The organism is Oribacterium sp. oral taxon 078 str. F0263, assembly GCF_000469565.1.
Taxonomy (GTDB): domain Bacteria; phylum Bacillota; class Clostridia; order Lachnospirales; family Lachnospiraceae; genus Oribacterium.
In genome coordinates this window covers 1-54,321 of sequence record NZ_KI273140.1, presented here as the reverse complement: position 1 = coordinate 54,321, position 54,321 = coordinate 1, and the positions used below count along the sequence as shown (strand labels likewise).

The 54,321-nt window shown below is 52.0% G+C and carries 47 protein-coding genes; 33 read left to right on the top strand and 14 right to left on the bottom strand.

Features of this window, described 5'->3' with window-relative positions; all coding sequences use genetic code 11:
* Positions 1 to 853: 853 nt before the first annotated feature.
* From HMPREF1986_RS12045 to HMPREF1986_RS12030, 4 genes are all read left to right on the top strand, one after another.
* Positions 854 to 1,105 carry a hypothetical protein gene (locus HMPREF1986_RS12045; protein WP_036600610.1) on the top strand — a complete coding sequence of 84 codons (252 nt, stop codon included), beginning with the start codon at positions 854 to 856 and terminating at the stop codon, positions 1,103 to 1,105.
* Positions 1,102 to 2,052 (top strand): ketopantoate reductase family protein, encoded by a 951-nt coding sequence (locus HMPREF1986_RS12040; protein WP_021775136.1) that lies wholly within the window; start codon positions 1,102 to 1,104, stop codon positions 2,050 to 2,052. Before HMPREF1986_RS12045 ends, HMPREF1986_RS12040 begins: the two co-directional genes overlap by 4 nt.
* A gap of 113 nt (positions 2,053 to 2,165) precedes the next feature.
* The gene (locus HMPREF1986_RS12035; protein ID WP_021775135.1) at positions 2,166 to 2,741 is read left to right on the top strand and encodes a histidine phosphatase family protein; all 576 of its coding nucleotides are present in this window, start codon (positions 2,166 to 2,168) and stop codon (positions 2,739 to 2,741) included.
* 24 nt (positions 2,742 to 2,765) lie between these two features.
* Positions 2,766 to 3,119 carry an arsenate reductase family protein gene (locus tag HMPREF1986_RS12030; RefSeq protein WP_021775134.1) on the top strand — a complete coding sequence of 118 codons (354 nt, stop codon included), beginning with the start codon at positions 2,766 to 2,768 and terminating at the stop codon, positions 3,117 to 3,119.
* A gap of 227 nt (positions 3,120 to 3,346) precedes the next feature.
* Here HMPREF1986_RS12030 and HMPREF1986_RS12025 read toward each other — a convergent pair whose 3' ends face one another.
* The 5 genes from HMPREF1986_RS12025 to HMPREF1986_RS12005 all read right to left on the bottom strand — a co-directional run bounded on the left by HMPREF1986_RS12025 (position 3,347) and on the right by HMPREF1986_RS12005 (position 7,560).
* The gene (locus tag HMPREF1986_RS12025) at positions 3,347 to 4,123 is read right to left on the bottom strand and encodes an ABC transporter permease (protein WP_021775133.1); all 777 of its coding nucleotides are present in this window, start codon (positions 4,121 to 4,123) and stop codon (positions 3,347 to 3,349) included.
* A 6-nt stretch (positions 4,124 to 4,129) separates the two neighbouring features.
* A complete protein-coding gene (locus HMPREF1986_RS12020; RefSeq protein ID WP_196806137.1) occupies positions 4,130 to 4,903 on the bottom strand; it encodes an ABC transporter permease in 774 nt (257 codons plus the stop codon).
* Complete coding sequence (locus tag HMPREF1986_RS12015) at positions 4,887 to 5,810, bottom strand: ABC transporter ATP-binding protein (protein ID WP_036600607.1); 924 nt, start codon at positions 5,808 to 5,810, stop codon at positions 4,887 to 4,889. The genes HMPREF1986_RS12020 and HMPREF1986_RS12015 overlap by 17 nt, the downstream gene beginning before the upstream one ends.
* Before the next feature lie 132 nt (positions 5,811 to 5,942).
* Positions 5,943 to 6,860, bottom strand: a complete 918-nt coding sequence (locus HMPREF1986_RS12010; protein ID WP_021775130.1) for a sensor histidine kinase — start codon at positions 6,858 to 6,860, stop codon at positions 5,943 to 5,945.
* A gap of 7 nt (positions 6,861 to 6,867) precedes the next feature.
* Positions 6,868 to 7,560, bottom strand: a complete 693-nt coding sequence (locus HMPREF1986_RS12005) for a response regulator transcription factor (protein WP_036600605.1) — start codon at positions 7,558 to 7,560, stop codon at positions 6,868 to 6,870.
* A 360-nt stretch (positions 7,561 to 7,920) separates the two neighbouring features.
* Here HMPREF1986_RS12005 and recD2 point away from each other — a divergent pair, with 360 nt between their 5' ends.
* The 6 genes from recD2 (at position 7,921) to HMPREF1986_RS11975 (ending at position 14,678) form a co-directional block, all read left to right on the top strand.
* Complete coding sequence (gene recD2 / locus HMPREF1986_RS12000) at positions 7,921 to 10,743, top strand: SF1B family DNA helicase RecD2 (protein ID WP_021775127.1); 2,823 nt, start codon at positions 7,921 to 7,923, stop codon at positions 10,741 to 10,743.
* A gap of 298 nt (positions 10,744 to 11,041) precedes the next feature.
* A complete protein-coding gene (locus HMPREF1986_RS11995; protein ID WP_021775126.1) occupies positions 11,042 to 11,887 on the top strand; it encodes an AraC family transcriptional regulator in 846 nt (281 codons plus the stop codon).
* Positions 11,888 to 12,426: 539 nt separating this feature from the next.
* Positions 12,427 to 12,654: a hypothetical protein gene (locus HMPREF1986_RS11990; RefSeq protein WP_021775124.1), complete on the top strand. Its 228-nt coding sequence runs from the start codon at positions 12,427 to 12,429 to the stop codon at positions 12,652 to 12,654.
* A complete protein-coding gene (locus HMPREF1986_RS11985) occupies positions 12,635 to 12,946 on the top strand; it encodes a YbjQ family protein (protein WP_021775123.1) in 312 nt (103 codons plus the stop codon). The genes HMPREF1986_RS11990 and HMPREF1986_RS11985 overlap by 20 nt, the downstream gene beginning before the upstream one ends.
* Positions 12,947 to 13,276: 330 nt before the next feature.
* A complete protein-coding gene (locus HMPREF1986_RS11980; protein WP_021775122.1) occupies positions 13,277 to 14,101 on the top strand; it encodes a 4Fe-4S binding protein in 825 nt (274 codons plus the stop codon).
* Between the two features lie 19 nt (positions 14,102 to 14,120).
* Positions 14,121 to 14,678 carry a GNAT family N-acetyltransferase gene (locus HMPREF1986_RS11975; RefSeq protein WP_021775121.1) on the top strand — a complete coding sequence of 186 codons (558 nt, stop codon included), beginning with the start codon at positions 14,121 to 14,123 and terminating at the stop codon, positions 14,676 to 14,678.
* A gap of 38 nt (positions 14,679 to 14,716) precedes the next feature.
* Here HMPREF1986_RS11975 and HMPREF1986_RS11970 read toward each other — a convergent pair whose 3' ends face one another.
* Both HMPREF1986_RS11970 and HMPREF1986_RS11965 read right to left on the bottom strand, forming a co-directional pair.
* Positions 14,717 to 15,265 carry a DUF2812 domain-containing protein gene (locus HMPREF1986_RS11970; RefSeq protein ID WP_021775120.1) on the bottom strand — a complete coding sequence of 183 codons (549 nt, stop codon included), beginning with the start codon at positions 15,263 to 15,265 and terminating at the stop codon, positions 14,717 to 14,719.
* Positions 15,249 to 15,689, bottom strand: a complete 441-nt coding sequence (locus HMPREF1986_RS11965) for a PadR family transcriptional regulator (protein WP_021775119.1) — start codon at positions 15,687 to 15,689, stop codon at positions 15,249 to 15,251. Before HMPREF1986_RS11965 ends, HMPREF1986_RS11970 begins: the two co-directional genes overlap by 17 nt.
* 351 nt (positions 15,690 to 16,040) lie before the next feature.
* On the opposite strand from HMPREF1986_RS11965, the gene HMPREF1986_RS11960 reads away from it, so the two are divergent.
* From HMPREF1986_RS11960 to HMPREF1986_RS11950, 3 genes are all read left to right on the top strand, one after another.
* On the top strand, positions 16,041 to 16,763 hold the full coding sequence (locus HMPREF1986_RS11960) for a DNA alkylation repair protein (RefSeq protein WP_036600624.1): 723 nt from the start codon (positions 16,041 to 16,043) through the stop codon (positions 16,761 to 16,763).
* 120 nt (positions 16,764 to 16,883) lie between these two features.
* Positions 16,884 to 17,150, top strand: coding sequence for an acylphosphatase (locus HMPREF1986_RS11955; RefSeq protein WP_021775116.1), 267 nt, complete (start codon positions 16,884 to 16,886; stop codon positions 17,148 to 17,150).
* 291 nt (positions 17,151 to 17,441) lie between these two features.
* Entirely contained in the window at positions 17,442 to 18,227 is a 786-nt protein-coding gene (locus HMPREF1986_RS11950) for a class I SAM-dependent methyltransferase (RefSeq protein WP_036600602.1), read from the top strand.
* Positions 18,228 to 18,364: 137 nt separating this feature from the next.
* Here the strand turns inward: HMPREF1986_RS11950 and HMPREF1986_RS11945 are convergent, their stop codons facing one another.
* A complete protein-coding gene (locus tag HMPREF1986_RS11945) occupies positions 18,365 to 18,952 on the bottom strand; it encodes an ECF transporter S component (RefSeq protein ID WP_036600599.1) in 588 nt (195 codons plus the stop codon).
* A gap of 189 nt (positions 18,953 to 19,141) precedes the next feature.
* Here HMPREF1986_RS11945 and HMPREF1986_RS11940 point away from each other — a divergent pair, with 189 nt between their 5' ends.
* Both HMPREF1986_RS11940 and HMPREF1986_RS11935 read left to right on the top strand, forming a co-directional pair.
* A complete protein-coding gene (locus HMPREF1986_RS11940; protein ID WP_036600596.1) occupies positions 19,142 to 22,621 on the top strand; it encodes a PD-(D/E)XK nuclease family protein in 3,480 nt (1,159 codons plus the stop codon).
* Between the two features lie 109 nt (positions 22,622 to 22,730).
* The gene (locus HMPREF1986_RS11935; protein WP_021775112.1) at positions 22,731 to 26,444 is read left to right on the top strand and encodes a UvrD-helicase domain-containing protein; all 3,714 of its coding nucleotides are present in this window, start codon (positions 22,731 to 22,733) and stop codon (positions 26,442 to 26,444) included.
* Here HMPREF1986_RS11935 and uvrA read toward each other — a convergent pair.
* Positions 26,405 to 29,272 carry an excinuclease ABC subunit UvrA gene (gene uvrA, locus HMPREF1986_RS11930; RefSeq protein WP_021775111.1) on the bottom strand — a complete coding sequence of 956 codons (2,868 nt, stop codon included), beginning with the start codon at positions 29,270 to 29,272 and terminating at the stop codon, positions 26,405 to 26,407. The genes HMPREF1986_RS11935 and uvrA overlap by 40 nt on opposite strands.
* Before the next feature lie 209 nt (positions 29,273 to 29,481).
* Between uvrA and HMPREF1986_RS11925 the strand changes: the two genes are divergently transcribed.
* The 9 genes from HMPREF1986_RS11925 (at position 29,482) to guaA (ending at position 40,045) form a co-directional block, all read left to right on the top strand.
* Positions 29,482 to 30,117, top strand: a complete 636-nt coding sequence (locus HMPREF1986_RS11925; protein WP_009214401.1) for a hypothetical protein — start codon at positions 29,482 to 29,484, stop codon at positions 30,115 to 30,117.
* Positions 30,118 to 30,520: 403 nt separating this feature from the next.
* Positions 30,521 to 31,987: a proline reductase-associated electron transfer protein PrdC gene (prdC, locus tag HMPREF1986_RS11920; protein WP_021775109.1), complete on the top strand. Its 1,467-nt coding sequence runs from the start codon at positions 30,521 to 30,523 to the stop codon at positions 31,985 to 31,987.
* Between the two features lie 102 nt (positions 31,988 to 32,089).
* On the top strand, positions 32,090 to 33,961 hold the full coding sequence (gene prdA, locus HMPREF1986_RS11915) for a D-proline reductase (dithiol) proprotein PrdA (protein WP_021775108.1): 1,872 nt from the start codon (positions 32,090 to 32,092) through the stop codon (positions 33,959 to 33,961).
* A 23-nt stretch (positions 33,962 to 33,984) separates the two neighbouring features.
* Positions 33,985 to 34,227 carry a CBO2463/CBO2479 domain-containing protein gene (locus HMPREF1986_RS11910; protein ID WP_009214407.1) on the top strand — a complete coding sequence of 81 codons (243 nt, stop codon included), beginning with the start codon at positions 33,985 to 33,987 and terminating at the stop codon, positions 34,225 to 34,227.
* Between the two features lie 47 nt (positions 34,228 to 34,274).
* Positions 34,275 to 35,000, top strand: a complete 726-nt coding sequence (prdB, locus tag HMPREF1986_RS13020; RefSeq protein ID WP_081443126.1) for a D-proline reductase (dithiol) protein PrdB — start codon at positions 34,275 to 34,277, stop codon at positions 34,998 to 35,000.
* A gap of 149 nt (positions 35,001 to 35,149) precedes the next feature.
* Complete coding sequence (gene prdD, locus HMPREF1986_RS11895) at positions 35,150 to 35,926, top strand: proline reductase cluster protein PrdD (RefSeq protein ID WP_036600621.1); 777 nt, start codon at positions 35,150 to 35,152, stop codon at positions 35,924 to 35,926.
* Positions 35,927 to 35,966: 40 nt separating this feature from the next.
* Positions 35,967 to 36,443, top strand: a complete 477-nt coding sequence (locus tag HMPREF1986_RS11890; RefSeq protein ID WP_009214411.1) for a glycine/sarcosine/betaine reductase component B subunit — start codon at positions 35,967 to 35,969, stop codon at positions 36,441 to 36,443.
* Positions 36,433 to 38,379, top strand: coding sequence for a selenocysteine-specific translation elongation factor (gene selB, locus HMPREF1986_RS11885; protein WP_021775106.1), 1,947 nt, complete (start codon positions 36,433 to 36,435; stop codon positions 38,377 to 38,379). Before HMPREF1986_RS11890 ends, selB begins: the two co-directional genes overlap by 11 nt.
* A gap of 124 nt (positions 38,380 to 38,503) precedes the next feature.
* Positions 38,504 to 40,045 (top strand): glutamine-hydrolyzing GMP synthase, encoded by a 1,542-nt coding sequence (gene guaA / locus HMPREF1986_RS11880; RefSeq protein ID WP_036600618.1) that lies wholly within the window; start codon positions 38,504 to 38,506, stop codon positions 40,043 to 40,045.
* 268 nt (positions 40,046 to 40,313) lie between these two features.
* Here the strand turns inward: guaA and HMPREF1986_RS11875 are convergent, their stop codons facing one another.
* Positions 40,314 to 41,180 carry a DUF6414 family protein gene (locus tag HMPREF1986_RS11875; protein WP_021775103.1) on the bottom strand — a complete coding sequence of 289 codons (867 nt, stop codon included), beginning with the start codon at positions 41,178 to 41,180 and terminating at the stop codon, positions 40,314 to 40,316.
* Positions 41,181 to 41,300: 120 nt separating this feature from the next.
* Positions 41,301 to 41,738: a helix-turn-helix domain-containing protein gene (locus HMPREF1986_RS11870; protein ID WP_021775102.1), complete on the bottom strand. Its 438-nt coding sequence runs from the start codon at positions 41,736 to 41,738 to the stop codon at positions 41,301 to 41,303.
* 279 nt (positions 41,739 to 42,017) lie between these two features.
* Between HMPREF1986_RS11870 and HMPREF1986_RS11865 the strand changes: the two genes are divergently transcribed.
* Both HMPREF1986_RS11865 and HMPREF1986_RS13205 read left to right on the top strand, forming a co-directional pair.
* Positions 42,018 to 42,257 (top strand): hypothetical protein, encoded by a 240-nt coding sequence (locus tag HMPREF1986_RS11865; protein ID WP_021775101.1) that lies wholly within the window; start codon positions 42,018 to 42,020, stop codon positions 42,255 to 42,257.
* 498 nt (positions 42,258 to 42,755) lie between these two features.
* Positions 42,756 to 42,914 carry a hypothetical protein gene (locus HMPREF1986_RS13205; protein WP_021775099.1) on the top strand — a complete coding sequence of 53 codons (159 nt, stop codon included), beginning with the start codon at positions 42,756 to 42,758 and terminating at the stop codon, positions 42,912 to 42,914.
* 127 nt (positions 42,915 to 43,041) lie between these two features.
* Here HMPREF1986_RS13205 and HMPREF1986_RS11860 read toward each other — a convergent pair whose 3' ends face one another.
* Positions 43,042 to 43,488 (bottom strand): hypothetical protein, encoded by a 447-nt coding sequence (locus tag HMPREF1986_RS11860; protein ID WP_021775098.1) that lies wholly within the window; start codon positions 43,486 to 43,488, stop codon positions 43,042 to 43,044.
* Between the two features lie 513 nt (positions 43,489 to 44,001).
* Here HMPREF1986_RS11860 and HMPREF1986_RS11855 point away from each other — a divergent pair.
* The 7 genes from HMPREF1986_RS11855 to HMPREF1986_RS12695 all read left to right on the top strand — a co-directional run bounded on the left by HMPREF1986_RS11855 (position 44,002) and on the right by HMPREF1986_RS12695 (position 52,086).
* Complete coding sequence (locus tag HMPREF1986_RS11855; RefSeq protein WP_051273935.1) at positions 44,002 to 45,156, top strand: zinc-binding dehydrogenase; 1,155 nt, start codon at positions 44,002 to 44,004, stop codon at positions 45,154 to 45,156.
* 79 nt (positions 45,157 to 45,235) lie between these two features.
* Positions 45,236 to 46,336 (top strand): C4-dicarboxylate TRAP transporter substrate-binding protein, encoded by a 1,101-nt coding sequence (locus HMPREF1986_RS11850; RefSeq protein WP_021775096.1) that lies wholly within the window; start codon positions 45,236 to 45,238, stop codon positions 46,334 to 46,336.
* A 99-nt stretch (positions 46,337 to 46,435) separates the two neighbouring features.
* Positions 46,436 to 46,939 carry a TRAP transporter small permease gene (locus HMPREF1986_RS11845; protein WP_242837391.1) on the top strand — a complete coding sequence of 168 codons (504 nt, stop codon included), beginning with the start codon at positions 46,436 to 46,438 and terminating at the stop codon, positions 46,937 to 46,939.
* Entirely contained in the window at positions 46,932 to 48,218 is a 1,287-nt protein-coding gene (locus HMPREF1986_RS11840; RefSeq protein ID WP_021775094.1) for a TRAP transporter large permease, read from the top strand. Before HMPREF1986_RS11845 ends, HMPREF1986_RS11840 begins: the two co-directional genes overlap by 8 nt.
* 78 nt (positions 48,219 to 48,296) lie before the next feature.
* Positions 48,297 to 49,799: a tagaturonate reductase gene (locus HMPREF1986_RS11835; protein ID WP_036600592.1), complete on the top strand. Its 1,503-nt coding sequence runs from the start codon at positions 48,297 to 48,299 to the stop codon at positions 49,797 to 49,799.
* A gap of 11 nt (positions 49,800 to 49,810) precedes the next feature.
* Entirely contained in the window at positions 49,811 to 51,295 is a 1,485-nt protein-coding gene (locus HMPREF1986_RS11830) for a UxaA family hydrolase (protein WP_021775092.1), read from the top strand.
* A 128-nt stretch (positions 51,296 to 51,423) separates the two neighbouring features.
* Positions 51,424 to 52,086: a GntR family transcriptional regulator gene (locus tag HMPREF1986_RS12695; protein ID WP_051273934.1), complete on the top strand. Its 663-nt coding sequence runs from the start codon at positions 51,424 to 51,426 to the stop codon at positions 52,084 to 52,086.
* A 34-nt stretch (positions 52,087 to 52,120) separates the two neighbouring features.
* On the opposite strand, the gene HMPREF1986_RS11820 is transcribed toward HMPREF1986_RS12695, so the two are convergent.
* Positions 52,121 to 52,723, bottom strand: coding sequence for a class I SAM-dependent methyltransferase (locus tag HMPREF1986_RS11820; RefSeq protein ID WP_021775090.1), 603 nt, complete (start codon positions 52,721 to 52,723; stop codon positions 52,121 to 52,123).
* Entirely contained in the window at positions 52,720 to 53,835 is a 1,116-nt protein-coding gene (locus HMPREF1986_RS11815; protein WP_021775089.1) for an Mbeg1-like protein, read from the bottom strand. Before HMPREF1986_RS11815 ends, HMPREF1986_RS11820 begins: the two co-directional genes overlap by 4 nt.
* Between the last annotated feature and the right edge of the window lie 486 nt (positions 53,836 to 54,321).

The following is a 54,321-nucleotide window of genomic DNA, read 5'->3' as shown; positions in this document are numbered from 1 at the left end:
TTGAGGAAAATCTGTCAACCATTATTGACAATATTACCCAGCGCTGATACCCGGTACCCTTGGACTGCAGCTTGCTCTGGATATCAATCACAAGATTGAAGGGACAGTTCTTTGTACGAGCAATCTATGGTGTTGTATCATAAATCTTGACACTTCTCATTCATGGATTTAAATAAGAAATCAGGTGAAGATGGAGGTCAAAATGGCACAGAAAAAAGTTTACGACAAAGAGCTAAAGTCCAGGCCGTAAAGCTCGGTCGGGAGATCGGCTTCAGCAAGGCAGCCGAGGAGCTCGGAATCAATGTGGATATGCTCTATGGATGGAGCAAGGCGACCAAGGAGGGGGGTCTGGATCCTCGGACTGGGTACCCACACTCCGGAAAACGCAATGAGCCTCACAGAGGAGGCGCAGAAGCTCAGACAGCAAAACCGCAGCCTGGAGAAAGAAAACGCCAGACCGAAAGAAGAAAACGAGTTTCTCGCAGAGGCAAGCACTTTTTCGCAGCGAGTCGTCGGAAGTTTCCAAAGGTCTGAGGATGAAAAGGTCTGAGGATGAGCTTCCTTGACCAAAAGACGGACGGCGGCCTCAGAAAGGGAAAGATCGCGTTTTACTGCAGTGTGCTCCAGGTTTCTCGGCAGGGATTCTGCTGCTTCTTAAAGCAGCGGAATGCCCCCCGGAAATATTGGAACAACAGGCGTATCTGCACAGCAAATGGCGGTCTTCCTTCGATGGTCATGAGACAACAGCATTATGATTCTTCGGAACAGGCTGCATAAAAGTTCCGTGCAGAAAATGCGTCAAGTGAGATTGACAATATCATTTAAAATATATACCCTATGGAGGGTAAAGCGCATGGACGACATCCGGCTTTTTGAAGAAATGACGGGCGCAGCAGGAAAAAAGCGTAAAGTACCGGTGGAAACGGAAGCGTTCAAACTCTGGCTTTCCCAAGTCGGACGAGAGCGTATGGAAGAAGGTATCGACCCTGAACAGGCAGTCGATCCAATCGGATCAAGTCATTACCTGGAGGGATCATCCCTCTACAGTAGAGAAAGGAGTTGTGGGGCGCTTAAAAATGTCTGCACCCCCGGGATATATAAATGAAAATATGTATTTTAGGCTTAGGTGTCATAGGGACAACTTATGGATATGCATTCCAAAAAGCAGGACATCAGACGGAACATTTAGTTAGAGAAAATAAAAGACAAAATCTTCCATCAAGGCTGAACATAACGATATTAGATGGGCGCTATGATAAAAAGGGAAAAGAAAAAGCAGATACATACACGGTAAATCTTGCGAAGCCGGGTACATGCTATGACTTTATTCTTTTAAGTGTTGCAAGTGGGAAGATAAAAGATGCGATAGCCGCACTTTCTCAGAATAATATTACAGGGAGCTTGATATTATTCTGCAATCTTTGGAATGATCGCGAAGAAATCGAAGAAATGGTCGGAAATTTTAAATACATTATAGGATTTCCCACGGCTGGCGGATGTATGACACAGCAGGGATTGAATTCTGTCCTGTTTGATCATATTATGCTTGAAGGTGAGAAAAAATCAATTATTCCAAATTACGGCTCTTTGATGGAACTGATTGAGTCCGCAGACCTGAAAGCAGAAGTTCCTCATGACATGCTAGAGTGGATATGGATTCACATGGCAATAAATGCAGCTGTCACTTCTTCTGCTGCGAGAGCAGGAAAAATTGATAATCCGAAACAACTTGCGATTAATCTTATGAGCGATTCTCATGCTTTGTCTATAGCAGTGAAAACGATCAGAGAGACTGTTACAGTGGTAAAGGCCAGAGGAGTAAATTTGAGATTATATAAAAATGAACTTCTTCCTTACAGGATACCCGCTGCTATTGCAGGCATAATAATGAAACAAATGTTCACAAGAAATGAACTTACAAGTAGGATAATGACGCTGCATAATGATGTAAATGACATTATGTATGGATGTAAGAGTGTCTATGAAGCTGGAAAACAAAAAAATCTGGATTTGCCTCTGTTTTACTCTAACATGGAAAAGATATTGAATTAGGATTTCTCAATGCAGGGGACTATACTTACGGCATCTATATTTTTTGCAGCGATTACTCATCGGTGCAATGCGGCTCAATATGAGAAGGATGCCTGCGAACCGGGGAAGAGCTTATGATCTATATCGTCCGCCACGGACAGACGGAAAAGAATAAGGCCAATGTCCTGCAGGGCCGCAGCGATGTGCCGTTAAATGAAGTCGGCATCCGGCAGGCAGAGGGTGTCCGGGACCGTTTCCGTTCCTTGGGGATACAGTTTGATAAGATCTATACCAGTCCGCTGATCCGGGCAGTGCAGACGGCAGAAATCATCGCAGAAGGCGCTTCCCCGATGATCGAGGGGCGGCTGATCGAGATGGACTATGGACCGTATGAAGGAATGGATCTGGCACAGCCGGCACCGGAGGTCATGGCATTCTTTCAGGACTTTGTCCATAAGCCGGCACCGGAGGGGATGGAAGCACTCTCTGCGGTTGTCGCTCGCCTGGCTACCTTCCTGGAGGAGCTCCGGGAGGAAGCGGTTTTGCAGAATATCCTGCTTTCCACGCATGCCATCGCCATGAAGGGCGCTCTGGAGTATCTGACGCCGACATCGGGCGGAAGCTATTGGTCCAAGTATATCGGAAACTGCGCGGTATACACGGCGGAAGTCGGAGCGGACGGACACTGGACCATTCCACAGGAATGGTGAGAGGGAAATAGAAAGGAATTCAACATGCTGAAGCTTTACTGTTACGATAGATGCAGCACCTGCAAAAAAGCTTTGAAGTGGCTGGATGATAAGGGGATCGCATACGAAGCGATGGATATCAAGACGGACCATCCGGACGAGGGGACGCTTCGGAAGTATTATTCCATGAGCGGCCTTCCCTTAAAGCGCTTCTTCAATGCCAGCGGAATCCCTTACCGGGAGATGGAGCTGTCCCAAAAACTCCCGGAGATGAGCGAGGATGAGCAGCTGGCGCTGCTTGCGACTAATGGAATGCTGGTGAAAAGACCGCTTGTGGTCGGCGATGACTTTGTCCTGACCGGTTTTAAGGAGAAGGAGTGGGCAGAGAAACTGCTCTGATGCGCAGCAGTTTCGACATTTTTTTCAGTGGAAGGCAGCGATCCGCAGGGAATTTGGCTTTGAGCTTTCTTGCGCTTGTGCGCCGGAATACGCCCTGCGCCGCCATGGCAAGAAGGACAAGAGCGGCCGTCCATGAAAAAAGATACAGCTTGTCCGGGCTGCTTAGTATCAGGGCCTGTAAAACTCGGATTATGCAGTATCCAAGCTCTGCTCTGCCGATGTCAAGATTAGCTATGCCGTTTTTTGATATTGACTTTCGTACTGCTTTGCGCTGCTTTCTCATAAGAATAAGGCACGAAGCATATGATAGATATAGAAATAAATATCATAATTGCCACGGTTATAAATGCCATGGAGCTGCTCCCTTTCGGAAGAACAGCATATTTCATAATTCTCAAACCGGCAGTGATGGGATAGAAATCGCCGAATCCCTTTGGGATAAGAAGGCTTCCAAAAAATCCGTACATAAAAGCGACAATGAGCATAGGATAGTATCCGTTGACTTTTCTGAATCCCCAGATAATAAGCGGCAGGACGGCTATAAAAATAAAGACAGCGATGCCAAAAATCTGCAAAAAGGATTTTAAAAGGTGAAAGCCACTGATTCCCTGGAGCTGCAGTAGAACGGCTCCTATAATTAAAAACACATGGTTTATTGCCGATAAAGCGAGAACTAAAATGCCTATGACAAATATTTTGGCAAAATACAGTCTTTGGATCGAAATCGGAATCGTGAGAATCGATTTCAATGTCCCACTGCGGTATTCCTGATTAAAAATCATCCCTCCCAAAATGGTGATTACAAAGGGAAAGGCCACACAAAAGTTATTCCATATAGCGGCCAAATAAAAGTCTTCAAAGGTACCGGCCTGAGGATCAATATTTTGTGCCATTACGAACTGCACAAAGGTCACAAACGCAGAAAAGAAGGCTCCTGCAATTATAATCCATAAAATATTGCTTTTCTTAAGCTTCCTTAATTCACATACTGTAAGCCTTAACATAGCTTCCTATACCTCCTTTTTTTGGTAAATGACTGCCCCCAGTGAAAGCAGAATAAGTGAAAAAGAAAGCATGTAGATCATGATGCCGGCGTTTGAGATTAGATACGGCATATATTTTTCCAATCGCGATTCCAATGGGAAATATCCCAAATACCATTTAAACACAGTGACTACCGGAAGTACCGCTGCCCTGCTTTTGAGAAGAGCTTCTCCCCCCTGTCCCAGGCAAAGATAGACCAAAGAAAAGCAGGCGACACTATAGATAAAAGAAACAATATTCGATATCGTGAAATTTTCGCCAAATGCCGCAACAAATATTATAATCGGTAAAGAAGCGGCAAACATGAAAATACCGCTCAATATACTGAAGCATAGAAACGATGTGAGCTGCAGTCCTCCTCCGACAAAACACGAAGCGGCAATGCTTATACTAAGCTCCAGCAAGCAATAAATGATGGATAAGATCATAAGGGTAATACACTTTGAGAGAAAGATCTTCGCTTTGCTCACCGGAATCGTGAGTAAATTTTTTAAAACATTATTTTCCGTTTCCGGCAAAAAAATCATCGATGAGAGGATACCAAGCACGCAGGGTAAAAACAAGATCTCTCCGAATATAAATACCATTCTAAAAAGCATGTAAAATGGCTGTGCCTGTCTAATGGCGAGAAATAAAATAGGGATTGGAAAAAGGAATGCCGCGCCCATGCTCATGGCAATAAATCTCCTTCTTTTTAGTTTTTGAAACTCACAATATATCAATCTAAGCAATTCCTTCACCTCCTGTCACCCGCTTGAAGTAATCCTCCAGCGTTTCTTCGCAGGTATGGGCCTCGGATACCTCCAGTCCATCAGCGACGTAAGCGGAAACGATCTTCCCCACGGATAGATCAAGATTGTAGAGTCGGATGCTGTGATCGTCCTGAACGGTAAAGTGTGTCTCATGGAATCTACTTTCCAGGATCCTTGCCGCCTGCGCCGTGTTTGACACAATGAAATGAATATGGCGCTTACTTTTCTTTTCCAATTCCGAAAAGCTCTCCTCCTCCAGCAATACGCCTTTATCGATAATCCCGATATCATCCGAAAGCAAGGCGATTTCCGAAAGGATATGGCTGGACAGGAGGATCGTTTTTCCTTTTCTGTCACAGAGCTCCCGTAGAAATGCCCGCACTTCCGCGATCCCGATGGGGTCCAGTCCGTTGATCGGCTCATCCAGTATTAAAAGCTCCGGATCGTGCATGACGACCAGCGCAATCGCAAGGCGCTGTTTCATTCCGAGGGAATACTGAGAAAAAAGCTTTTTGTCCTTATACGGCAGGCCGACCAGCTCAAGTGCGTCCTGAACAGCATGGGGATTGGGGACACCCCGAAGCGCTGCAAAGATGCGGAGATTCTCCGTTCCGGTCAGATTAGGATAAAAGCCGGGGGACTCGATCATGCTGCCAATACGGGGAAGCAGCTTTTTTTCGTTCCCATGCAGCGGCCTTCCCCACAGAAAAACCTCTCCCTCAGTGGGATCGGCCAGGCTGAGGAGCATCTTCATCGTTGTCGTCTTTCCCGCACCGTTTCTCCCCAAAAGGCCGTAAATCCGGCCTTTCCGCACGTGGATATTCAAATCAGCTACGCTTTTTTGCGTGCCGTACTGTTTCGTCAGATGCCTGGTTTCGATAATAAATTCATTCATAAAGAAGCTCTCCGTTTTCGTGTTTTTCTCATTGTAGCAGGCCAAGCTTGCATTAAACTTGTGTAAAGCTTGCATTAAGCTTGCAATTCTAAAATCAGCCGACCATACGGCCGGCTGAGCAGGACGTCTTTCTTATTCTGCAAGAGGCAAGGTCAAGAGGAATGCCGCGCCTTTCCCGAGGCTGCTTTTGGCGGCGAGCTTTCCGCCCATCTTTTCCGCTAACTGATACGCAATCGACAGGCCGAGCCCGCTGCCTTTTTCACTCCGGCTCTTGTCGCACTTATAGAGGCGGGAAAAAACCTGCTTCAGATCTTCCTTCCCGATCCCGACACCATTATCCGTTATGGAAAGCCGCATGTTGCCATCCTGTTTTTCCAAGAGGACAGTTACCGTATCTGCCTGGCTGTGCGTAATGACATTTTGCAGCAGATTGTTGATGATCCGCAGATAGCTTTCCGGGTCAAGATCGACGATAAGCTCCTGTTCCGGTATCTCTATGGAGTATTCCATCCCCCGATCCTCCAGGAGCGGTATCCAATCAATCATAATATTCCGGGTCAGCTCTGCCGCCTCAGTTCGTTGTATCTCTATGGCAAATTCATCGGAATTGAGCTTAAACCAGTCGAACAGGACATCAATATAGTCTTTCAGCTCATAGGCTTTCCGCCGGGATGTCTCAATGTATTCCTCCCGCTCCGCCCCGCTGACAACGCCTTTATGCACCGCGTCCAGATACCCGATCAGCGTCGTAAGGGGTGTTCGCAGATCATGGGAAAGGCTCGTCATAAGCTGTTTATTCGTTTCTTCTGCCTGCTGAAGGGCCGAAATCCGATCCTCATAGGAGCGGATAATATCATTGATCTCATAGAAAAGCGGGGCGAGGAGCTGACTGGGATCGGCAAGGACACGGCGGTTTCCGTTCCCGTTTCTCACGTCCGACAGAGCTTCGGAAAGCTCTTTGATCTGCCTCCGTTCCCTGTGCAGAATGAGAGCGGCGGATACCGTGCCAATTGTGCTGACGCCCAGGAGAAGGAGGATTAAAACTTCCATGAAAAGATCATACCTCCTTATTGAAGCGGTAGCCGACACCCTTTACCGTTTGTATGTACTTCGGATTTTTGGGATCGGCCTCCAGCTTTTTTCGAAGGCGGCTGATAACGGCCATGATGTTGCTGTCTCCATAAACATACGCTTCACCCCATACTTCCTCATAGATTTGTCGCTTTGTCAAAATCCGCCCCTGATTTTTCGCACAATGCAGCAGCACGTCAAATTCCTTGGGGAGGAGCTCAAAGGTCCCATTTTCTGTCGTGACGGATCGGGCATCGAGATCGATCATAAGGCCGTCATAGGAAAGCGTTTTTGCATCGCTCCCGTTTGGATTAAACCTTGTGTAGCGACGGATCAGAGAAACAATACGTGCCAGCAATTCTTCCATGACGAAGGGCTTTGTCAGGTAATCGTCCGCTCCATTTCGAAGACCGCGCACCTTCGAGCTGCTGTCATTTTTCGCCGTGAACATCAAAACGGGGACGCCGCTCTCTTTTCGGATCTGCGCCAGCGTTTCAAATCCGTCAAAACCGGGCATCATCACGTCCAGTATGACAAGCTGATACTCATTTTCTTTCAGCTTTTCAAGCCCGGCCCGCCCGGAATGGCAGCAGTCGGCCGCGATATTCTCCTGTGAAACGGTGCGGCGGATCAGCGTGCAAAGCTCCCGATCATCGTCAATCACTAAAATCCGATTCATTCTCTCTCCTCCGTCCTGGCTTTGTTCTGTCTTCAACAGGCTTTTCCGCATTTTTCGGGATCAGCCGCATCCGGCCGATTTTGAAAGCGTCTTTTATGCGATTCTATCTGCAAAGCAGCTGTACTTGTCGTTTTGATAGTTTCCATTTTCAGCCGCTTCCGGGCATGATATCGATTCCATTTCCGTTTTCACTGTAACATTTGTTTTTGTTATATTCATTTAGACGAATAAAGTAAAGAGTATTCTCTCATGGACTGCGCTATTTTAACTTTCCTCTCCACTTGTATTCTTATAAGAGATGTGTCAGCTTTTATGATACAATAATAAAATAAGACCATACGAAAGGGGGAGGACAGAGTCATGGAGCATCTGCGCTGCGTTGTGGAACGCATTACGTATCAGAATGCGGAAAACGGCTACTCTATCATCAAATGCCGGGCCAAGGCGTATCAGGATCTGGTGACCGTGGTCGGTTCCATGCCGGATGTCCATGTGGGAAGTGTCCTCTATCTCGGCGGCAGCTGGCGGATCGACGCGAAGTATGGCAGGCAGTTTTCCATGGAGAGCTTCGAGGAGAGGCTTCCGGCGACGGTCTACGGCATAGAAAAGTATCTGGGCAGCGGCCTGGTAAAGGGAGTCGGACCGAAGTTTGCCGGACGGATTGTGAAGCAGTTCGGCGCCGATACTCTGAACATCATCGAAGATGCCCCCGATCGGCTGCTGGAGGTGAGCGGCATCGGAAGGATCCGTGTGGAACGGATCAAAAGGAGCTGGCAGGAGCAAAAAGAGATCAAGAACATCATGCTCTTCCTGCAAAGCCACGATGTCTCCACCTCCCATGCCACGAAGATCTATAAGACTTACGGTAACGACAGTATCAAGATCGTAGAGGAAAATCCCTATCGTCTGGCGGATGATATCTGGGGCATCGGCTTCAAGACGGCGGATACCATTGCCGAGAGGATGGGCTTTGACCATGAGAAATATGTTCGTCTTAGGAGCGGCATCCTCTATACCCTGAACAAGCTCTCTGAGGAGGGACACTGCTATGCCACCCGGGAGATGCTTCTGAAAACCGGTGCGGAGCTCCTCTCGGTGGCGGAGAATGTCCTCTCCATGACGCTGGATGAGATGATCCATGCACAGGATGTGATCACGGAGCCGATTCCGCTTTCGGATGAGGCAGAGCCCGGAAGTATCCCGGAGAAAGCGATCTATCTCCCGCCCTTTTACTTTTCCGAGATCGGCACGGCGAAGCGGCTTTGTGCCATTTATGCCAATGCAGGAGGCATCCATGTGGATCCTTCCTCTCTTACAGAGCGTATCGGCAGAAAAACAGGCATGCAGTATGACGAGATCCAGATGCAGGCGATCCTGGCTGCGGTGCAAAGCAAGATCCTGGTATTGACCGGAGGGCCGGGCACAGGAAAGACAACGACCACTCTCGGCATCATCACGGCCTTTCGCATGGCAGGCGCGAAGATCCTGCTGGCAGCGCCGACCGGGCGTGCGGCGAAACGCCTTTCGGAGGCCACTCGGATGGAAGCAAAAACCATTCACAGGCTCTTGGAAGTAAAACCGCCGGAGGGGTATCAGAAGAATGAGGAAAACCCGCTGGAGGGCGATGTCCTGATCGTAGATGAATGCTCGATGATCGATGTCATGCTCATGTATAATCTTCTGAAGGCGATTCCGGACACTATGACTCTGATCCTGGTCGGAGACATCGACCAGCTCCCGAGCGTTGGAGCCGGCAATGTCCTTCGGGATATCATTGATTCCGGGAGCTTTCCCGTTGTGCGCCTCAGCCGGATCTTTAGGCAGGCGCAGACGAGCCGGATCATCATGAACGCCCACCGAATTAACAGCGGGAAGTTGCCGGATATCAGCAACGGAAGAGAGAGTGATTTCTTTTTCATGGATATGGAGAAGGAGGCCCGGAAGAAGGGGCGCGATCCGGAGGACAGTGCAGTCCTGGCGGAGGAAGCGGCCAAGATTATTACCGCTCTCGTTGCAAGCAGGCTCTCCCGCTATTATCATACGCCGCCGGCGGAGATCCAGGTACTGACACCCATGCAGCGCGGCGTAGTCGGCGCGGCGAGTTTAAATCAGGCGCTGCAGCAGGTCTTAAATCCCGGGGAGCAGGGCCTGAAGCGCGGCGGCTATCTCTTCAAAGCCCGCGATAAGGTTATGCAGATCCGAAATAATTATGACAAGGAGGTCTTCAACGGGGATATCGGCGTCATTCAGTCGGTAGATCTTGAGGAACGGGAACTTACTGTTATATTTGACGACAGGCCTGTCAGCTATGATGTGACGGAGTTGGATGAGCTGATGCTGGCTTATGCCACAACGATCCATAAATCCCAGGGCTCGGAGTACCCGATCGTGGTGATTCCCGTTCTGATGAACCACTTCGTTATGCTGCAGCGGAATCTTATCTATACCGGCATCACCCGCGCGAAGAAGGTGCTGGTCCTGGTCGGGACAAAGAAGGCCCTGGCGTATGCCGTTCGGAATGTGACGGTCAGCAAACGAAACACCATGCTGAAGGAGCGGCTGCAGAGGTTGGATATCACAGTAAAGGCGCATCCGGCGAAGGACGCAAAGAAGCCTGCTTCCCGATCGGGAATACAGCAAAAACCGATGCCGATACCGCAGCCGGCGCCGGCAGGGAGCAGCGCTCATCCGGTGAGAAACAGCGCCTCCCCGCAGATAGTGACGGAATCCCAGGCGAAATACGGCGAAGCTTCGCCAAAAAGCCCCGCGGCTCCGATCTCGGATCAGGAACGCCTCTCTCATGAGGAGTGGCTGAAACGGGATCTTTTTGACCGCCTGGCGCAGTCAAGGTTCCGAAGCCGCTTCCAGCTAAGGGAAGCCGACTGCCAGTACATCCGGGAAAAAGGGGCTGCCGCAATCCGCTCCCACGCGGCTGACATCGTACGGCGGCGGCTTTCAGCCGCGGAGCCGAAGAATGACGGCAGGCAGACGCCGATGCGGGGTGCACCGCAGGGTCACCCCATCTTTCTGGGACAGCATGCCACCGGAACCTGCTGCAGGGGCTGCCTTGAGAAGTGGCATGGGATTCCAAAGGGAAGGGCGCTCACGGAAAAGGAGCAAAGCTACATAGTCGATGTGCTGATGCAGTGGATCGACCGGCAGATGAAAAGACGAAATATGTGAATACTCTACCATTGAAAAGCAGCGGCATGGGCAGCATCATATAGGGCCATATTGACATCATTTGAAAGAAAGGAATGCTTTCTCAAAGCTCCGAAGCATTACATGATACCGGCCGCGATTTCGAAGTGACATCCAAATCAAAGTGATGCTTTGGATGTCACTTTAATAATAAAGGGAAGAGAGAGGCCTGTACCTGCCATACTCTAGTACTGCATAGCATTACGTTTTTCTTGGTACGGGAAATATCGGGCAGTTCTCGTAAAACTCGGCTAGAATCTGTGGCGTAGGAGGTAATCATATGAGGATGATCAAGGCATTCAATGAAACCATACGCTATATTGAAAGCGAATTGGACGGCGAAATTGATGAAGGCCGGGTGGCCATGCTTTCCTGTTATTCCTATGCTATGTTCAGCAGACTGTTTTCCATTCTGACGAACATGACGCTGTCGGAGTATATCCGGCTCAGGAAGCTGACGAAGGCCGCTGTGGAGATCAATGAAACAAGTGCCAAGATCATTGATATTGCCGTGAAGTATGGCTACGAATCATCGGATTCCTTCACGAATGCTTTTAAGAGTTTTCATCACGTTACGCCTACAGAGGTACGAAGTGGAGAAGCATACCGGGTAGTTTCTCCCATTCAGCTGACGCTCAGTGTAAAAGGAGGAAAACACATGGACGTAAAGATCCAGAAGAAAGGCGAGTTTGCGGTGGCCGGGGTCAAATTAAACAATATTGATTCCTCGTCCTGCCCCGCGGTTTGGGATCAGCTTTACAAAAAATACGATCACGACATTCTTTCCCGCCTGGGGAATGGTCAGAGCTACGGAGTATGCTTTGACGTGGAAAGTGAAAATAAGATCAACTACATGGCCTGCTACCATGTCAGTGACATTGCAAAAGCAAGGGAAATGGGACTTGAGGTAAAGGAGATACGAGCGGCAGAGTATGCCATCCTGTCATTAAAGGGAGCGGTTCCTGGCTGTATTCATGAAGGCTGGAAATATGCAATGGAGGTATTTCTGCCGGAGCAGGGGTATGTCCACGCGGGAACGCCGGACTTCGAGGTCTATTTTGACGGAGACATGTACAGCCCCGATTATAAGATGGAGCTTTGGATTCCTCTCGCCAAGAGAGAATAGTCCGTAATCAGGCGGAGGCCGTAAAAAGAGCCGCCGTTCTCTCTTTATGAAAACGGGATCACCGCCGTCCGGCAAAGCGGCACGGAAAGCAGTAAGCCTGAAAAGGTTTGCTGCTTTTTTGGATTCCTTTTTGGAGGGAGACGCTCCCGCAATATCGTATGAAGTATTCTGTGAGAGCCTGCTCGAAATGACGGCTCATTGTTGATTGCCGATAAAAACCGGGATACTTTTCTCGCTCCAAAACGGAAACTTAAATATTTAACGATGTCGTTAATCATGTTATAGTATACATCAAGGAGGGTAAGGCGGGAACTGCCGAGAGCGCTGCGAAGCAGGGCCTGCTGCTGGTTGCTCGGGTTTTGCAGGATCCGTGATCGTATTATCCTATCCATCGAGAGCCGATTCGAAACGCTGTGCGGAGACAGAGAGCGATAGGACCGCTGGAAGGGTGATGACGCGGGACGAATGCAGCCGGGCATGAAAGAGAAGAAAGGATCGTTCCATAACACAGAACGGAAGAATCCGGAAGGAGGCAGAATGTGAAAGATCAGAAAAAGAAAATGATCGCACCGATCATCATTACGATTACAATCCTCTTATATCTGACGCTTTACCTTGTCTTTCTCCTGCCGGCCATAAAGTTCATCCCGGCGATGATCCTGTTTGCAGCCCCCCTTCTGGCTTTGGGGATTGCTATGATATATGTACTCAAATCACGCATCAATGAGATAAGGAGCGGTGAAGAAGATGATCTTAGTAACTACTGAAGGCATCAGCGGCAAGGACTTGGAAATGCTTGGCATGGTCAAGGGAAGCACCATCCAGACGGTGAATGCGTTTCGTGACATCGGCGCCGGTCTGAAGACCCTGGTCGGCGGTGAACTGAAGAATTATAACGAGATGATGAACAACGCCAGGGCGCTGGCCACGAAGCGCATGGTTGAGGAAGCGGATGCCATGGGAGCCGATGCCGTCGTGTGCGTGCGCTACGCGTCTGCTTCTATCATGCAGAGTGCAGCCGAAGTGATGGCCTACGGCACGGCGGTCAAGTTTCGGTAAGGAAAAAGCGGCTTCGGAGAGGACAGATTGAGCCGTTTCGCGGTGAGAGACAGTAAGATAAGCGGAACGGATCCGCTTAAGTCCATCGCCGCGGTGATCGAAGGCAGCCAGGATTACTCTGCCGCAGACAGCCGGTAGGATCGGCATGTCGCTTGGCGGAAGGTATTCCGGGCTGCTTCGTGTACGCGGGACGCCGAAGTTTTTTTAATTCATGGATTCTTATCTGCTTTTTCCTGCAGCGATCCTTTTTCCTCCAGACCCATATTGTTTCACAAGCTGCGGGATTATGACATCTTCCGCCATCGCCGTTTTTGCTCCGGAGGATTCGATATGGAGAATAGAAAATATATTTTGCCTGTCATAATGCTTGCGATTTTTGAGACAGTGGCAGTGACACTATGGCTGACAAAGGACAATCTGTTTTATCTTTTCAATTTCAGCTATATCGGTCTTTCCATTTCACTGGGCGTTTTTCTGTTTTTCAGAAAATACAAATATGCAAGGCGGATTGTCCAGCTGCTGGTGGGACTGTATATGCTCCTCTATCTGGGGCTTATCTGCAGCGAGAATATGCAGATTGAAGGCTTTTGGTATTACTTATTTACGGGCGTATTTGAAGCGGCAACAATCCATTACGCTGTTGCAAAGATATTCGGGCCGCTGTTATTTGGAAGAGGCTGGTGCGGATATGCCTGTTGGACGGCGATGGTGCTGGATTTCCTGCCCTACAAAATTCCAACACGGCCGAGAAAAAAGATCGCCTGGATCAGGTACCTTACATTTATGGCATCTTTTCTGTTTGTGGCGGCACTCTTTCTGGCAAAGGCCGGGAATATGGAATACATCATGTTTTGGGCATTTATTATCGGAAATGCCGCGTACTATGCTCTTGGCATTGCCCTGGCTATTATGCTTAAGGACAATAGAGCATTCTGCAAATATATCTGCCCGATAACCGTATTCCTGAAGCCAATGAGTTATTTTTCGCTGATTCGGGTGAATTGCGATAAAGAAAAGTGCATATCCTGCGGGAAATGTGAAAAGCTATGTCCGATGGATGTGGATGTTACGGATAATTCCAGAAAAAGGAAAAACGGGACGGAGTGCATTTTGTGTATGGAGTGCGTCAGGAACTGCCCTAAAGACGCGCTTTAATCCATGGCCTGGAGGGTTTATGGCATTGAAACACTGCGGAACGCTGCGCTTGAAAACAGAGAGATTAGTCCTGCGGAAATTTGCTCTCACGGACGCGGCGGCCATGTATAAAAACTGGGCTTCAGATCCTGAGGTGACAAAGTTCCTGACCTGGCCTCCCCATGCGGATCGGGACGTCAGCAAGGCGGTTTTGGAGGACTGGGTGAAATCCTATGAGCGGAAGGATTATTACCAGTGGGCCATTGTTCCGAAGGACAATGGGGATGAGCCGATCGGGAGCATTAGCGCGGTCGGAATGAATGACGATGTGGAAATGATACATATCGGTTATTGCATCGGAAGAAAGTGGTGGCATCAGGGCATCATGTCAGAGGCGCTGAATGCTGTTATGGATTTCTTCTTTGACAAAGTGGAGGCCAACAGAATTGAGAGCCGGCATGATCCGAACAATCCGCATTCCGGGATGGTGATGAAAAAGTGCGGGATGAAGTATGAGGGCAAACTGAGAAGCTCCGATAGAAATAATCAGGGAATCTGTGACGCAGACTGGTATGCGCTTTTGCGGAGCGAACGGTGAATCTTGCCGGCCGCTTCTTATAGACTCGAAATTATCCCTTATTCCCAGAGCTTTCTCTCCTCCTTCGGGATGGAGTATTTGACGCACTTTCGGATGCCCATGATGAAAAAGATGAGGCCGGAAATCAATAAGCCGATGTCGACGATAAGCACGATCCAAAACGGAACGCCTCTTTGCTGCATGGACTGCAGTGCCTGAATCAAGAAACAGAGCCCCAGCAGGAACTGGGAGACGCCGATAGTGATAAGATAGGTGTAGCGCCGCTTTACCTGCTGATTGATCTCCTCGTTTCCGGTGTACATGTCCAGCGGACCGTCCGCCGCATTTTTCTTAAGATACATCCTGCCTCCGTACTCCGCCACAAAGTAGATCCCACTCTGCGCCAAAAAGTCAAGGTAGTCCTTTTTCCTGCTTCCGGTGTAAGCGGGCAGATCGATTTTATACTGATACTTTGCCGGGGAGACGTCCTCAAACTCATAGATGCCATTATGGTATCCCACGAGCATCAGGCCCTTTTCTCCCTGTTCGTTCAGCCAATTCTCCTCGTTCTGAATATCCAGGAAGGCCTTCTTAACGCTTGTCTTCATTGCTTTCCTCCTTTACTTTTTTTGCGTTTCGCAGTAATTCCTCCAGGCGAAGCAGCTCTTTTTCAAAAAACTGTTCTCCCTTTTCTGTTATGATGTACTCTATCTTCCTGTCCTGCGGATGCTCGTCCAGCGCTCTGATCCATCCCTTTTTTTGCAAAGCGTCCAGGGCCCCATAGAGGGAACCGGCTCCGAGGCTGACGCGCTCGTTTGTCATCTGCGCGATGTCTTTCATTAAAGCATAGCCATGTGCCGGCTGATGGAGACGAAGCAGAATGTAGAAGATGGATTCGCTGAGAGCACCGCTGTTGGCTGATCGGCCCACGCCTTCTCCTTTCTGATACGCTTTTTGATATATCGTTATACGTAATATATCATAATTCGTAATAGCGGTCAATAGCAAAATGAATTTTTTGTCATCCGCCAAGCTGTCCGGGGAGCCCCGATCCGCTGCGGCTTATTTCCGCCATGGAATCCGGTGCTTTAAAGTAAAAATATCCGGAGGACCGCGGACATTCGAGGCTTTCAGAGCATTGGCATCGTTAAGTATCGGAATCGTTGACTTCCGGCCATTGACCCGTTAGAATGCGCTTAAAATCGTATTGCGCCGCCGCTTCCGCGTGCGGATTTTCCTTGCTTTAAATGCTGTTTCAAAAAATGCGGAGACATCGCCGGCGGTCTTATGGCGCAGCGCTTATTGCGCTGGAATAGCTTTCTTCCGATAGGGAAGACGTCTCTATGCAGGGGGAGGCAGCGCCGCTATGGAAACGGAGAGAACATGACAGATCATTTTAAGGGGATCGAGGATGAGATCAGGGAGGGGCTTTTTCAGCGGAGGGACAGCAAGTACCGGGACTTTCAGAGCAGGCTGATTCCCACGGCGGCGCCGGAATCTATCATCGGGGTCCGGACACCGGATTTGAGAAAATACGCGAAGGAGCTGTCAAAGAGACGAGAAATCGAAGCCTTCCTGAAAAAGCTCCCGCATCGGTATTTTGATGAGAATCAGCTTCACGCCTTCCTTCTTTCGGAAATGAAGGACTACGGGCGCTGTATCGAAGCGGTGAACGCCTTCCTCCCTTACGTGGATAACTGGGCGACCTGCGACCAGCTTTCACCGAAGGTCTTTAAGAAGCACCGCGGGGAGATCCTCCCTCAGATTATGGATTGGATGGGATCGGAGCATAGCTATACCGTCCGCTTTGCGATCGGGATGCTGATGCAGCATTTCCTGGAGGAGGACTTTGACCCTTCCTATCCGAAAATAGTTCTGGAGCATCGCTCTGAGGAATATTATATTAACATGATGAGGGCCTGGTATTTTGCAACGGCGCTGGCGAAGCAGTACGATGCCGTCCTGCCGATGATAGAAGAGCGCGGGTTGGATCCGTGGACACAGAATAAGACGATCCAGAAGGCTGTGGAGAGCTATCGCATCACGGATGAGCAGAAGCTTTATCTGAAGAGTCTGAAGCTGGCGACGGGAAAGCGCGGCAAATAGGGCTCGGCTTTCCTATCTCGCGTAACCTTATCCTTGTAGGCACAGCACGGTCTCCTGGCGGATCGGGATTACTGCGATGAGAAATATTGGGCCGGAGGGACCGGCAGTGAGGATGCACGTATGATACGAAAGCATATCAGATTCTATGGCTGGGTGCAGGGCGTCGGCTTCCGCTGGCGGGCCAGGCATGCCGCGGATCTCGTCGGCGCTGTCGGCTGGGTGCGGAATGAGTCGGACGGCTCTGTCAGCATGGAGATCCAGGGCACGGAGGAGGAGATCGACCGGGTGATTCTCATGATTGAGCAGGGGAGCTATGTGAGGATCGAGAGCATGGACGTTCGGACCGTTCCGACAGAGCCGGATGAGCATGGATTTCGGATCCGATAGGGCTGAATTTTTGCCTTATGCTGTCTTATGCGGATCGAATCGAAAAGGGCATTCTCATATCTCAAAAGGAGGGATTTATCAGAAGGAGGAATAAAAAGGGTTTACGAGTCCGGAATATTGGGCTATAATTCGGTTAGTACAAACTAACTTATCCGGGAAATGCCTTTTTGTAATGCTTCTGGGAGGGCTTTCCGGCATCGTCTTTTGGGATGCGCCGGGCGGGGAGATGCGGAGCAGCTTAGTCTGCATCCGGAAGGCTTCTGCCGGGAGCGGAAGGGAGATAAGGAGCATATGAAGGCGAATTATAAAAACTGGGTGCCGAAGGGCATGATCCTTGCTTTTTTCGGAGTAGCGCTCCTTCTCTTTATTCTCGCGGCCGCCGCGGGCTGCCTCGTGCCGCCGGGGATGCTTCGGGCTCTGCTTTTGATTCTATTGATAATGGGCGGACTTATTTTCTTCGGATTGGGAATATGGAGCCTGATGATGTACCGGGCCTTTGATTATAACGGAACGCGGCAGATGGCGCGGCAGATCATCGAGGGCACGGCTTCATATGTAAAGCTGCCGGAGGGCGGGAGCTGCCTGGACATTGGCTGCGGGAGCGGTGCTCTTGGCATCGCCGTCGCGAAGCGAAATCCGGGGGCTCGGGTCATCGGCATTGACCGCTGGGGCAGGGAATATGCTTCCTTCAGTAAAGCGCTCTGCGAAGGGAATGCCGAGGCAGAGGGCGTCAGTAATATCTGCTTTCGAAAGGGCGATGCGCTGCATCTGGATTTTCCGGATGAGAGCTTTGATGCGGTTACCAGCAATTACGTATATCACAATATCCCGTCCCATGACCGGCAGGCGATCCTCCTGGAAACACTCCGGACCTTGAAAAAGGGCGGAAGCTTTGCCATCCATGACATCTTTTCCGTATCGAAATACGGGGATATGAAGGCCTTTCTCCAAAGGCTCAGGGATATGGGATATCAAAGAGCCGAGCTGATCGATACCACGCAGGGAATGTTCATGGAAAAGAGGGAGGCGAGCTGGATGGCGCTTTCCGGCTCGGCCATCCTGACCGGTGTAAAGTGAGATATCTGTGCATGGCTAAGCGGACAGACGGCAGGAGACCTTCCTTTCGGAGTGCTGTGAGCGAAGCTTAGAGGGCAAAAGCGAAATCCCCGGCCGGTGGCTTGCCGGTCGGGGATTTCGCTTTATTTGGGAAGGAATTAGACCGCCGGATGCAGCTCCAGGGATTCCTTTCGGAGGACGGGATAAAGTCCCATGTAGACGACGACGGAGACGAGCAGGGATACCGCCGCATTGACGCCGGAGGCGAAGAAGTTGATCTTCAGGGAGAGCTCTGCCGCCGCCTTCCCGAGAATCAGAATCTTGTAGTAATAGCCCAGGATCGGGTCCGCAAAGACATTGAAGAGAAGTCCCGCCGCCGCGGCGAGGGAGGTCCAAAAGAGGATGTGGCCTCTGTCTGTGCTGTAGCTGATTTTTCCGATTCTGTGGGCGATGAAGCCGCTGATCAGGCCGATCATGAGCTTACAGAAGAGCGTCTTCGGTACCAGCGGGAAATAGACAGGATCCAGCAGATCCCCGATGCTCATCCCGATCGCTCCGGCGAGGCCGCCCAGAGGGCCGCCGATCGCAAAGGCCGCGAGAACGACGACGGCATTCCCCAGGTGAATGGAGGTCATGTCCGCTCCGACCGGGATCTTTATCTGAAGGAAGGTGAAGACCGCATAGGAGAGTGCCGCAAAGAGTGCACATAAGGCGAGTCGATAGCTGCCGTTTTTTTCTGTTTTCATTTCTGTCATTCCTCCTGAGCTGCTGTACTGTCTAGCGCTTTTCCTATACAATACCCCTATTCTGGATTTATTAAAATACTCAAAATATGAAAATAATATAATACCAGTATAGCTTTGTGAGCTCGCAATTCTCCCTTTGCTGTGCTAGACTTGTGAAAAGTGATGGGACGAAAGACGGGGGGCGGAAAAATGTCAATACAGTTTGTGCTGGGCGGGAGCGGGTCCGGAAAGACAGAATTTTTGCTCCGCAGAGCTTTAAGAGGAGCCCGGGAGGATTATCGGAGCTCCTGGATTCTTTTGGTTCCGGAGCAGGATACTCTTGCGATGCAGAGGAGGATCACGCTGCACCCGGAGAATCCGGGGAAGGGAATCCTGAATATCGACGTGATGAGCTTCCACCGCCTCGCCTACCGGGTCTTTGAGCTTCTGGACAGGCCTCTGCCCCGCATCATTGACGATACCGGAAAGGTGATGCTTCTCCGGGAATCCTCGGAGCGGGTCAAGGATAAGCTGAAGCTCTATAAAAATCAGCTGAGCAGACCGGGCTTTCTCTCGGAGCTGAAATCGCAGATCTCGGAATTTTATCAGTACAGGATCCGGCCGGAGCTTTTGGAAGACGCCGCGGAGAAATGCAGTTCTTCCCATATGGGGGCGAAGCTTCGGGAGCTCTCTCTTTTGTACCGGGCCTTTTTGGAATACATGGAGGAGCGGGGATATATGGTGGAGGAGGAGCTTCTGGACCGCCTCCTTTCTTTTCTTCCGGAGACGAAGCTTCTGGACGGGGCGACGATTCTCTTCGATGGCTTTACCGGCTTTACGCCGGTGCAGCTGGATATCATTGAGGAAATGATGAAAAGCTGCCGAAGCCTTCTCTTTTCTCTTTGCCTTGGGAGGGGGGCGAAAGGGGCTCTCTATGGGGAGCACAGGGCATCGGAGCTTTTCTTTCTGACGGGACAGACCGCGGAAAAGCTGAGACTGAGAGCCGAAAAATGCTCCTGTCCCATCCTTCCTCCGATTGATCTGAATCGCTTTGACGCCCTGACAGGGAAGGCCAGAAATCCCTCCCATCCTCTTCCGCGTTTTCAAAATGCCCCGGCGCTGGATTATCTGGAGCGCTCGCTCTACCGCTACTCGGCCGCGGGCACAGAGGGCAGGAACTTCGCCTTAGACGGGTCGATCGAGATCTGGGAGGCGGCGGATCAGAGAATGGAGATCGAAAGACTTGCATCCGAGATTGAGAGGGCGGTGCGGGAGGAGGGACTTCGCTACCAGGACATCGCCGTTTTGATTTCCGAGCCGGAGCAATACCGGGACATCATCTATCGCAGCTTTCTTGCGGCGGGAATCCCTTATTTTCTGGATGATCCCGGAAGCCTTTTGGATTCCCCGCCCGCAAAGCTTCTGCGCGCCGAGATCGAGGTGCTGGAAAGAGCTTTCAGCTTTGACAGCGTGATCCGCTGCCTCCGGGCACTTCCGGGAAGGACTCCGGAGGAGGAAAACGAGATTGATCTCTTTGAGAACTGGCTTCGCGAGCGCGGGATCCGCGGAGCGGCCGCCTATCAGAGGGAGTGGGAGCATTTTGACAGCCTCAGGAGAAAGCTCGCGGGGCCCTTGCTTCGGCTTCTTTCCGAGGGAAATGAGAGGGGAGCCTCGGCATCCCGGAGGATTTCCGCCCTCCGGGGCTTCCTCACAGAGCTAAGAGCGAGGGAGTATATCTCGAAGGAGGCGGAGAGGCTGAGAGAGATAGGGGAACAGAACCGGGCGGAGGAGCTTCTCCGCGGGATGGATGCGGTGGAGGAGCTCCTTCTCCGCTTTTCGGAGCTCCTCGGGGAGACGCGGATTTCCCGGAGGGAGTTCTCGGAGCTTCTCGATGCCGGCCTCTCGGAGGCGTCCATCCGCATCATCCCGGCCACCCTGGATCAGGTCGTGATCGGGGATCTGACCCGCTCCCGCTTCTCCTCTCCGAAGCGCTTCTTTTTGGTGGGGGTCAGCGCCGGGGCTCTCCCGGGCTCCGGGAAGGGGACGGGGATACTGGGGGACCGGGAGAGAGCGCTTCTTCGCTCTCTTTCGATCGAGCTCGCCCCGGATCAGGCGGAGGACGCACTCCTGCAGCGCTTCTATATCTACCGGGCGCTTCTGAATCCCTCGGAGAAGCTGCTGCTCTCCTATCCGCTCCGGGGGAGAAATGGGAAGAGCCGGAAGCCCTCGCCGCTCATCGAAGCTTTGAGAGGGATCTTTCCCGGCCTTTCGATTCGCTCTCTCCGACATGAGCCGGAGGAGATCTATACGCGGGAGGAGCTGCTTCGCTCTCTCTCCCGCACTCTTCCTCTCTATCTGGAGGAGAGGGAGAGGAAGGAGGCGAGAGAGGATAAGGGAGAGAGTGCTTCAGAGGGGAGGGAAGCCGTGGAAGCTCCCTCGGAGGGGAGGCTGCTTTCGGGCTTTTCCGCTCTTCTCAGGGATTCCTCCTATCGGGATCGGGCCTCGAAGCTTCTGGACGCGGCATTTACGAGCTATCAGAGCGGCAGACTGGACCGGGAGATCGCGGAGGAGATCTACGGGGAGATTCTGTATGGATCCATCACGAGGCTTGAGCAATATAATCGCTGCGCCTACGCACATTTTCTCCGCTACGGGCTTCAGCTTTCGGAGAGGAAGAGCAATGAAGTGCGGGCCCTCGACCTCGGAAATCTCTATCACCTCGCGATGGAGGAGCTCTTTCGGGAGCTTTCGGAGAGAGGACAGAGCCTGCCGGAGCTCTCCCGGGAGGAGGCCTGCGCGCTTTCCGATGCCTGTGTTCTTAGGGCCTCGGAGCAGTACAACGAGAGGATGATGCAGGACAGCGCGAGAAATCGCTATCTTCTCCGGCGGATCTCCGAGATTTGCCGGATGACGGTCTGGGCGCTCTCCGAGCAGCTCCGGAGAGGGGATTTCCGCCCGGCTTTTCTGGAGAAGGATTTTCATCTTACGAGGCCCGGTTTTCGCCTGAGCGGGCGGATCGACCGCGTGGACCTCTGTGAGACGGAGAAGAGCATCTATGTGAAAGTTCTCGACTATAAATCGGGGCGGACGGTCTTTGACTTAAATCGGATCTACGAGGGACTGCAGCTGCAGCTTGCGACTTATCTCAAGGTCGTCCTGGAGGAGCTGCAGCGGGATTATCCCGGGAAGGAAGTGCTTCCCGCCGCGATGTTTTACTATCGAATCGACGATCCGATTCTGAACTATGTGCCGGGGGAGGACGAGGACGGTGGAGAGGACAGGAGGCTCCGGGCTCTCCGCGTGGACGGGCTTGTGAATGCCGACCGGGAGGTGATTTCACACCTGGACCGGGAATTTCAGAAGGAATCCAGGGTGATACCGGTCACGCTTCGGGAGGGAAAGGTGGAGGAGCGGAAGAAAGCGATCGCTACGACACGGCGCTTCTCCGCGCTTATGGACTTTGTGGAAAAGAGGATGGAGAGGGACGCCGCGGAGATACGGGGCGGAGAGATCTCCGTGAATCCGATCCGGGAGTCCCCTGAGCGGAGTGCCTGCGACTACTGCCCTTATCACAGTATCTGCGGCTTTGATCCCATGCTGGAGGGCTACTCCTATCGAAGAAGCGGAAAGAAAAAGACGGAGGAGATCTGGCAGGAGCTCACAGAGGAGCGGGAGGACAGCGCGCCGTGATTTTTGAAAGCGGAGAGAAGGCGGAAAGAGGGAGGAAGCGCGGGCGCGCCCCGGGGAAAAGACGGACAGAGGCGGAGTGACAGAGGGCAGAGCAAAAGGAGGCTTTTCCATGGAGAGGGTCTGGACAGAGGAGCAGGAAAGAGTGATTTCTCACCGGGGAGGAAATCTCCTGGTTGCCGCCGCGGCGGGATCGGGGAAGACCGCGGTTTTAGTGGAGCACGTCATCTCCCTTTTAACGGAGGGGGAGAAGCCGGCATCTCTTTCGGAGCTTCTCATCATGACCTTCACGGAGAGCGCGGCAGCGGAGATGAAGGAGAGGATCCGGCTTTCTCTGGAAGAGCGTCTTCGGAAGGATCCGGAGAACGGACGGCTGATCCGCGAGGCGGGGAATCTGCAAAATGCGAATATCAGTACGATCGACTCCTTCTGCCGAAGGCTTATCCTGGAAAATTATGCTTCGATCGACCTGGATCCCTCTTTCCGTGTGGGAGAGGAGGGGGAGCTCCGTCTGCTACGCTCCGATCTTGTCACAGAGCTCCTGGAGGAGCATTATGAGTCCTGCGACCCGGGCTATCTTCGCTTCCTCGAAAATTTTACGAGAGGGAAGGATGACGCCGGGATCGAAGAACTGATCCTGAAGGTCTATGAGTATTCCGAGGCGACGCCGTGGCCGGAGGACTACCTCAGGGATGCAGAGGGGAAGGACCTTTCCCTCTCGGAGGACTATCTCCTTCAGAGCCTTAAGAGCCGGATGGAGGATCTACTATCAGAGCTTGAGGAGGCGCTTTCTATCGCCGTGGAGGAGGACGGACCGGGGGAGTATCTTCCGATGCTGGAGGAGGATGTCCGAGCTCTGAAGAAGCTCAGCGGGATCTCAGAGCTTCCCCTTTTCCTATCAGAGCTCTCGGAGATCTCCTTTTTGCGCCTTAAGGCCACGAAGTCCCCGAAGAAGGAGGCCGCCGCGGGACTTAGAAACGGGGTGAAGAAGGAGATCCAGAAGCTGCAGGGGCGTCTTTTCCTCCCGGGGGGCGCAGAGAGAGAGGCCATGCAGGAGGGGCTCTCCGAGAGCATTCATGTGCTCCTCTCCCTCACAGCAGAGTTTCGGGAGCGTTTCGCCTCGGAGAAAAAGCGGAGAAAGATACTAGACTTTTCCGATCTCGAGCACAGGGCTCTGGAAATTCTTTATATAGAGGATGAGGAAGGGCGCAGGCCCTCCCCGGCGGCCGATGAGTATGCGAGGCAATTCCGGGAGATCCTGATCGACGAGTATCAGGATTCCAATTTCGTCCAGGAGGAGCTTGTGAAAGCGCTTTCCGCAGAGCGCTTCGGGCGCCCCGATGTCTTTCAGGTCGGAGATGTAAAGCAGAGCATATACAGCTTCCGGCTCGCCCGCCCGGATCTCTTTCTCGGGAAGTACAGGGACAGCCAATATCCGAAGGTCGAGCTCTCTAAAAATTTCCGAAGCCGTGAAGAGGTGCTGCGCTCGGTCAATCAACTTTTTTTCCGCCTGATGAGGGCGGAGGTCGGCGGAGTGGATTATATGGAGGAGGCGAGCCTCCGGGCGGGGAGAAGTGATTTTCCGCCCGCGGGGGAGAGGGATCTCAGGACCGAGCTTCTCCTTGTGGAGAGCGGGGCAGCGGGAGAGGAAGAAGAGGATGGAGAAGGCGGAGCGCTCGGAAAGAGCGAGGCGGAGGCGAGACTGATCGCAGGGAGGATCCGGAGCCTCAGGGAGGAGGGGTATCGCTACCGGGATATCGTGATCCTGCTCCGCTCTCCCGGCTCCTGGGCAGATGAGCTCACGGAGCTTTTGGGGAATGCCGGAATCCCCGCCTACTCCATCTCCGGCACGGGATTTTTCCGCGCGGTCGAGGTGGAGATCATCCTCGCCTTTTTGGCGGTCATCGATAATCCCCGTCAGTCCATCCCGCTCGCTTCGCTCATGCACTCTCCGATCTACGGCTTTAGCGACGAGGAGCTCGCGAGGATTGCGGCAGCAGGCGGAATCGAGCGAAGCTTCCCGGGGGAGGAGGAGCTCTATAAGAGCGCCGGAGAGAGTCTCCCGGGTGAAAAGGGCGGAACAGGAGAGGAGGACTCCGCTGAGGAAGAGAGGGAGGCAGAGGAGAGGAGAGTCGGGACGGATTCAGGATCGGCGGAGGGAGAGAGAAAATCGGAGGAGAGGAGAGGGGAGGAAGGGATAGAGGGAGCGGAGGAAGAGGGGAAGCGGATATTGCCGGAGGAGCTTTCCCGGAAGCTTCGCCTCTTTCGGGAGAGCCTCGATCACTACCGGGAGCTCTCCCGCGTACTCAGCATCCATGAGCTTCTCTATCGGATCTACGAGGAGAGCGGCTACTATCATTATGTCTCCGCGATGCCGGGGGGGAGAAAGCGCCGCGCGAATCTCGATCAGCTGATCGACTCCGCTCTTTCCTTTGAGGCGAGCAGCTACGGCGGGCTTTTCGACTACATCCGCTATATCGAAAGACTGAGGAAGGAGGATGCGGATCAGGGAGAGGCCGCGATCTACTCGGAGCAGGATGATCTTGTGCGCATCCTTTCCGTCCACAGGTCCAAGGGACTGCAGTTTCCGGTGGTCATCCTATCCGGACTGAATAAACGCTTTAATAAGAGAAACCTTTCGGGGAAGGTACTGATCGATCCGGATCTTGGGATCGGAGCGGACTATATCGATCCGGAGAAGAGGATACGCTATCCCTCCCTGCAGCGGATGGCGATCCGGGAGAAGCAGGAGAACGAGCAGCTCGGCGAGGAGCTCCGGGTTCTCTATGTCGCGATGACCCGGGCGGAGCAGCGCCTTATCATGACAGCATCAGTCACGGATATGGAAAAGAGCGTAAAAAAGGCGGAGGAGGCTGCCGGACGGGGCAGGCTTTCCGCGGGGAGGATCCGCTCCGCCTCCTCCATGCTGGACTGGATCCTGATGGCAGGCGGAGACTCTCTCCTTCGAAGCGGAAGTTCCGGAGCGATCCGCCTTAACAGCTTTGCAAGGGGGGAGCTTATCGAGAGCGGGAAGGAGCTTCTCAGGCGTTCTGTCAGGCTTTCCTCCGAGCTCACGGAGGCGCTTTCGAGCTTGGATCCGGAGGATGCGGAGCTCCAGAGGTTCATCCGGCGCTTTGACTTCCGCTATCCGCATGAGGACGCGACGAAGCTTTTCCCGAAGTATTCGGTATCTGAGATCGGGGAGAGTGGGGAGAAGCCCGCGGAAGCTGTCCTCCCCGCGCCTTTGGAGCGATCCGATTTCCCTTCCGATACTCTGCGGGAAGCCGGGGTTCTGCCCTCTGAAAATGGCGGAGGAGAGAAGGAAAATGAGAAAACGCCGGGAGCACGGAGAGGAGATGCCTATCACCGCGCCCTCTCCCGCTATGATTATCTTGCAGGAGGAGGGAGCGGGCAGCTGAGAGCTCTTCTCACGGAGGAGGAGTATGCGCTGATCGATCCGGAAAGCTTTCAGCATTTCCTGGATTCTGAGCTGGGAAGAGAATTCCGGGAGGCCGCGGAGAAGGGGATGCTTTTTCGGGAGCAGCGCTTTATGAAGCAGGTTCCCTTTTCCTATCTCTTTCCGGAGAGCGGGATCACGGAGCCGGTGCTTCTCCAGGGAGTGATCGATGCCTTTTTCCTCTCGGAGAAGGGAATTACGCTGGTAGACTATAAGACGGACAGGACAAAGAGCGAGGAGATTCTCCGGAGGCGCTATGAAAGGCAGCTTTCCCTCTACGCCGATGCCCTATGCGGAATTACCGGGTATTCCGTAAGGCGGAAGCTGATCTACTCCTTCTCGCTCGGAAGGGCGATCGAGCTCCCCTGAGAGAGGAGGCAGCGCTTCACATATTTTCCGGTGAAGGAGCTCTCACAGCCCGCGACCTCCTCCGGTGTGCCGGTACATACGACGCGGCCTCCCCGATCTCCGCCCTCGGGGCCCATGTCAATCAGATAGTCCGCGCACTTTATGACATCGAGATTATGCTCGATGACAAGCACGGTATTTCCGGATTCCGCAAGCTTTTGCAGCATATCCACGAGGCGGCGCACGTCCTCAAAATGGAGACCGGTCGTGGGCTCATCCAGGACATAGATCGTCCGGCCGGTTCCCCGGCGGCTCAGCTCCGAGGCGAGCTTGATCCTCTGTGCTTCACCTCCGGAGAGCTCTGTGCTTGGCTGGCCGAGGCGGAGGTAGCCGAGGCCCACGTCATTTAAGGTCTGAATCTTTCTCGTGATGGACGGCACATTCTGGAAGAAGGAGAGAGCCTCCTCGACGGTCATGCTGAGGACGTCATAGATGCTCTTTCCCTTGTATTTTACATCCAGGGTCTCCCGGTTGTAGCGCTTTCCGCCGCAGACCTCGCAGGGGACATAGACATCCGGGAGGAAGTGCATCTCGATCTTTACGATTCCGTCTCCGGAGCAGGCCTCGCAGCGGCCCCCCTTCACATTAAAGGAAAAGCGTCCCTTGCTGTAGCCCCTCGCCTTTGCGTCCTGGGTGGAGGCGAAGAGATCCCGGATCAGATCGAAGACGCCCGTATAGGTCGCCGGGTTTGAGCGGGGCGTCCTCCCGATCGGGCTTTGATCGATGTCGATGACCTTGTCCAGCTGCTCCGCTCCCTCGATCGCTCTGCAGCGCCCGGGGATCGTTCTCGCCCGGTTCAGCTTCTTTGCGAGTGTCTTGTAGAGGATCTCGTTTACGAGAGAAGACTTTCCGGAGCCGGAGACGCCGGTCACACAGGTAAAGACGCCGAGCGGGATCGAGAGATCGATCCCTTTCAGATTGTTTTCGGATGCCCCGAGGACCCGGAGCCAGCCGGCAGGCTCTCTCCTCCTTTTTGGGATCTCGATCCTTCGCTTTCCGCTGAGGTACTGCCCGGTGATGCTCCGGGGATTTTTCATGATCTCCTCTGCCGTTCCGACCGCGATCACCTCTCCCCCGTGTTCTCCCGCCCCGGGGCCGATATCCACGATGCAGTCCGCGGCCCGCATCGTATCCTCGTCATGCTCCACGACCAGCACGGAATTTCCCATATCGCGGAGCCGCTTCAGCGTCGCGATCAGGCGGTCATTGTCCCTCTGGTGAAGTCCGATGCTGGGCTCGTCCAGGATATAGGCGACCCCGACGAGACCCGATCCGATCTGCGTCGCGAGGCGGATCCTCTGGGATTCTCCGCCGGAGAGTGTGCCGGCGGCCCGGGAGAGGGTCAGGTAGTCCAGGCCCACATCCAGCATGAAACGGGTTCTCGCCTTGATTTCCCGGATGACCTGCTCCCCGATCGCAAGCTGCCTCTCCGAGAGTTCAAGCTCCGAGATCCAGCGGTGGAAGTTCTCGATGGAGAGCTCAGACGCCTGGTAGATGTTCCGCTCCCCGAGCGTCACTGCGAGGGAGCTCTTCTTCAGCCTCGCCCCCTTACAGAGCGGGCAGGGCGTGATCCGCATATATTGCTCGTATTCCGCCTTCATCTTTTCGGAGAAGCACTCCCGGTAGCGGCGGTTCACATTGGCGAGGAGGCCCTCGAAGGCCACGTGATGGACATTGCCCTTTCCGAACTGAGACTCATAGTGGACCGTGACCTTTTCGCCCTTTGTGCCGTAGAGAATGACGCTGCGCGCTTCCTCCGGGAGATCCCGGAAGGCGGTGTCCAGACTGAAATGATAGCGCTCCGCGAGCGCAAGGAGCATGGCGTGGCCGAAGCTCCCGCTGTCCTTTGAATTCATCCAGCCGAGCACGGAGATAGCCCCCTGATTCAGGGAGAGAGATTCATCCGGAATCATGAGACCCTGGTCGAACTCCATCTTATAGCCGATGCCGAAGCAGTCCGGACAGGCCCCGAAGGGGTTGTTGAAGGAGAAGCTCCGGGGCTCGATCTCCTCGATGCTGATCCCGCAGTCCGGGCAGGAGAAGCTGGAGGAGAGGTTCAGGCTCTCCCCGCCGATCACATCCAGTGTGAGAAGTCCTCCGGAGAGTCCCAGCGTCTGCTCGATGGATTCCGTGATCCTTTTCTCGATCCCCTTTCGGAGGACCAGACGATCCACGACGATCTCTATCGTGTGGCGGAGATTCTTCTCCAGTCGGATCTCCTCGGAGAGCTCGTAGAGATTCCCGTCGATGCGGACTCTGACGTAACCGGATTTCCTGGCGCTTTGCAGCACCTTTTCGTGCATGCCCTTTTTCCCGCGCACGATGGGCGCCAGAAGCTGAAGCCGGGTCCCCTCCGGGAGCTTCAGAATCTGGTCTGTCATCTCATCCACCGTCTGCCTTCTTATCTCTCTCCCGCAGACCGGGCAGTGGGGGATGCCGATCCGCGCGTAGAGGAGCCGCATATAATCATAGATTTCCGTCACGGTCCCCACCGTGGAGCGGGGGTTCCGGTTCGTGGATTTCTGATCGATGGAGATCGCGGGAGAGAGCCCCTCGATGAGCTCTACATCGGGCTTTTCCATCTGTCCCAGGAACTGCCTCGCATAGGAGGAGAGGGATTCCATATAGCGGCGCTGTCCCTCCGCATAGATCGTGTCGAAGGCGAGAGAGGACTTTCCGGAGCCGGACAGACCGGTCAGAACCACAAGCTCATCCCGCGGGATATCCAGATCGATATGCTTTAGGTTGTGCTCGTTCGCGCCGCGGATCTTGATGTATTTTCTTTCCATTCTCAGGCCTTTACCTTATAATAGGATTTTGATTTCGAAAGTCTGCCGCACTGCAGTTCAAAACATTTGTTCTAAAAGAGGATAGCATGCTTTCCCCGCGGATTCAAGCGGAATTCGCGCTGCGCTTCCTGCCCTTAAAAGGCTCGGATTCTCGGAGAAGAGGGGGGAACGGGACGGGGGAGCATAGTGGATAGGGAGAGGAGAAGTCCATGATTATACTGGAGCGGACCGCTGTCATGAATCTCGAGAATGCGATGAGGGGGGCGAGAAATCCGATGAACTCCTGGAAGAACTCGGATTCCTTTTATGACGAAGAGGGGAATTATATTCTGGGAGAAAATGACCTCTCCCTTGCAAGGCGGCTCAGGCTCGCGGGTTCGGATCACCGGAAGTTCATAAGGCAGATCTTCGTCTCTGTGGATGTCACCGCGCCGCTCTACTGGTGGAAGGAATATGACACCTATAAGGTCGCGACCGTCGCAAACTCCACATCCACCATGCACAGGATTCACGCGAAGCCCTTTTCGCTCGAGGATTTCTCCCATGATAAGATGAGCGGGGAGGCGCTCTCCCTCTTCCGGGACTATATTTCGAAGCTTGAGAAAATCCGCCTCCGCTATCTGGAGGGGGGAAAGAAAAAGGAGGACTGGTATGATCTCATCCAGCTCCTCCCGAGCTCCTATCATCAGCTTCGCACCCTGAGCATGGACTATGAGACCTTGGTCAATATCTATTTTGCGAGGAGGTCGCACAAGCTTTTCGAGTGGCACCGCTTCTGTGAGTGGATCGAGACGCTCCCCTACGCGGAGGAGCTCATCCTCGCGGAGAAGAGGCTGCATCCATAGCTTAGGGACTACGCGGCTTCTCCCGGGAGGCATCAGCCGGAATGAACGAGAGTTTCCTGTGTTGGAACAGCCGGGCGGAAGAGCAGAGGTATTCCCGCAGTTCAAGATATTTTGACGAAAAGACAGGGATACTCAATGGGATTTATGGGAATTTTCTATAAAGGCCGGAGGGGCTTGATAAAACAGGAGATTCGCGATATATTTAGCACGAATCAACAAGGAATCTTGATGGAACGAAAGATCATTGATAGAAAATTCTGATTATTTCGTCAGCTGCTTTTGCTTTTTCAGAGAGCCGCAGTCAGGTTGAGTCAATGGGGATGCAGCTCCCCGCGGGGAGAGGGCTTCTCGGGAAACCCTTTTCGGGCGGGATGGAGATAAAGGAGAATGGAGGAGAGCCCGGATGGGGAAGGGGTACAAAACAATACTTCTGAAGCAGCATATCGGCGCGCCTGCCACAGCGCTTGTATCAGTGGGAGATGAGGTTCGGCCCGGCAGCCTTCTCGCAAAGCCGGAGAAGCTCGGAGCCCGCATCTTTTCCAGCACGGCGGGCAGGGTGAAGGAGCTGACGGATTCCGCAGTCGTGATCGAAGAGAGCGGGGAGCAGCCGGAGGATTTTGTGAAGATCGAGCCGGAGGACGAGGAGCTTCTCTCCTTTGTGAGAGCGGCCGGCGTCGTCGGCATGGGCGGCGCGGGTTTCCCGACGGATGTCAAGCTGAAGCTCGACTTGAAGAATGGCTATGTCCTTGTCAATGCGGCGGAGTGTGAGCCGCTGCTCGCCCACAACATGAAGCAGATCATGGAGCAGTGCGAGAAGACGCTCCGCGGCGTCGAGTACTGCATGAAGATAACGCATGCTCCGCAGGCGGTGATCGCGATTAAGGCGAAGCATAAGAGAGAGATCGAGGAGCTGAAGAAATACCTCCCGGAGCACCCGGGCATCGGAATCCACCTCCTCCCGGATCTCTATCCGATGGGAGAGGAGCGCGCCGTGGTCCGCGAGGTCCTCGGAAAGTTGCTGCCTCCGACGGCTCTTCCCTCCGCGGCGGATGCCGTGGTCATCAATGTGGAGACCGTGCTGAGAGTGGCGGAGGCAATCGAGGACAGACGGCCGGTTTTCACGAAGAACCTGACGGTCGCGGGAAAGCTGAAGAAGGGCACGGAGTCCCAGGTCTTCCAGGATGTTCCGATCGGAACGACCGTCGGAGAGCTGATCGAGAGAGCCGGGGGCATCGACGGAGAGTACGGGGAGATCATCCTCGGCGGACCGTTTACCGGGCATGCGGTGGGGATGGATGAGCCGATCACAAAGACGACGGGCGGGATCATCGTGACGGAGCCCTTCCCGGATCTGAAAAAGGCAAAGCTCGGGCTTCTCCTCTGCGCCTGCGGCGGGAACCGGGAGAGGATGGAGGACCTCGCGAAAAAGTACAACGCGGTGGTCACGGAGGTCCAGGCCTGCAAGCAGGCGGTAGATGTGAAGGGCACATTAAAGTGTGAGAATCCCGGAAACTGCCCCGGCCAGGCGCAGAAGTGCCTGAATTTCAAGAAGGCCGGCTGCACCGACATCCTGATCGGGAACTGCAGCGACTGCACCAATACCGTCATGGGATCTGCCCCGAAGCTGGGCCTCGTTGTACACCATCAGACGGATCATGTCTTCGAGACAGTGGGGATGGAGCCGATGCGCTATCTCACAAAGTCGAAGAAGGTCGAAGAGGAAGCGGAGGAGGCGGTGAAGGAAGCCGCGCCCTCGGAGCCTCAGGGCGGAGAAGAGAGCCAGGAGCAGGACTACGTCTTCCGGACGGAGGATGGCTGCTTCAGTATCCATATAGGTTCCGGAAGAGATATCCACATCGAAGTCGTCTGATGGACGGCAGAATCCGGGGCGGCGGACAGCGCTTTGCCGCGCCGGACGGCGAGGGATAGAGTCACAGGGAATCAGAGCAGCGGGAAAGGAAGGAAAGGTTTTATGTCTATTTCGGCAGAATATGCGGAGAGTCACAAGGACAGCCCGGCAGTGCTTTGCTGCCGTGCAGAGGAAGGTGTGATTCTCTCCAGTCACAATCTGGAGGATCCGGAGATCTTTGATGAGCTCGTGGATTCCGGACTTCTCAATCTGAAGGGAGCGCTGAAGATCGGCGAGGTTCTGGGAGGAAAGCTCTTAAAGACCTGTGATTCCCTGACGCCGCTCACCGCGGATCTCGTGGAGAGATCGGCGGAGAGCTTTGCAGAGGAGAAGAAGGAGGCGGAGGCCCCCGTTGCGGCAGAGCCTGCAGCAGCGCCCGCGCCGGTACAGGGGAGCGCTCCCCTGGCAGCAGGCGGCACACTGAAGATTCATATCGGAGAGGGGAAGGGGATCGACATTCAGATCCCGATGGGGATCGCTGCGGCAGCGGCTCCCGCCGCAGGACGGAGTGCGGCGGCTGCCGGACAGGCTCTTCCCGCGCTGCCCCAGGCCGAGGCGTCTGAGAAGGAGGAGGATATCCTCGTCCGAAGCCTCACGAGAAAGCATTTTAAGATCACAGAGGTCCGGAGAGGCCCGGAGACGAAGCTGGAGGGCACGGTCCTCACGATCCGCGAGGGAATTGAGAAGGAAGCGGTCGACTCCCAGGATATCGTGCTGGATCTGAAGATCGACATCATCACCCCCGATCAGTACCATACCTTCTCCAATACGATCATGGATGTGCAGCCGATCGCGGTGAAGGAGGGAGAGGATGAGCTCGGAAGCGGCGTGACCAGAGTCTTCGACGATGTCGTCATGGTCGTATCCGGGACGGATGAGAACGGCGTTCAGATCGGTGAGTTCGGTTCCTCCGAGGGCTTCCTCGATGAGAATATCATGTGGGGCCGCCCCGGTGCGCCGGACAAGGGAGACATCTTCATCAAGACCAATGTCACGATCAAGGCGAAGATGAACATGGAGCGCCCGGGCCCCCTGGCAGCGCACAGCGCGACGGATGTCATCACCCAGGAGATCCGCGAGGCCCTGAAGAAGGCAGATGAGAGTCTCGTCGTCGGGACGGAGACCTTTGAGCAGCACAGGCACCCCGGAAAGAAGAAGGTCGTCGTCGTAAAGGAGATCATGGGACAGGGAGCGATGCATGACAACCTCCTCCTCCCGGTCGAGCCGGTCGGCGTCCTGGGGGCGCGCCCGAACGTAGACCTCGGAAATGTCCCGGTCGTCGTATCTCCGCTCGAGCTTCTGGACGGCTGCATTCACGCACTGACCTGTATCGGGCCGGCGTCGAAGGAGATGTCCCGCCATTACTGGAGGGAGCCGCTTGTCCTGGAGGCGCTCTATGACAAGGAGATCGACTTCGCGGGCGTGGTGCTCGTCGGATCCCCGCAGATCAATGCGGAGAAGTTCTATGTCTCCCGCAGAGTCGGCATGACACTGGAGGTCATCGGAGCGGACGGCGCGTTCGTCACCACCGAGGGCTTCGGAAATAACCATATCGACTTCGCAAGCCACATCGAGCAGATCGGAAAGCGCGGCATCCACGTCGTCGGAATGTCCTTCTGCGCGAACCAGGGCGCACTCGTCGTCGGAAACAAGTACATGACCGCGATGGTGGACAACAACAAGTCCGAGGGAGGCATCGAGAACGAGATTCTCGCGAACAATACTCTCTGCCCGGAGGATGCGGTCCGCGCGATGTATATGCTGAAGGCTGAGATGTCCGGTGAGGAGATCAAGAAGGCGGAGAAGAAGTGGAATCCGAGCGTCAAGTCGCAGAATGAGGAGCTGATCTCCAATGTCACAGGAAAGCCTGTCGAGCTTGTGGAGAATGAGACCTCTCTCCCCATGAGCGAGAAGTTCAAGGAAAAGTACATGTAATTCGGCGGGAAGGCTGGAAAGATATGCCGAAATACATGGACAAAATCATAGACATGGAGGGGATCATCGTGGAGGTGCATGATGGTTCCGTGGGCATTGACCTGAAAGGAAGGCTCGGCTATCTGGAGATCCCGATGAGGATGCTCATCACGGATTATGAACCAAAGGTCGGGCAGGAGGTCGGCTTTCGCATGAGCTTCATCGAACAGCTCGGCCCGGAGGTCAATGAAAAGTACGTCTGTAATCTCCGCCATAGAGGTCATTGACCGAAGGAGCGGAGGATTACATAAAAATCTATGAAAGGAGAAAAGACATGGGCTTTACAGTAGTAAAGGGGCTCCAGTCCGAGATCTTCGTACCGGTCACGCCTCCTCCTGTATGGGCTCCGGTCACAAAGCCGCTGAATCAGATGAAGATCGCGATTGCCACGGCGGCCGGTGTCCACTGGAAAGAGGACAAGCGCTTTAACCTGGCCGGCGACTTCAGCTACAGGATCATCAAGGATACGATGCCCTCCAGCGATCTGATGGTGTCTCACGGCGGATATGATAACAGTGATGTCAATAAGGATATCAACTGTATGTTCCCGATTGACCGTCTGCATGAGCTCGCGCGTGACGGCGTCATCGGCAGTGTGGCGCCGGTACACGTCGGCTTCATGGGCGGCGGCGGAAATCAGGAAAAGTTCAAAAACGAAACAGGACCTGCGATCGCGAAGATCTTAAAGGATGAAGGCGTTGACGCTGTAATCCTCACCGCTGGCTGAGGAACCTGTCATCGTTCTGCCGTGCTTGTGCAGAGAGCGATCGAGGCAGCGGGCATTCCGACAATCATCATTGCCGCGCTTCCTCCTGTCGTAAGACAGACCGGTTCTCCGAGAGCAGTTGCTCCTCTCGTTCCGATGGGTGCAAATGCCGGTGAGCCAAATAACAGGGAAATGCAGTATAATATTGTAAAGGATACTTTAGAGCAGCTCGAGAAGATCGAGTCAGCAGGAAAGGTAGTTCCATTACCGTATGAATACGCAGCAAAAGTATAAGTGATCCGCGAGGCCGGATGCATGGGATCCATCCATGTATCCGGCTTCGCCTGTGACAGCGCTTTCTTTGCCGGATTTTCCGAAAGGAGAGGCATCGGGGCATTTTTCGGAGGATGCCGCGGGAGAGCGAAGAAGAGAGGAGAGACAGCATGGACGGAGAAATCGTATTCCGCCAGCTTTGCATCAAGGCCTATCATGTATCGGAGGTGGAGGAGTCCGAGCGCTTTTCTCTGAAACAGAGAGAGGATGGGAGCTATCTGCTCTCGCTGAACCCCGCCGCGCTCTCGGAGTTTAGGAAGGAGGAGCCGCTGATCACGGATGCGAGGCTCAGCATCCTTCCTCCCGGAAAGAGGCACATCCCGGTGAATTCCATCATGGATGTCATCCCGATCTCCGCGAAGGTGCTCGGGAGACTCGGAGAGGGCATCACGCATACATTGACCGGCGTCTATGTGGTGCTGACAGGGGCGGATACGGAGGGAAATCCCATCAGCGCCTTCGGAAACTCGGACGGGATGCTGGATGAGCATATGATCTTCGGACGGGCGGGCACACCGGGAGAGGACGACATCATTCTCCTTTTGGATGTGACGCTGAAGGCGATGGAGGGCTATCACAGGACAGGACCGGATGCGGTCCACCGTCTCTGCGACCGCTTCTGCCAGGAGATCCGGGAGAAGCTGAAGAAGCTGAACCCCGGGAAATTCACCGAGAAGCACAGCTACCAGGACATCGCCCGCCCGGGAAAGAAGAAGGTCGCACTCGTGAAGCTCGTGTCCGGCCAGGGGGCGATGTATGATACGCACTTTCTCGCGAAGGAGCCCTCGGCCTTTCTGGGCGGGAGATCCATCATTGATATCACAGGCGCTCCGATGATACTGTCTCCCAATGAGTACCGGGACGGAGCGATCCGCGCGCTCTACTAGGGGAGATTCAGAGCTTCCCCGGGGGAAGAAGGGAGGAATTATGGGGATCGGACCCTCTACAAAGGAAACCACACTTCATCATTTCAGAGATCCGCTGCTTTCGGTTCTCTCTGAGGACCAGGACCTGGATCTTCTGGGGATCGTCATCGCCGGTATCCCGCAGGACAATGAGAATAAATATTTCACCGGAGAGCGCGTCGCCGCCTGGCTGGAGGCGATGAGGGCAGACGGCGCCGTCGTGAGTGAGGACAGCTGGGGGAACAGCAATGTGGACTTCGCCCACGCGATTGAGGAGATCGGGAAGCGGGGCATCTCCGTCGTCGGCGTCAGCTTCGTCGGGACGCAGGCCCAGTTTGTCGTGAGCAATGAGTACATGGATACGATCGTGGACATCAATAAGAGCGCGGAAGGGATCGAGACCAATGTGGTCGGAGAGAACAACCTGGACGAGCGGGATGCGAGGAAGGCCGCCGCACTTCTCAAGCTCAAGATGAGGAAGAGAGAAAATGGAAAATAGCGCTCCGGCGGGGCCGGAGGAGCACCCCATCATCGTCGGAACAGCGGGACATATCGATCATGGAAAGACAGCGCTCATCAAGGCGCTGACCGGCTGTGACACGGACCGGCTGGAGGAGGAGAAGCGGCGGGGCATCACGATCGAGCTCGGCTTCACCTCCTTTACGGGAGAAGACGGACATATCATCGGTATCGTCGACACGCCGGGGCATGAAAAATTCGTAAAGACCATGGCCGCCGGCGCGGTGGGCATGGATCTCGCTCTGCTTGTGATCTCCGCGGCAGAGGGGATCATGCCGCAGACCCGGGAGCATCTCTCGATCCTGGAGCTTCTGCAGATTCCGAAGCTCATCGTCGCGCTCACAAAGACGGATCTCGCAGGGCCGGAGCAGGTCTCTCTCCGGGAGGAGGAGATTCGGAGCTATCTCTCCGAAACGGCCTACGCGGGGGCCGGGATCTATCCGGTCTCCGCAAAGAGCGGGGAGGGAATCGCGGAGCTTTCGCGGGCGATCAGCGAGGGCGGGAGAGAGCTTAGGGGGAAATCCCCGGAGGGAGTCTTCCGCCTTCCGATCGACCGCGTTTTCTCGATCCCGGGCCAGGGCACGATCGTCACGGGGACTCTCCTATCCGGAAGGATCCACAGCCAGGACAGCGCCATGATCTATCCCGAAGAGCGGCTCGTCAGGATCCGGAATGTCCAGGTCTACGGCACGGACGCGGAGAGAGCGCTCGCAGGGGAACGCACTGCTCTGAATCTTTCGGGGATTGAAAAGCAGGAGCTGAGACGGGGCGCGGTCCTCGCAGAGCCGCACTCCATGTGCCCTTCCCTCCTCCTCGATGTGAGGATCCGCAGTCTGAATGATGCGGGGAGAAGCATTCGCCACAACGCGCACCTGGAGCTCCTCCTCGGCACGGCGCATATCCGCGCGAAGCTCGTCCTTCTCAAGGCATCCCTGGAAGAGGTCCGAAATGGAGAAAGTGCACTCGCGCAGCTTCAGCTGGAGGAGCCGGCCGCGGCGAGCCGGGGGGATCGCTTCATCCTCCGGGATGAGTCCATCCGGGAGACTCTCGGCGGAGGATGCATCATCGACCCCGTGCCAAGGGGAAAGCACCGGAGAGGGAGAGCCGCGTATCTTGAGCTCCTGGAGCTCGAGAGGGGGAGTCAGGACGCGGTCCTTCGGGAGAAGCTCAGGAGGAGCAGGGGAGGCTTTGCTTCCTTCTCCGCCTTAAAAAGGGAGATGCAGCTCCGGGATTCAGAGCTCTCTGAAATGGCAGAGGCGCTGAGACAAAAGGGAGAGCTTCGGATCCTTTCCTCCGGCCCGGAGCGCTATGTGTTCAGCGAGGAGCTTCTGGAAAAAAAGCTCGAAGAGCTGGAGAAGTATCTTTCGGACTTCCACAAAGCCTATCCCTATCGGGCGGGAGAAAAGCAGATGGTGCTTCGAAGCCGAATCTTTCCGGAGCTCGATACGAAGCTTTATCTTTTGCTTCTCGATGCATGGAATGAGGAAAAGAGGATCTGGAAGAATAAGGACAGAGTATCCGCCGCGGGATATCGGGTGAAAAAGGACGCGCGCTATACGGAGATCTCAAACCGGATCGTAAATTCCCTGCAAAAGACCGGACTTTCCTTTCTGAGGATCCGGGATATTTCCTTCCCAAAGGAGCTGGAGCCCTGGGTCAATGATGTTTCAGACTGCCTCTTCGATAAGAAGACCATCGTGAAGCTGGACGAGGAATACTGCACGCTGAACAGCATCTATAAGAAGCTCCTTCTTCTCTCCGAGCAGGAGCTTTCAGAGAGCGGGAAGCTCACGATCGACCGGCTGAGGGATGAGACGGGAATCTCCCGAAAAAACGCAAAAATCTTTTTCCGCACTCTGGATAGAAATCATATTACAAGGTACAATGGCATAGAGAGTGAGCGGGAGCGCTTTTAGGTCTGGCTCTGCCGTCCCGATTGCAGTGACTCAGCCGGGCGTCCGCTCCCGGCGCGGTATTTCCGTAGCGGAGAACAGCATATATTACAAAGATTTGCAGAGGCTTATAAAGAGGGGGAGAAGGATGGAGAAAGAACTGCTTGCCGTTTTGGATTTCGGCGGACAGTACAATCAGCTGATCGCGAGAAGGGTGCGGGATGAGGGCGTCTATGCGGAGATCTACCGCTCGGACATCGACCTCGAAAAGCTCCGTGAGCGCAGGCCGAAGGGCATCATCTTTACCGGGGGGCCGCAGTCCGTCTACCGGGAGGAGAGTCAGCACATAGACCCCCGGATCTTCGATATGGGGATCCCCATCCTGGGCTTTTGCTACGGGGCGCAGCTCATCGCCTACGAGCTTGGCGGAGAGGTGAAAAAGGCGCCGATCAGTGAATACGGGAGGACGGAGCTCTCGGTAGACCGAAGCGCGGGACTTTTCCGGGAGGTATCGGAGCGAACGAGCGTATGGATGTCTCATACCGATTATATTGCGAGGGCGCCGGAGGGATTTTCCATCACCGGGAGCACGGAAAACTGCCCGATTGCCGCGATGGAGGATAAGAAGCGGGGCATCTATGCCCTTCAGTTCCATCCGGAGGTGCAGCACAGCGTGGAGGGGAGGAAGATGATCCACGCCTTCCTCTATGATATCTGCCATTTCCGCGGGGACTGGAGGATGGACAGCTTTGTCTCGGACCAGATCGAGGCGATCCGGGAGAAGGTCGGCGGAGGGAAGGTCCTGCTCGCCCTCTCCGGCGGCGTGGACAGCTCCGTCGCGGCGACGCTTTTGTCCAAGGCGATCGGGAGACAGCTCAGCTGCGTTTTTGTGGACCATGGCCTGCTTCGAAAGTACGAGGGGGACGAGGTGGAGGCCGTCTTCGGGCCGACGGGAAAGTACGATCTGAACTTTATCCGTGTCAATGCCGGGCCCCTGTATCTGGAGAAGCTACGGGGAGTGGAGGAGCCGGAGCAGAAGAGGAGGATCATCGGAGAGCAGTTTATCCGCATTTTCGAGCAGGAGGCGAAGAAGATCGGGGCAGTGGACTTTCTCGCCCAGGGGACGATCTACGCGGATGTCGTAGAGTCCGGGCTCGGGAACGGCGCCGTCATCAAGTCCCACCATAATGTGGGAGGGCTTCCGAAGAATATCGAATTTCGCGGCATCATTGAGCCCCTCCGGGATCTCTTTAAGGACGAGGTGCGCCGCGTCGGCCTGGAGCTCGGGCTCCCGGAGTCCCTCGTCTATCGCCAGCCCTTTCCGGGTCCGGGACTCGGCGTCCGCATCATCGGAGAGGTCACGGAGGAAAAGCTCCGCATCGTCCGAGATGCCGATTTTATCTACCGGGAGGAGATTAAGAGGGCGGGGCTTGAAAGAAAGATCAGCCAGTATTTTGCAGCTTTAAGCAATATGCGCTCAGTCGGCGTTATGGGGGACTTCCGGACCTACGATTATGCCGTTGTGCTTCGCGCCGTCGAAACGGATGATTTTATGAGTGCGGAGTGTTCCAATATTCCCTTCGAGATTTTACAGAGAATCATGAACCGCATTGTAAACGAGGTCAAAGGAGTGAACCGCGTGCTCTATGACCTCAGCAGCAAGCCGCCGGGGACGATTGAGTTGGAGTAGGAGGCAGAATTTCCTGTGGTAAGCAAAATCAATGCTTACGAGCAATGAAATTGTTCTGCCCGGTACGCAAATGGTACAAACCATCAAAAAGAATAATTGAAATGATAGCCCCCAGTGGCTTGCATTTGGATATAAAATGAGACCGTAGCGTGAGTGCTGCGGTTTTTTGTGTGTCTCTTTCAGAGTGGATATTCCGTGCGAATTTTATAGGAAAATATGATCCTGTTAAGCAGTATATCAACTGCTTAGACCTTATGGATATATTCATTTAAATATAGATAGCAATTGGGATAATCATAATAACCGGTGCATTTATGACAGTCTTAATACCACCGTCACCAACAAACTGAATTAATGATGGATCAGAAAATACATCTTGAAATTCCTTCATTTTATCTAATTGAAGTTTAGAGAAAACAGTATTCCTAAGCAGGCTTATCTCACCATCGTCCATACAAATTTGAATAACCTTACCTAATATTTTGTAGTTCCCATCAGTAACTTCGCTCATATTATTATTTAGAAAATAATTTTCATCTGTTGGAAGAACGATGTTTGTACCATCTGCTTCACAAATTATATCTTTTTTCCCATCTGCTTGTAGACCTTTAATCAAAGCATCTATTTGGGAATTGAACCTATTATCTGCCATAAACTTGTCTTTTTTGCTTTGAGGCTTCTTAGACTTGTTGTCCGTAAATAAATTTGCCAATGCCATAAGTTCTTTCAAAGCAGACAGCATATCAATAACGGGATTATTTTTTAGAGTTCCTTGAACTTCTACAAAATCACCAATGTTTAAATTTTTAATATCTCGATTAATTAACTTCGCATCGTCTAATTGCTCCTTTAGCTGCTGGAACAAAGAAACAGGAGTATGCGTTCTTTCCTCAACGACAGTTTCTCCACTACTTGAATTACCTTTATGATTTCCGCGAATTCCTACATTTAAAAATGCAAACAGATTATTAGTGCCAATGTTTGCCCCTATATCATCTTCTCTATTTTTGTTTTTTGAAGTTTGAACATTTTTAACCTTTGCAAAACCATCTTCAATTGTCGCCAACATATCAAATACAATTTTTGTATTAAGATATATTGGTATCGTAAGTTTATTCTTTTCTATTTTATTCATCAGTATATAACCACCTTTCTTCTAAGTAGCACTGCTCGTAGGTTACTTTGCTTAACTCTACAAATACTAATTTGACTATTTCATTATTATATAAAAATATTTCGCCACATAACTCTGTCCTTATCTGTCTTTCCTCAAGAATCTTGATTTCTTAGGGAATGACAGCTTCCAATCCTCAAACTCTTCATCTGTGATTTCGCCGTTATAGTGTTTCTTTCTCATCTCATCCCATTCTACAAGAAAATCGTTGAAGTTCATATCGTGTGAGAGTAAAGCACTGGTGGTTCCGTCTATCAGCGGTTTGAGCTTCATTTCTTTTTCGTAGTCAAAAATAATATGGATAAACTCGTGGATGGAGTTCGGTTCATGGTCTGTGAGGGCAGAAATATCACAGTCTAATGCCTGTGCTATTTTTTGCATTTGTTCTTTCGCTGGAGATCTATTTCCAAGTTCATAATTTCGTATGGCAGCATCGGTTAATCCGGCTTTGATTGCGAGTTCCTTCTGGGTAAGGTCTCTTAGTAATCGAAGCTTTTTTAATTTTTGTCCGGATATCATAGGAAAGCTCCTTTCTGAAAATAAGTAGATTTCATTTTATATATTTTATCACAAAAAGCACACAAAACGCAACAAAAGTGTTCTGTATAAGACTTATAAGAACATTTGTTAATTGCTATTCGAAGTTCCATCTTTCAGATTTCCAGGTGGAACTTCGAAAAGCAATTAACAAAGATGTCAACTTTATTTATACAGCATCATCTATCGGATTGACAAATAGGGTAACGGCCTATATACTTTAGCTGTGGGATTTCCCACAAATTAAAGGAGGCAATTTTTATGGGAGCCATTAAGGATTATAATGTACACATTGATAGCAAGAAGCGTATAACTCTTCGCGGAGCGAAATATCAATATTACAATGTTCGTGAATATGAGAATGGTTGTATTATGTTGGAACCTCGGGAATTGACCACACCGGAGACGATTTCGGAAAGAACGCTTGAGGAGATGGATCAGGCCATCCGTAACTTTAAGATGGGGAAAGTATCGGCGCCGATCGACATTTCCGACTTCTGAGGTATAGAGAAATGCAGTTTCTTATAAGAATGGGCATACCGGAAATGGAAGACCTGTGGTCGAGACTGCAAAGCTAATATCGCTCCGGTGCCATCAGCAAGAAGGATACATCCCTCTATAAAAAATGGGGCAAGGCATTAAAACTCTTATCAGACAATCCGAGGCATCCGGGCTTGCGGACACATGATATCGAAGAGTTGACGGAGCGCTATGGGGAACGGGTCTGGCAGTCTTATCTGGAGAATAAGACGAGCGGTGCCATGCGAATGTATTGGGTGTATGGACCGGATCAGCAGTCCATAACCATCATTGGTCTGGAGCCTCATCCGGAAGATAAAAAGAATAGTGCTTACAATAGAATTGCTTTGTCGCAGTTGCCACCGATAGAGTGATCAATCAAGGCGGTCATTTGCGAGTATTCTATGAGAGTGGCAACACTTTGGCAACAGAAAATCACACTGGGCACTGTTTCTTCCGCGGAGGAGGTTAAAGCGCACGGTGCTTCCGCTGCTGACCAATGCGCAGATCTTCGGCGTAGACCTGGAGGAGGCTGGTCTTGCTGACACGGTGATCCGGCTCTTCCGCGAAGAGCTCGCCGGGGCTGGTGCGGTTAGAGAGACGCTGAAGAAGTATGCCGACGGATATTATCCGGGATGATTTAAGATCAGGATTCCTGATTATTTTTATTGCAAAGTATATACCGATGAATATCTGAATGTCCGGAGAACGGATTTCCTGTTGAGGGAAACCGCTCTCCGGACATTTGTGCTTGAGAGGAAATCCTTCAGATCAGTTTGCTTTTTATATGCTCGCGGACAGTGTCTTTTAACTTTTTTACAACTTCAGGATCAGAATCGGGCATCCCCTCATACTTCATGATAGCCATGCTGACCAGATTCTGCGAATGCCGGACCAGCCTGACGGTTCCTGAATATTCTAACGCTTTGATAAACTCGATGGCATTTTCTTTTGTAGGCTCATTAGTAAGCAGTACAGCGAAGGACTTAACCAGGACATGAGGCTGAGAACTTGAGCCTCCCAGTATGAGCAGCAGTGCTCCGATTCCTCCGATAATCAGAACGAGTGCGTTCATTGGCCGGCCGGTCAGTTCATTGATGACGACCGAAATACCGATTCCTAGAATGCCTGCGGTTTCAAACAGGTAAGCCTGTCTTTTATATTTGTAATAGTACGAATTCTTGTCAACTTTCTTGCTCAGGATATCTAACATTTCTTGTACCGACTTTCTAATAATTGAAGAAGAATATAGTATAGAGAGTTGAAAACTTAGCAGAACAATCCTGCTCAGATCCGATACTCTGCGTTCTATTGTATCATTCCGGACAACTGACGAAAAGGATAATTCTCATCCCTGATGCAGGTCGAGAGGTTGATCGGGGGGGCGCAAGATGCATGCAACAATGCTCAAGATGTAAATAACAGAAAAAGAAGATAAAAATTTGAGCAGAACGGAAAAAAGAATCGATATTTATGAACAAAAATGACCGCACGATATTGGGCAATAAGTAGAAATTAATAACGATATGGGATTATTTGTTGACACACAACAAGGCATGGTATAATTTATGATGTATGCAACATAATATAAATACGGCAATTGCAGAGGATTGGCCGCATAATAATCGATCGGAATGTGAAAGAAACCGACTTGATGAATGCAACATTCCTTCTGACAGATTTGCTGCCCTTGAAATGTTTAATGTGGTCTGATGATGGAGGGGATATGAAAACAATTCGGATTTCCAAACCTTGTGATTTTGATGAACAAGATCCAAGAAAAGTCAGCAAGGGGTATGTCAGTATTGATGAAATAGAGAAACCGGTCAGAAAATCCGGCGAGGCATTATTGAAGATTCTTTACGGCGGCATCTGCGGCAGCGATAACGGTTCTTATAAGGGAACTTTTGCGTATGCGAATTATCCGCTTATCCCGGGCCACGAGTTTTCCGCACAGGTCATTGATGTGGATGAGGATAACGCTTATGGCATTAAAAAGGGCATGATCGTCACCTGCAATCCTTATATGAACTGCGGACATTGCTATTCGGATAATCATGGACATTTCAATGCCTGCATGAATAATCAGACACTTGGCTGCCAGAGAGACGGGGCTTTCCGCGAATATTTCACAATACCAATTGAGCGATGCTATGACGGCAAGGGAATGGATCCGAAACTCCTTGCGGCGATTGAACCCTTCTGCATTTCCTATCATGGAGTGCAGAGAGCGAAGGTTCAGCCGGGAGAAAAGGTTCTGATTGTCGGTGCGGGAACCATCGGCGTCCTCGCGGCTACGGCTGCACATGCCCTCGGTGCGGAGGTTTATATCGCCGATACGATGCAGGGCAAGCTTGACATTGCCAAAAATATGGGAATTGTCGATGACGTAATTTTCAATGATCTAAAAGATCCGGACAGCTTCATGAGACAGGTTGGCGAGATCACCGGGTATGAAGATTTTGTTGATGGCGGCGGCAACAAACAGCATGTGTGCAATGGATTTGATGTAACCATTGAAGCAGTGGGACTTCCGTCAACATTCCAGAATTGTATCGATGCTGCAAGCTTTGGCGGAAGAATGGTTCTGATTGGAGTTGCAAACAAGCCGCTTGACTTTGCATTCAACATCATTCAGAAGAAGGAGCTTTCCGTCTTCGGATCGAGAAACGCACTGAGGAAAGATTTCCTTGAGCTGATTGATCTGGTAAATGCCGGCAAAGCTCCTCTGGACAAGGTAATTACCAACAGCTATGAGCTGGATGAAGCGCCAAAGGCATTCTTTGATTTCGCGAATAATAAAGGAGACATGCTGAAGGTCTCTATTCATATTGGAGATCCGGTCGATCTTTCGACTTTTGACTATAACGAGGTCAGATAAGCAATTGCCATAATGATATTCAAGCAGTTATCAATGCTTTGTTTATGTAAGCTGCAGATGCGGCAGGAGGGAGAACTTTATGGAAATGAAGAAGGCGTTATCTCTGCTGGTGACAGGGGCAATGGTTGCAGGCGTATTTGCCGGCTGTGGCGCCGGTACGGCAAGCAGCAGCGCGAGTGCAGGAGCAGGCAGCGCTGCTACAGAAGCGGGAAACGCAGATACTCAGGCACAGGGCGCCGGTTCCGGAAGCGCGGATGTGACTGTACGAGTTGCTTATGAGAATTCGGAGTCAGAGCCTCTGGGAAAGGCGTGGGATGACGCCAAGCAGATCCTCACGGATAAATCCGGCGGCACAATGGCAATCGAAACTTATCCGGATTCCCAGCTTGGCGATAAGTCGTCCATCATTGACTCGATGCTGCTCGGCGAGAATGTGGTTACCCTGGCTGATGGCGCGTTTTACGCAGATTACGGCGTAAAGGATATGGGTATCCTGTTTGGACCGTTCCTGTTTGACAACTGGGATCAGTGCTGGACGCTGATTAAGTCTGACTGGTACGAAGATCAGTGCAAGAAGCTCGAGGCGAAGGGCCTGCATATCATTGCTTCTAATTGGAAGTATGGTGCCAGACATACCCTGACAGTTAAGCCGGTTCACGCGGTAGATGACCTTAAAGGGATGAAGATCCGTGTTCCTTCCAATGAGATTCAGTCGAAGGGATTTGACGTTCTTGGCGCTACTTCCACCGGTATGGCCCTGAATGATGTATATCAGGCACTGCAGACAAAGACCATTGACGGCGCAGAAAATCCGGTGGCAACTCTTTATGGCAGAAAACTTCATGAAGTGGCTCCGTATCTCATTCTGGACGGACATGTCCTGAACTTTACTACATGGGTTTGCTCTAATGACTGGTACAACAGTCTTACGGAAGACCAGCAGAAATGGCTTACTGAAACCTGTGAAGAAGCGGGCGAGAAGAACAACAACTATGTGGATAGTTCTGAGGAGGATTATCTTCAGAAGATGAAGGATGAGGGAACCACAGTATATGAACCCACAGAGGAAGAACTCCAGAGATTTAAGGATAAGGCGAAGGCCTTCTACGATCTGGGTTCGGACTTCGGCTGGAGCGACGGCCTCTATGATACGGTTAAGAAGGCTATGGGTGCCAACTGATCTCTGATGGCGGATACAAAGCGGTAGGTTCTTATAAATCGGAACAGGGGTAGATGACCTTTCGACAATCTACTCCTGTGATTTCAAGCGGTGATGATAATGAAGAAGAATAAAGCACTTACAATCCTGGGAAATTTGGATTTCATTATAGCATCTGCCGTTCTTGTCATTCTGGTTGTGCTGACCTTCATGGGCGTTATCTGGAGATATATTCTCGGACAGCCTTTTACATGGCTGGAAGAGGTTCAGCTGGCGTGCATGGTGTGGATCGTCTTTGCAGGCGGCGGCGCAGCTTTTAGAACGGGAAATCACACGGCAATTGAGATGGTTGTCGATTTAATGCCAAAAACAACGCAGAAAGTGGTTCAGCTGTTAATTTCTGTCGTTGTCATGGCGGTGATCGGCTATCTTTTTGCCAACACATTGACATTTATACAATTAATGATTAAGAGCGGCAGATCAACAAGTATGCTCCATATACCTTATTCACTGATTTACGGGATTGCACTTCCTTCCTATGTGGATATGATCATCAGCTATTTTTACAGCGTGATCACGGGAGTTAAATCAGAGGCAAAGGAGGCGATTCAGCAAAATGAGTAATGTATTAGGTATTGCGGCAATAATTATGCTCCTCCTCCTGTTCCTCAAAGTGCCTGTTTACATTGCCGTTCTCGGCGGCGCGATGGTGTATTTTGCCGCCAATCCGGGAATCAATGCGGCTATCTTCGCCCAGCAGGCGATTCGCGGCACGGAGAGTATCTCCCTCATGGCGATTCCTTTCTTTGTGTGCTCGGGCGTCGTGATGAATTATACCGGTGTCACGAAGAGAATTATGAATTTCTGTGAGAAGATAACCGGGCGTCTTCCGGGCGGACTCGCGCAGGTAAATATCTTGCTGTCGACGATCATGGGCGGACTTTCCGGGTCTAATATTGCCGATGCGGCTATGGAATCCAAGATCATGGTTCCGCCGATGGTGGAGAAAGGGTTTTCCCTGGAATTCTCCAGCGTTGTCACAGCCGCTTCGTCAATGATCACTCCCCTTATCCCGCCGGGGATCGCGATGATCCTGTATGGGTCGATCGCGAATGTGTCGATCGGAAAGCTGTTTGTTTCCGGTATTGGCGTAGGTCTCCTTCTCTGCATTACAATGATGATCCTGACCGGATATATCTCCGCGAAGAGAGGGTATACCACGCTGACCTCGGAGAAGATGACGGCTAAGAAGTTCTGGGAAGCGTTTAAACCGGCTTTCCTGCCGCTGCTGCTCCCGATTATCATCATCGGAGGAATCAGAGTCGGCATCTTCACCGCGACAGAAGCAGGAGCTGTATCGATTATTTATGCTCTCCTGCTGGGCATTATTTTCAGGGAACTGAGAATTAAAGATCTGGGCAAGTGCCTCAAGGATACGGTAGGAACGACTGCTGCGATCATGCTGATTGTAGCAGCTGCATCGGTATTTTCATGGACGCTCACTAATGAGAGAATTCCGCAGATGCTTACGCAGTGGATGATTGCGACCCTGCATAACAGGTATATTTTCCTGCTTGTCGTCAACATCTTCCTGCTGATTATCGGAATGTTTATCGAGGGAAATGCTTCGATGATCATCCTGGTTCCACTGCTGGCGCCGATTGCCAAGGAATTGGGGATTAACGAAATCCAGTTCGCTATGATTTATATTTTCAATAACGCGATTGGAGCACTTTCCCCGCCGATGGGCACACTGATGTTTGTCACCTGCTCAATAACCAAGTGCAAGACAGCGGCATTTATTAAGGAGGCGGTTCCCTATTACATCCTTCTGCTGGTCAATCTGCTGCTCCTGACATGGGTTGAGCCTTTTACAACTTTCCTTGTTAATTTGATTTACTAATGCTAATGGGGGCATGCCGATGTTCAGTAGTTATCGATATACTGCGGTATGTCCCTTTATCTTAAGGAGACCTGGAAAATGAAGAAGTTAAATTATGAAGTCCTCAAAAACAGCGGCTACAATGGCTATGTTCTCGGCAAAGGCGCCGCGCCGGTGAAGGTTCTCCAGTTCGGAGAGGGGAATTTCCTGCGCGCTTTCGTGGATTACTGGTTTGATATGTCGAATGAAAAAGCTGGCTGGAACGGAAAAGTTGCCCTCGTGCAGCCGATTGCACAGGGGCTTACCAAGGCAATCAATGAGCAGGAAGGATTGTATACCCTGTATCTGCGCGGTGCAGAGAATGGTGAGAAGGTAGACCGCAAGAGAATAATTTCGTCCGTCTATGCCTGCTATAACCCGTATGATCCGGAAGACTGGAAGAAGATTCAGGAGATCGCGGTCTCTGATGGCCTGGAATATATGGCATCAAATACGACAGAGGCGGGCATTACCTATGATCCGTCCTGCAAGCCGGATCAGCTTCCGCCGGTATCATTCCCCGCAAAGGCAGCGGTTCTTCTCTATGACCGGTTTAAGGCGGGCAAAAGGGGTATTGTCTTCCTTTCCTGCGAACTGATTGATAATAATGGCCAAGAGTTGAAGAAGTGTGTGCTGAAGCATGCAGATGACTGGAATCTCGGAGAAGATTTTAAGAAGTATATTAACGAGGACTGTCTGTTCTGTTCGACTTTGGTTGACCGGATTGTTCCCGGCAGAATCAGGGATGTCAATGAAAATGCTGAAATGGACAGAACCAACGGCTATGAAGACGATCTGAAAGACGTTGGAGAGGTCTTTGGCGTATGGTATATTGAAGGGCCGCAGTGGCTGGAGGATAAACTGCCATTTAAGAAGGCCGGCCTCAATGTCCATGTTGTACCGGAGGTTGCTCCGTACAAAAAGAGAAAAGTCAGGATCTTAAACGGTGCGCACACGGGCTTTGTCCTGGGCGCATATCTCGCGGGAAAGAATATTGTTCGCGAATGTATGCAGGATGAGATTATCCATGGATTCATGAATAAGCTTCTGTTCGATGAGGTTATTCCGATCCTTCCGCTGGATAAAGAGGACTGTGAGAAATTTGCGGCGGCGGTGACTGACCGGTTTAATAACCCGTTTGTTGATCATCAGCTGATGAGCATCTCGCTGAACTCCACATCTAAGTGGAAAGCAAGAGATCTCCCGTCACTTCTTGAGTATCATGAAAATTTCGGCAAACTGCCGGAAGCTCTGTGCATGGGATTTGCCGCATACATTGCTTTCTTCAGCAATGATCTTCAGAGAAGGGAAGCTGACTGCCTGGTTGCCAGGAGACCCGCAGGAAATGAATATAAGATCCAGGATGACGGCTGGGCACTTGATTTTTACTGGGAGCACAAAGATGCCGATGTGAAGACACTTGTCCATGATGTATTAGTGAATACGCAGATGTGGGATCAGGATCTGACAAAGATTCCGGGGCTTGAGGAACTTGTCGCGAAAGATCTTGAACTGATCCGTTCTAAAGGTGCGGAAGCTGCATATGCTTCTGTGCTCGCATAATTCAGGAGAGAATGGTGAAATATATACATATCAATCCGTCTGATAATGTGGCGGTAGCCTTGGAGGATTTGGCGAAGGGCACCCCCGTCTCTGTCGATGGCTATCAGGTAAGCGCTTTGGAGCCGATTGCGTGTGGGCATAAAATTGCCCTTACGGAAATCTGTCAGGGACAGCCGGTTGTCAAATACGGAACGACCATAGCGGCGGCCAGAGAGGACATTCCTGCCGGCAGCTGGGTGCATACACATAATGCGGTCACGGAATTATCGGAAAATGCGCAGTATGCGTACAAGCACAAGGTATACGATCTGCCCAGGATGGAAGCGAAAACTTTTCAGGGCTATCGACGCAAAGGCGGCTGTGCAGGCATACGCAATGAAATCTGGATAATTCCGACGGTTGGCTGCGTTAACGGGATTGCCAGGCAGCTCGTTGAACAGAATCAGGAGCTGGTCAACGGAACCATTGATGGATTGTACTATTTTGGGCATCCATTTGGCTGTTCTCAATTGGGCGACGATCTGGCACAGACAAAAAAGCTCCTGGCGGCCCTGGTGCGGCACCCGAATGCCGGTGCCGTACTGGTTCTGGGGCTTGGCTGTGAAAACCTGCAGATGGACATGTTCAAGGAAGAACTCGGAGAATATGATCCGGACCGGGTTAAATTTCTGCTCTGCCAGGACGTTGATGATGAACTTTCTGTCGGAACGCAGCTGCTGCAGGATTTGGCGGAATATGCCGGACTTTTCAAAAGGGAAGAGATCCCTGCATCGGAACTTGTCGTTGGGATGAAGTGCGGCGGTTCAGACGGACTCTCGGGGATCACGGCAAATCCGGCAGTGGGGCGCTTTTCCGACAGGCTGATTTCACTTGGCGGCTCGACGGTACTGACGGAAGTGCCGGAAATGTTTGGCGCGGAAAATATGCTTTTTGCCAGATGTGAGAATAAGCATGTGTTTGACAAAGCCGTTCAGATGGTAAACAATTTCAAAAATTACTTCACAAACCACGGGCAGGTTGTCTATGAAAATCCTTCTCCGGGAAATAAGAAGGGTGGAATCACAACCCTTGAGGATAAGTCTTGTGGCTGCGTCCAGAAGGGCGGGAGCGCACAGATTGTCGATGTATTATCCTACGCGGAGACAGTCAAGAAAAAGGGCCTGAATTTATTGTCGGGTCCGGGAAATGACTTGGTGTCGGCGACCGACCTTACGGCTGCTGGAGCACACTTGATCCTGTTCACCACTGGCCGGGGCACTCCTTTTGGAGCGCCGGCTCCCACGGTAAAAATTTCAAGCAATACCGCGTTGTATAATCGTAAACGTGATTGGATCGATTTTAATGCGGGCACAGTTGCAGAAGGACTAGAGACGCTGGATGAAGCTGGCGATCGTCTTCTTGAGTATGTACTCCGGGTAGCCGGCGGTGAGAAGACGCTTGCGGAGAAGCATGGGTGCAGGGAAATCTCAATTTTTAAAGACGGCGTAGTGCTTTGACAACCTTTTGAAGGATCTGCAGATTATCTGGCTGATTGTTGATGACATTAAATATTTAACGTAGTACAATGTGCGATATGACTGATAATAAGCTATATCCAGACTTTTAGGGTAATGAGGACGATGATGTGGCAGGTAAAGGACTAAGTCAGAGCGCATATGATATTATTTTGGATCGGATTGTTACCAACAAATATCCGCCAGGCAGCATGTTAAATGAAATCGGTCTTCAGCAGGAACTGAATATCAGCCGTACGCCGATACATGCAGCGATGCTGCTGCTCCAGAAGGAGCATCTTGTAGAAATACGCCCCAAAAAAGGCATTCGGGTTACTGATATAACGGCACAGTTGATCGGCGATATCTACAATATCCGTGAGCTTTTTGAATTAGATGCGCTCCGCAGATACGGCGGCAATTTCAGCAAGGAGAAGTTACTTAATTATCACAGTATCTTTTCCGCGCAGTACGCCAGGGAATTTGACCATATTTTCGAAAAAGATGTGCAGTTCCACATGGAAATTGTCACCCTGTCCGGCAACGCTCTTCTGATAGAGTATTATTCGATGCTTCGACACCAGTTTGTGCGGCTGTCGAATATCAGCGGACATAACAACGCGGCGCGAGTTGAAAGTTCCAACAAGGAGCATTTAAAAGTTATTGAATGTATGATCCAGGACGATGAAGAAGGCGCGGCTCAGGCTATGGCCGCGCATCTTCAGAAAGCACGAGAAACTGCCTACAGAGTCGTTATTCTTCATAATGGGCAGCCTGTAGACGAGGATTCATAAGTGTAAGACCAGGGCAGCTGCCTCCTTCTCCTCTTTACCTTCGCCTGCACTCTGCATAGAGGAGCGGCATCCTCACCAAGATTTCTTTGGCAAAAACAACATCCCAGCCGTTTTGCTGCAAAAACGCGAGATAAGTCTCTGTAGTCCACTGGTGCACAAAAGGTACGCCAATGAGCCGCAGAATGCTTGCCCAAAACTTACTCGGCCGGCTGATCTTCTGCCTCATAAAATTAGGTGCGATCAGCAGTCCCCCTGGTCTCAAGACTCGTGCAATTTCCTGCAGCACCCTCTTTGGATCAGGAACCAGGTGCAGCGCATTCGCAATGATGACCACATCAAAGGATTGGTCTCTATAAGGCAGGGACTGCGCATCCGCTACCGCAAAGCGGAGGTTTGACGGACAGTCTCCTTTTCTTGCCTCGGCAATCATGCCCGCAGAATAGTCTGTCGCGAGTACACTCTTTGCGAACGGTGCAATCTCTTTGGCGATCAGTCCCGGTCCCGTGGCAAGCTCTAACACTTCTTTTCCCTGAACCCACTGTGAAATGCGGCGATATAAAAACGCATACATCTTCCGCTCCCCCCGCATCACGCGGGTATAAAACGGCGCATATATATCCCAGATGTTCTTTTTCACCCTGACCTCCCATCAACAATGTTCGGAATTTTATTCAGCACAGTTGCCCCACCGGCGTGCGCCAAGCTCCTGAGCGCTGTCAGCAATTCGTTTCGCTTCTCTTTGGGGAGTTCCCCCAGTCCCTTGATGATAATCCCGCTGTTCTTAAACAGGTTTTCTCCGAATTCCAGGAAGGTCTCCGCCTCTGTCGCTTCAATCATAGAAAACACGGTAGAGACCAGAGATTCCCTCGTCTCATCGTCCAGCGTTTCAAGCCAGGCTCCAAGTGACACCTTGACGAAATCACTGAAAGCATCTAATTTTGCTCTGACAAACTTGTCCTTTGTCACTTCCCAGGTCGTCACGTCATGTTGAAAAATGCCAACCGCGCTGCTCTCCACGACAATCTGCTCCGCCCTGTTGGAAAGCAACTGACCTATGATAGAAGTCTGCGGAACGATGCTCATTATTTTGGGCAGTAACTCCTGATATGCCTCGGTGCCGATTATTTCCTCTCGAAACCCCGGCCCGTCGTTATTATAGATTCTTACAATGCGTTCTTTGATCGCCTTTTCGCAAAAGGCAGCTGCGTACATTGCGAAATTTCCGCCTTTCGAATGCCCGCCCAGAATCAACGCACCGTCCATGCAGGCAGCCACTTGATTTAAATAGGAGACCGCCTCTCTGGCTCCCTCAGTCTCTGCGGTGAAGCTCATCAAAAAGTCCTCTTTCCAGCCAGTGATACTCAGGTCCGTACCGCGAAACGAGACATACTTGGTTCCGTCCGGAAGCAGAAAAACGAGCGCCGCGAACTGCTGAACTTTTTCCTTGTCAAAAACCTCTTTGAAATGCGCGGCCTTCGTCCCTCGGAAGCGCGCTCCGAGGACCATTTCTTCGAGTAAAAGCGGTGCTCTCTCGATGAAGTGCTTACTCTCCCGCACTTCCTCCAAGGCATGTTTTTCGCAAAAACGTTTGAAGCAAGTTTCGATGCTTATGCTCCGCTTCTGTCCCCGCAACAGTGCTCCGAAATCCACGTAGGCGAGATAGGACAAAATTACATTGTCGATTTCATTAAACGGCGCTGCCTTGAGGCTCACATCATTTCTCCACTTCAAGTAGTCAAATAGCTTCATCTGTGTTCACCTCTTCATTCCGGACTTAGCTTTAGCTGTTTTTTGCATGCTGCGCACCAGGCTGATAGACCTCACAGCCATCTTGCTGCCCCAGATATGAGGATCCGAGCTTATCCACAATGTGCTTTGTTACGGCTTGCTCCGGGTTGCATTCCGGTACGGCTGACTTTCCTTCGGCATAGGACCAACAAGGCAGAGAGCCTTGATAATCGAATAAAGTTTTTATGCGACATCATCGATTCCAATGAAAAATTGCTCCCCTTCGTCTCCGGCGACGAGCATAAGCTGAATTCGATGATGGTCCGTTTGGGGCTTTATACATGGTATTTTCTCCGAAAAGGTGCAAGGCTATTCGGCAATCGTCTATTTTTGTTTATCATTATAGGCTATAGAATAAACAATTCAAGGAGATATTGAGTTAATCAAAAGACACTGCATACTAACTTTATTAGGTATCAGATCAAACATGGTACGCAGGAGGGATTT

What these genes read in the sequence shown, in the direction of transcription:
- HMPREF1986_RS11910 (WP_009214407.1), top strand. Translation starts at nt 33,985, where the DNA reads ATGCCGAAATACATGGACAAAATCATAGACATGGAGGGGATCATCGTG.
- HMPREF1986_RS11940 (WP_036600596.1), top strand. Translation starts at nt 19,142, where the DNA reads ATGTCAATACAGTTTGTGCTGGGCGGGAGCGGGTCCGGAAAGACAGAA.
- prdA (WP_021775108.1), top strand. Translation starts at nt 32,090, where the DNA reads ATGTCTATTTCGGCAGAATATGCGGAGAGTCACAAGGACAGCCCGGCA.
- HMPREF1986_RS11840 (WP_021775094.1), top strand. Translation starts at nt 46,932, where the DNA reads ATGAGTAATGTATTAGGTATTGCGGCAATAATTATGCTCCTCCTCCTG.
- HMPREF1986_RS11870 (WP_021775102.1), bottom strand. Translation starts at nt 41,738, where the DNA reads ATGATATCCGGACAAAAATTAAAAAAGCTTCGATTACTAAGAGACCTT.
- HMPREF1986_RS11890 (WP_009214411.1), top strand. Translation starts at nt 35,967, where the DNA reads ATGGGGATCGGACCCTCTACAAAGGAAACCACACTTCATCATTTCAGA.
- HMPREF1986_RS11860 (WP_021775098.1), bottom strand. Translation starts at nt 43,488, where the DNA reads ATGTTAGATATCCTGAGCAAGAAAGTTGACAAGAATTCGTACTATTAC.
- selB (WP_021775106.1), top strand. Translation starts at nt 36,433, where the DNA reads ATGGAAAATAGCGCTCCGGCGGGGCCGGAGGAGCACCCCATCATCGTC.
- HMPREF1986_RS12045 (WP_036600610.1), top strand. Translation starts at nt 854, where the DNA reads ATGGACGACATCCGGCTTTTTGAAGAAATGACGGGCGCAGCAGGAAAA.
- HMPREF1986_RS11975 (WP_021775121.1), top strand. Translation starts at nt 14,121, where the DNA reads ATGGCATTGAAACACTGCGGAACGCTGCGCTTGAAAACAGAGAGATTA.
- HMPREF1986_RS11985 (WP_021775123.1), top strand. Translation starts at nt 12,635, where the DNA reads ATGATCTTAGTAACTACTGAAGGCATCAGCGGCAAGGACTTGGAAATG.
- HMPREF1986_RS11945 (WP_036600599.1), bottom strand. Translation starts at nt 18,952, where the DNA reads ATGAAAACAGAAAAAAACGGCAGCTATCGACTCGCCTTATGTGCACTC.
- HMPREF1986_RS12025 (WP_021775133.1), bottom strand. Translation starts at nt 4,123, where the DNA reads ATGTTAAGGCTTACAGTATGTGAATTAAGGAAGCTTAAGAAAAGCAAT.
- HMPREF1986_RS11950 (WP_036600602.1), top strand. Translation starts at nt 17,442, where the DNA reads ATGAAGGCGAATTATAAAAACTGGGTGCCGAAGGGCATGATCCTTGCT.
- HMPREF1986_RS12030 (WP_021775134.1), top strand. Translation starts at nt 2,766, where the DNA reads ATGCTGAAGCTTTACTGTTACGATAGATGCAGCACCTGCAAAAAAGCT.
- HMPREF1986_RS11850 (WP_021775096.1), top strand. Translation starts at nt 45,236, where the DNA reads ATGGAAATGAAGAAGGCGTTATCTCTGCTGGTGACAGGGGCAATGGTT.
- guaA (WP_036600618.1), top strand. Translation starts at nt 38,504, where the DNA reads ATGGAGAAAGAACTGCTTGCCGTTTTGGATTTCGGCGGACAGTACAAT.
- HMPREF1986_RS11845 (WP_242837391.1), top strand. Translation starts at nt 46,436, where the DNA reads ATGAAGAAGAATAAAGCACTTACAATCCTGGGAAATTTGGATTTCATT.
- HMPREF1986_RS11865 (WP_021775101.1), top strand. Translation starts at nt 42,018, where the DNA reads ATGGGAGCCATTAAGGATTATAATGTACACATTGATAGCAAGAAGCGT.
- HMPREF1986_RS12015 (WP_036600607.1), bottom strand. Translation starts at nt 5,810, where the DNA reads ATGAATGAATTTATTATCGAAACCAGGCATCTGACGAAACAGTACGGC.
- uvrA (WP_021775111.1), bottom strand. Translation starts at nt 29,272, where the DNA reads ATGGAAAGAAAATACATCAAGATCCGCGGCGCGAACGAGCACAACCTA.
- HMPREF1986_RS11980 (WP_021775122.1), top strand. Translation starts at nt 13,277, where the DNA reads ATGGAGAATAGAAAATATATTTTGCCTGTCATAATGCTTGCGATTTTT.
- HMPREF1986_RS11935 (WP_021775112.1), top strand. Translation starts at nt 22,731, where the DNA reads ATGGAGAGGGTCTGGACAGAGGAGCAGGAAAGAGTGATTTCTCACCGG.
- HMPREF1986_RS11925 (WP_009214401.1), top strand. Translation starts at nt 29,482, where the DNA reads ATGATTATACTGGAGCGGACCGCTGTCATGAATCTCGAGAATGCGATG.
- prdD (WP_036600621.1), top strand. Translation starts at nt 35,150, where the DNA reads ATGGACGGAGAAATCGTATTCCGCCAGCTTTGCATCAAGGCCTATCAT.
- HMPREF1986_RS12005 (WP_036600605.1), bottom strand. Translation starts at nt 7,560, where the DNA reads ATGAATCGGATTTTAGTGATTGACGATGATCGGGAGCTTTGCACGCTG.
- HMPREF1986_RS11835 (WP_036600592.1), top strand. Translation starts at nt 48,297, where the DNA reads ATGAAGAAGTTAAATTATGAAGTCCTCAAAAACAGCGGCTACAATGGC.
- HMPREF1986_RS11960 (WP_036600624.1), top strand. Translation starts at nt 16,041, where the DNA reads ATGACAGATCATTTTAAGGGGATCGAGGATGAGATCAGGGAGGGGCTT.
- prdC (WP_021775109.1), top strand. Translation starts at nt 30,521, where the DNA reads ATGGGGAAGGGGTACAAAACAATACTTCTGAAGCAGCATATCGGCGCG.
- HMPREF1986_RS11955 (WP_021775116.1), top strand. Translation starts at nt 16,884, where the DNA reads ATGATACGAAAGCATATCAGATTCTATGGCTGGGTGCAGGGCGTCGGC.
- HMPREF1986_RS12040 (WP_021775136.1), top strand. Translation starts at nt 1,102, where the DNA reads ATGAAAATATGTATTTTAGGCTTAGGTGTCATAGGGACAACTTATGGA.
- HMPREF1986_RS12035 (WP_021775135.1), top strand. Translation starts at nt 2,166, where the DNA reads ATGATCTATATCGTCCGCCACGGACAGACGGAAAAGAATAAGGCCAAT.
- HMPREF1986_RS11875 (WP_021775103.1), bottom strand. Translation starts at nt 41,180, where the DNA reads ATGAATAAAATAGAAAAGAATAAACTTACGATACCAATATATCTTAAT.
- HMPREF1986_RS11995 (WP_021775126.1), top strand. Translation starts at nt 11,042, where the DNA reads ATGAGGATGATCAAGGCATTCAATGAAACCATACGCTATATTGAAAGC.
- HMPREF1986_RS12010 (WP_021775130.1), bottom strand. Translation starts at nt 6,860, where the DNA reads ATGGAAGTTTTAATCCTCCTTCTCCTGGGCGTCAGCACAATTGGCACG.
- recD2 (WP_021775127.1), top strand. Translation starts at nt 7,921, where the DNA reads ATGGAGCATCTGCGCTGCGTTGTGGAACGCATTACGTATCAGAATGCG.
- HMPREF1986_RS11815 (WP_021775089.1), bottom strand. Translation starts at nt 53,835, where the DNA reads ATGAAGCTATTTGACTACTTGAAGTGGAGAAATGATGTGAGCCTCAAG.
- HMPREF1986_RS11855 (WP_051273935.1), top strand. Translation starts at nt 44,002, where the DNA reads ATGAAAACAATTCGGATTTCCAAACCTTGTGATTTTGATGAACAAGAT.
- HMPREF1986_RS11830 (WP_021775092.1), top strand. Translation starts at nt 49,811, where the DNA reads ATGGTGAAATATATACATATCAATCCGTCTGATAATGTGGCGGTAGCC.
- HMPREF1986_RS11970 (WP_021775120.1), bottom strand. Translation starts at nt 15,265, where the DNA reads ATGAAGACAAGCGTTAAGAAGGCCTTCCTGGATATTCAGAACGAGGAG.